We start from the raw sequence: 56,988 nt of genomic DNA on the forward strand, positions 1-56,988 counted from the left end.
TGAAGCGTAACCGCTATCGAAAACTGCGTAACTCGTTGAATCTCAAGGAGTTTTCCGTTTCGACTGCGCCGGAAGTGAGGCGAATTATAGAGAGATACAATTCGCCGTCAACACCTATTTTCAGTTTTATTCGGATTTAAGCGTAATACGTGCAAATGCCTTCTTGCCGGCTTGGCACACATGGGTTGAACCTACTGCATATATATAGGTGCGATCGACAACCTCACCATCCACCCGCACACCACCCGAACCTAGAAGATCCCGAGCCACTGCGGCGTTCTTCACCAGCCCTGCCTTATTAAGGACAGCCGCAATCGGCATATCCTCGGCAGCAACCAGCTCGATTTCCGGCAGATCATCAGGCAGCTCGCCATCTTTCATGCGGTTACCTGCGGCACGGTGAGCATTTGCAGCAGCCTCTTCACCATGGAAGCGCGCAACAATCTCTTCGGCCAGCTTGATCTTGATGTCACGCGGGTTAGCGCCAGCATCTACATCCGCCTTGAATGCATTGATCTCATCCATGGAGAGGAAGCTGAGCAACTCGAAGTAACGCCACATCAACGCATCAGGAATGGACACCAGCTTGCCGTACATCACGCCAGGCGCCTCCTGGATACCGACATAGTTACCCAGAGACTTGGACATCTTCTTGACGCCATCCAACCCTTCGAGCAATGGCATGGTCAGAATGCACTGAGCCTCCTGACCGTAACCGCGCTGCAGCTCACGCCCCATCAGCAGGTTGAACTTCTGGTCGGTACCGCCCAACTCGACATCGGCGCGCAATGCCACTGAGTCATAGCCTTGCACCAGCGGATACAGGAACTCATGAATGGCAATCGGCTGATTGGTCGAATAGCGCTTGTCGAAGTCGTCGCGCTCGAGCATCCGCGCAACGGTGTACTGGGAAGTTAGACGAATGAAGTCCGCCGGCCCCATCTTGTCCATCCAGGTGGAGTTGAAAGCCACCTCAGTCTTGGCAGGATCAAGAATCTTGAAGACCTGGCTTTTATAGGTCTCTGCGTTTTCCAGGACCTGCTCGCGAGTCAAGGGTGGGCGCGTGGCACTTTTGCCACTGGGGTCACCGATCATGCCGGTGAAGTCGCCAATCAGGAAGATTACCTGGTGACCCAAGTCCTGGAACTGACGCAGCTTATTAATAAGTACGGTATGCCCGAGATGCAGATCCGGCGCCGTCGGATCAAAGCCAGCCTTAATGCGCAGCGGTTCGCCGCGCTTGAGCTTCTCGATCAACTCGGACTCGACCAACAACTCTTCCGCACCACGTTTGATCAGCGCTAGCTGCTCTTCAACCGACTTCATAACAGACCCGCAAGGCTCAGATTCAAAAGGGAACCAACCATACAAGATCATGGACTAATTACAAGTTTTGCCCGGCGTACGGGAGCATTCCGAAAGCAGAGTGCCCGCGCCCTTGCGTCACAGATGATTTGGTTATATTTTATACAGTTATTTCATCTTCATCATGTCATTCATCTTTTCCATTTCATCTTTTCAAAGTCAAATTACCTATGACCACCGAACCGTCTAAAGCGCCACCGCTTTATCCGAAGAGCCACCTGCTCGCCGCAAGTGGCATCGCGGCCCTTCTCAGCTTGGCCCTTCTGGTATTTCCATCCAGTGATGTAGAAGCAAAAAAAACGACATTGAGCCTTGATCTGGAAAGCCCGATCGAGCAACTGACACAAGATCAAGACGCCGCATCCACCGAACAAGCCACAAGCGAGGCCGTTGCCTCACCTTTCGCACAGATCGAAAACACCGCCGAAGACACCACGCAAACCGCAGAAACCGCACCTGTGCCTGCTGCCGTGGAGGAGCCAAAAGCCCCCGGCCACAGGGAAGTTCTGGTCACCAAGGGCGACACCCTCTCCACACTCTTTGAAAAGGTTGGCCTGCCAGCCACTTCTGTCCATGAAGTACTGGCCAGCGACAAGCAGGCCAAGCAATTCTCCCAGCTCAAGCATGGCCAGAAGCTGGAGTTTGAGCTGACGCCTGATGGCCAACTGAACAACCTGCACAGCAAGGTCAGCGACCTGGAAACCATCACCCTGACCAAAGGCCCCAAGGGCTTTACGTTCAGCCGCGTGATCACCAAGCCAGTGGTTCGTTCTGCCTATGTCCACGGCGTCATCAACAGCTCGCTTTCGCAGTCTGCCGCACGCGCCGGGCTGTCCCACAGCCTGACCATGGATATGGCCAACGTTTTCGGCTACGACATCGACTTCGCCCAGGATATTCGCCAGGGTGACGAATTCGACGTGATCTATGAGCAAAAAGTCGCCAACGGCAAGGTAGTCGGTACAGGCAATATCCTCTCCGCGCGCTTCACTAACCGTGGCAAGACCTACACCGCAGTGCGCTACACCAACAAACAGGGTTCCAGCAGCTACTACACCGCTGATGGCAACAGCATGCGCAAAGCCTTCATCCGTACACCGGTGGATTTCGCTCGCATCAGCTCGCGCTTTTCCATGGGCCGCAAGCACCCGATCCTGAACAAGATCCGTGCCCACAAGGGCGTGGACTATGCCGCGCCACGGGGCACGCCAATTAAGGCTGCCGGTGATGGCAAGGTGCTGCTAGCTGGCCGTCGTGGCGGTTATGGCAATACCGTGATCATCCAGCACGGCAACACCTACCGCACCCTGTACGGCCATATGCAGGGCTTTGCCAAGGGTGTGAAGACTGGCGGCTCGGTGAAACAGGGCCAGGTCATCGGCTATATCGGTACCACCGGGCTGTCCACCGGACCGCACCTGCACTATGAGTTCCAGGTCAACGGTGTCCACGTGGATCCGCTGGGCCAGAAGCTGCCCATGGCCGACCCGATCGCCAAGGCCGAACGAGCACGCTTCCTGCAGCAGAGCCAGCCTCTGATGGCCCGGATGGATCAGGAAAAGGCCACGATGCTGGCCTCGAGCAAGCGCTAAGCCATGGCGCTCTATATAGGTGTGATGTCCGGTACCAGCCTTGATGGCCTGGACATCGCCCTGATCGAGCAAAGCCCGGCGCTCAGATTGGTCGCCACTCGCTACATCCCCATGCCCGATACCCTGCGCGCCGAACTCCTGGGTTTGTGCGCCAGTGGCCCCGACGAGATCGCCCGTTCCGCCATCGCCCAACAGCACTGGGTCGAGCTGGCCGCCCAGGGCATCAACCAGCTTCTGCAACAACAGCAACTGCATCCTCAAGACATTCGCGCTATCGGCAGCCACGGACAAACCGTGCGCCATGAGCCAAGCCGCGGGTTCACGGTGCAGATCGGCAACCCGGCCCTGCTCACTGAGCTGACCGGGATCACTGTTGTCAGCGACTTCCGCAGCCGCGACGTGGCGGCGGGCGGGCAAGGCGCGCCGCTGGTTCCGGCCTTTCACGAAGCCCTGTTCGACCAGCGCCCGGGAAACCGCGCCGTGCTGAACGTCGGCGGGTTCAGCAACCTGAGCCTGATCGAAACCGCCAAGCCGGTGGCCGGATTCGACTGTGGCCCGGGCAACGTCCTGCTCGATGCCTGGATCCAGGCCAAACGCGCAGAGAACTTCGACCGCAATGGCCAGTGGGCTGCCAGCGGCCAGGTTGATCCGCCCCTCTTGCAAGCCTTGCTCAGCGACCCGTTCTTCGCCACCCAAGGCCCGAAGAGCACCGGGCGCGAGGTATTCAATCTTGATTGGCTACAGCGGCATCTGAGGGCACGGGGCGCTATTGCCGCCGAAAACGTGCAGGCTACCCTTCTGGAGCTGACAGCTCTAACCATCGTCGATTCGCTGCAGAGCGCTCAAAGTGACACCCAGGAGCTGCTGGTGTGCGGCGGCGGCGCGCATAACGCAGCGCTCATGGGCCGCCTGGCAGCCCTCCTCCCGCAAACACGGGTCAGCAGCACTGCGGCGTATGGCGTAGATCCCGACTGGGTAGAGGCTATGGCGTTTGCCTGGCTGGCCCACTGCTGCCTGGAAGGCATCGCTGCCAACCGGCCCAGCGTCACCGGCGCCCGTGGCCTGCGTGTACTAGGCGCCATCTACCCGGCTTGAACAGCAGACAGCAAAACGCCGCAGGATCCCAGGCCCCTGCGGCGTTCGGCGAATGGCTACTGCCGGCTGGTCAGATCGAGAACGACGACCCGCAACCACAGGTAGTGGTGGCATTGGGGTTCTTGATCACGAACCGCGAACCTTCCAGGCCTTCCTGGTAGTCCACTTCAGCACCGGCCAGGTACTGGAAGCTCATCGGATCGACCACCAGGCTCACGCCCTCGCGCTCGACGATGGTGTCATCCTCGGCCACTTCCTCATCGAAAGTGAAACCGTACTGAAACCCCGAACAACCGCCGCCCGTAACGAATACGCGCAGCTTCAAGCGATCATTACCCTCTTCATCGACCAGGGTCTTCACCTTGTGCGCTGCACCTTGAGTGAATTGCAAAGCCGTGGGGGTGAAGGATTCAACGCTCATGCTGACTATCTCCCGGCGTTAAGCCGCCATACTGCGTAATGACGCGCATTATCCGCTTCTCCCAGAAAAGCGGTCAACTATTGTTACGGTATATCAATAGTCGTACAGCCACCCGTATAAAGCAGAAAGGCCCGTCAGACGGGCCTTTTTGTTCACGCAAAAACGACGTTAAGGCAGCATGCCCGCGTGGGACAGCCCCAAACGCTCATCCAGGCCGAACAGGATATTGAGGTTCTGCACCGCCTGGCCCGAAGCGCCCTTGACCAGGTTGTCGATGACCGACAGTACCACTACCAGATCACCATCCTGCGGCCGGTGCACGGCAATCCGGCACACGTTGGCACCCCGCACACTGCGGGTCTCCGGATGGCTGCCGGCCGGCATTACATCGACAAACGGCTCATTGGCATAACGCTTCTCGAACAACGCCTGCAGATCCACCGACTTATCCACCACCGTGGAGTAGAGCGTGGAGTGGATACCGCGAATCATCGGCGTCAGGTGCGGTACGAACGTCAGGCCAACTTCCTTGCCTGCTGCCCGGCGCAGGCCTTGACGGATTTCCGGCAAATGACGGTGCCCCTTGACCGCATAGGCCTTCATGCTCTCGGAAGTTTCCGAGTACAGCGACCCGACGCTGGCGCCACGGCCAGCACCGCTGACACCGGATTTGCAGTCGGCGATCAGCCGGGAAGTGTCGGCAAGGCCGGCTTCCAGCAGCGGCAGGAAACCGAGCTGGGTTGCGGTTGGATAGCAGCCAGGAACCGCAATCAAACGGGCTTTCTTGATCTGTTCGCGATTGACTTCCGGTAGGCCGTAGACCGCTTCGTCCAGCAATTGAGGGGCACCGTGAGGCTGACCGTACCACTTGGCCCACTCATCGGCATCCTGCAGGCGGAAGTCTGCCGATAGGTCGATGACCTTGGTCCCCGCAGCCAGCAGCTCGCCAGCCAGTGCATGCGCCACGCCATGGGGGGTGGCAAAGAACACCACGTCACAGGCACCAAGGGTCTTGATATCCGGCACGCTGAACGCCAGGCCGTCGTAATGGCCACGCAGGTTCGGGTACATGTCGGCAACGGCCAGGCCAGCCTCGGATCGCGAAGTGATGACTTCCACTCGCGCTTGCGGATGCTGTGCCAACAGACGCAGCAGTTCGACACCGGTGTAACCCGTGCCGCCGACGATACCGACCTTGACCATAAACCTGCCCTCAACGAACCCACTGGAAAGCTGCCGATAATAGGGGCGGCGCGCCCCTGCGACAACCGTCAAGGTGACGTGCGGACGCTCTACCCTCTACTATCTTCGCCACCGTGAACCTGGGAATAACTAAAAATGCTCTATCTATGGCTCAAAGCCTTTCATATCGTCAGCGTGGTCTGCTGGTTTGCCGGCCTTTTCTACCTGCCACGCCTGTTCGTTTACCACGCCCAAAGCGAGGACAGCATCAGCCGCGAGCGCTTCTGCCTGATGGAACGCAAGCTGTACCGCTTCATCATGGGGCCTGCGATGATCGCGGCACTGATCTTTGGCATCTGGCTGATCAGCCTCAACCCCAGCGCGTATTTCGGCCAGGGCGGCTGGATGCACGCCAAACTGACCCTGGTGGTCATCCTCATCGGCTATCACCACATGTGCGGCGCGCAAGTGAAGCGCTTCGCCCGTGGCGAAAACACCCGCAGCCATGTCTTTTATCGCTGGTTCAATGAAGTACCGGTTCTGATATTGCTGGCTATTGTAATTTTGGTCGTTGTACGGCCGTTCTAACTCTAACTAGTCGCTTCCCTGGGGGTACTCCAATGTCACTGCCCGCTTTGCTCGAACAACGTCTGCGCCTGCCCCTGGTGGCCGCGCCGATGTTTCTGATCTCCAACCCGGAACTGGTCCTGGCCTGCTGTCGCAATGGTGTGGTGGGTAGCTTTCCCGCCCTCAATCAGCGCGAAAGCAGCGGTTTCAAGGCCTGGCTGGAGGAGATCGAAGCGGGCCTGGCCAAGCTGGAGAACCCTGCTCCCTACGCCGTGAACCTGATCGTGCACAACAGCAATCCACGGCTGCAGGCCGACTTGCAGATCTGCATCGAGCACAAGGTACCGATCGTCATCACCAGCCTCGGCGCGGTCAAGGAAGTAGTGGACGCCGTGCACAGCTACGGCGGCCTGGTATTTCATGACGTGACCACCCGCCGGCACGCAGAGAAAGCCGCCGAGGCGGGTGTCGATGGGCTGATCGCCGTCGCTGCCGGAGCGGGTGGCCATGCAGGCACCTGGAGCCCCTTCTCTCTGGTCGCCGAGATCCGCCAGTTCTTCGACAAGACCCTGCTACTGGCCGGCTGCCTGAACCGGGGCCACGAGATTCTTGCCGCACAGCTGCTTGGCGCCGACCTCGCCTACTTGGGCACCCGCTTTATCGGTACCACCGAAAGCCACGCACCGGATGCCTATAAAGAGATGCTACTCAGCTCTCGAGCCGCCGACATCGTGCATACCGCCGCGGTTTCTGGAGTACCTGCCAGCTTCATGCGCCAAAGCCTGGAGAACGCAGGTTTCGACCTGGCCGCCCTGCAAGGCAAAGGTGAGATCAACTTCGGCTCCAAGCTCAACCCCATCAGTGATGAGGCAAAAGCCTGGAAAACCGTCTGGTCCGCAGGCCAGGGGGTCTGTGAAATCGACGACCTGCCCAGCGTCGACCAATTGATCGCGCGCCTGGACAGCGAATATCAGGAGGCCCAGCAACGCGCCAGCCAACTGAGCAAACGCTGGCCACGTTAACCCGTTCTCATTAGTTTTTTGGCCAGCCGAGGGGCGCTGGCCTTAAACTGTCGGTCTTTTATGTAAACCTTCTTTTCAAGTGACAGGGATGCCCCCATGAGCGAAACCCGCTACAAGATCGTTTTCGACGGCACGTTGCTGCCCGGCGTGGAAAAAGCCACTGCCCAACTGAACCTCGCCGAACTGTTCAAAAGCGATGCCGCCGCCGTAGAACGCCTGTTCAGCGGCCAGCAGGTGGAGCTCAAGCGCGACCTGACGCAGGCCGACGCCCAGCGCTATCTGGAAGCATTGAAGAACGCCGGGATCGATGCCCGCATCGAATCCGAGCAGGCCCTGAAGCTGGATCTAGACACAGTAACCCCCACACCCAGGGCCAGCAGCCTCAGCGAGTCGCCCTATGCGCCCCCGCAAGCCGTAGTAGGCGATGCAATCCCACAATACGCCGCACTCAACGTATTCAGCTTCGAAGGCCGTATCGGTCGCCTGCGCTACCTGGCCTGGACTCTGGTCCTGACGGTGGCCATGCTGGCCGTGGTCGGGGTAGGCGCCTTCTTCGGTATCCTGTCCGCGGCGGTGTTCAATTCCACCCTGCTCACCGGCCTGGGGATTGTCGGCGGTATCGTGGTCTTCATCGGCTTCCTCGTGGTCAGCATTCAGATCAGCGTGCAGCGCCTGCACGATCTCGGCTGGTCGGGCTGGCTGTGGCTGCTGAACTTCGTGCCCATCGTTGGCAGCATCTTCCCTCTGGTGCTGATGGTCAGCCCGGGCAGCAACGTGGCCAACCGCTACGGCGCACCACCACCGCCCAACACCACCGCCGTCAAGGTGCTGTCCTGGATGTGGGTCGTCCTGATCGTCGCACTGATCGTGGGCATGGTAGCCGGCGGCCTGAGCTCCCTGGAAGATCGCTACAGCGAAACCAGCTACAGCGAAAGCATCGACTCCAGCAGCGCCGATGAAGATGCCGAACCCGCCGATATCGCCGCCCCTGTAGAATCCGAGTCCGAGCAAGAATAAACGCGCCCGGGCCTGCGACCCTCCCCCGTCGCAGGCCGCCGGCCGTTGCGATGGAGAAATGCATGACCCGTTACGCTCTGATCACTGGTGCTTCCAGCGGCATAGGCCTGGCCCTGGCCGAAGCACTGGCCCGGCGCGGCCGTAACTTGATTCTCGTGGCCCGTCAGCGTGATCAGCTGGAATGCATCGCCCTGGAATTGACCCAGCGCTTCGGCGTCGAAGTGCTGTTCCGCGCCTGCGACCTGGGCGAACCACTGCGCCTGTCCGGTTTCCTGCTGGAGCTGGAGGAGGGTGACCGGCAGATCGACCTGCTGGTCAATTGCGCCGGCATCGGCACCAGCGGCCCGTTCCTGGCCCAGGACTGGATGACCGAGCAGGACCTGATCGAGGTCAACATCCTCGCCCTCACCCGCCTGTGTCATGCCCTGGGCAACAGCATGGCGCTGCTGGGCGGCGGGCAGATCCTCAATGTCGCCTCGGTGGCAGCCTTCTATCCCGGCCCCTGGATGAGCAGCTACTACGCCAGCAAGGCCTATGTCCTGCATTTCTCCGAAGGGTTGCGCGAAGAATTGAAGAAGTGCGCGGTGAAGGTCTCGGTACTCTGCCCGGGGCCGACCCGCACCGCATTTTTCCGCACCGCACAAATGGACACCACCAAACTCAAGGACAGCAAGCTGCTCATGAGCCCCGAGGAGGTCGCGCTGTATGCGGTCCGCGCCCTGGAAAAGAACCGCGCCATCATCATTCCCGGCCGCCTGAACCGCTGGATGGCCTTCAGCGCCCGCCTGAGTTCACGCTGGCTGACCCGCAAGATCGTCGGTTACGTCAATCGGGCCTACTGCCCACGTTAAGAGTCGGGGCTGGGCGCACCTTGTGCACCTGAGTACACTCGGCCCGGACCAACCCAATGGAGAAACAGCTGTGGATACTCTGTTCACCAAGATCATCAACAGAGAAATACCCGCGAAGATCATCTACGAGGACGACCAGGTTCTGGCCTTCCACGATATTGCCCCGCAAGCGCCGGTGCATTTCCTGGTGATCCCGAAGAAACCCATCCGTACCCTCAACGACCTCACCGAGGACGACAAGACCCTGGCCGGACACATTCTGTTCACCGCCCAGCGCCTGGCCAAGGAGCAAGGCTGCGAAGACGGCTTCCGGGTCGTCATGAACTGCAACGAGCTGGGTGGGCAGACCGTGTATCACATTCACATGCACGTGCTGGGTCAGCGCCAGATGAACTGGCCGCCGGGCTGATTGCCCCCACCCCCCCCTTGCGCAGCGCCCTCTCGGACCATCGAGGACGAGGGTGCGCTGATCCAGCGCAGTTTTCGCTCCTTTGATTGGAGTAAACTGGTCGCCGAGATTTCTCCCGGAGATAAGCATGACTACCCAACGTCACTACTCGCCGATCGACCGCCTGCTGTTGCAAGCCGATATGGCGATGCGCACGCTGCTGCCTTTCAGCGGCCAACCTTATCGCCCGTCGCCGGCCATCGTGCAGCCGGAAGCGCAGATGAGTGACGAGGACACCCGGCACGTGGCCGGCCTGATGCGCATCAACCACACCGGGGAAGTCTGCGCCCAGGCGCTGTACCAGGGCCAGGCCCTGACCGCCAAGCTGCCTCAGGTACGCCAGGCCATGGAACATGCCGCCGAAGAAGAAATCGACCACCTGGCCTGGTGCGAACAGCGCATCCGCCAGTTGGGCAGCCACCCGAGCGTGCTCAACCCGCTGTTCTACGGTTTGTCCTTCGGCATCGGCGCCGCGGCAGGCCTGATCAGCGACAAGGTCAGCCTGGGGTTCGTTGCCGCCACCGAAGACCAGGTGTGCAAGCACCTGAACGAGCATCTGGAGCAACTGCCGGCCGAAGACGAAAAGTCCCGAGCGATTCTCGAACAGATGCGCATCGACGAAGAACATCACGCTGAAACCGCGCTCGAAGCCGGCGGGTTCCGCTTCCCGGCGCCGGTGAAATTCGGCATGAGCCTGCTGGCCAAGGTCATGACCAAGAGCACCTACCGGATCTGATTCCAAACCACGGGCATCAAAAAGGGCGCTATCGAAGCGCCCTTTTCTTTTACCGCCAGAATCCGCGCGAGTTCAGCCCAGCTCGACGATTTCGTAATCGTGAGTGATGGCCACACCGGCCGCGCCGAGCATGATCGACGCCGAGCAGTATTTCTCGGCAGACAGCTCGATGGCCCGCTTGACCTGGGCTTCTTTGAGGCCCCGGCCCTTGACCACGAAATGCATGTGGATCTTGGTGAAGACCTTGGGGTCTTCGGTGGCACGCTCGGCATCCAGGAACGCCTCGCAGCTTTCAACCGCCTGGCGCGACTTCTTGAGAATGCTGACCACATCGAAGTTGCTGCAACCGCCCACGCCGAGCAGGAGCATTTCCATAGGGCGAACACCCAGGTTGCGGCCACCGGCTTCCGGCGGGCCATCCATCACCACTACGTGGCCACTGCCCGATTCGCCGAGGAACATGGCTTCGCCAGCCCATTGGATGCGTGCCTTCATCGCCAAGACTCCACTGTTAAAAAAGGGTCGCCAGCTTAGCACAGGGTTTTCCAGCCACAGCGCTTTGACCGTTTGTCCCTCATTACCGGTTTTCGATAAGAAAAATCTTAATTGAGCCAAGGACGTGTCTGTTAAGCTGACGCCAAATGACTGGCGCATCGCCAGCGTTCAACACCTTCGTTTTACGCCCCATAAAAAAAACACCTCATACCGTGCAGTCTTTTCGGGATACAACCATGGTTGCTATTGCCCCCACCCCCAAGATCAAAAATCTCGACAAGTTGCTCATGCACTGTCAACGCCGCCGGTATCAGGCCAAGAGCAACATCATCTGCGCCGGTGATGTGTCCGACAGCCTGTACTTCATCATCAAGGGCTCGGTGACCATCCTCATCGAAGACGATGACGGTCGGGAGATGATCATCGCCTACCTCAATGCCGGAGACTTCTTCGGCGAACTGGGGCTCTTCGAAGAGGCCGGCCATGAGCAGCAGCGCAGCGCCTGGGTGCGCGCCAAGGTAGAGTGCGAGGTTGCCGAGATCAGCTACGCCAAGTTCCGCGAACTGTCGCAGAACGACCCGGACATCCTCTATGTGCTCAGCGGGCAGATCGCCCAGCGCCTGCGCAACACCACGCGCAAGGTCGGCGACCTGGCGTTCTTCGACGTGACCGGGCGGGTGGCCCGCTGCCTGCTGGAGCTCTGCAAGCAACCGGACGCCATGACCCACCCGGATGGCATGCAGATCAAGATCACCCGCCAGGAAATCGGCCGGATCGTCGGTTGTTCACGGGAAATGGTCGGTCGCGTCCTCAAGGATCTGGAAGAACGCAACCTGGTTCACGTCAAGGGCAAGACCATGGTGGTGTTCGGCACCCGCTAATCCCCCAGGAAGCCCTTGAGCATCTGCCGGTACAGGCTCTCCAACCGCACTAGCGCATCGGGCGCCGCAAAGGCCTCGTGCAGGGCGATATGACTTTCGGCCCGGCAGCGCTGTTCCAGGCCACAGGCCTGATTGAAAGTATTGACCGCGCTCACCATCGAATCGCGTTCGTTATCCAGCAGCAAGGCACCATGCACCAGGCCCACTGGTCGCTGGCCACCCTTGCTCTGACGCCAGCGCTGGGCGGTGCCGACCATCTTGCGCCCGTCCAGGTTGACGTTGAAGCGACCATCGCAGAACGCCCCTTCCACTTCGCCCAATGACGGGTTGCCCCCCAGTTCGCTGAGCAGGTCGCAGATCGGCTGACACAGGCGCCGGTACGCGGTTTCGATCCGGCCCTGATCCCCTTCGCTGCGTGGCGGGGCGTAGACCAGGGCGATGTTCACCGTGGCCGCCGACTGCGGCACCGGCTCGCCGCCGGTTTCGCGCAGCAGCACCGGCCAGCCGTTGGCGGCCGACTCCTCGCAGGCCCGTTCAAATCCAGGCAGGCGACTCAAGCGCCGAGGCATCACCAGCGCCCGGTCACTGGGCTGCCAGAACAGCAGGCCGAACTCTTGTACACCGGTACACACCAGGGCCAGCAGATCTTGCTCGGCCTGCAGGCCGGCTTCGACAGTCAAGGCAAGGGGTTGAGTCATGGCAGTAGAAATCCTTGGCGATAGGCATGAAAAAGCCGGCATCGCCGGCTTGTTCATTGTCACGGGTTCAGTCCAGGGTCGAGCCGCTGACCGGCACACCGCGCTCAGGGAAGAACAGACGCTGCAATTCGCTGCCCGGGCTTTCGGCACGCATGAACGCCTCACCCACCAGGAACGAATAGACATCGCTGATTTCCATCAGCTCGACATCGGCACGGTTGAGGATGCCGCTCTCGGTAATCACCAGGCGCTCGCGGGGAATGCGTGGCAGCAGGTCGAGGGTGGTCTCCAGATTGACTTCGAAGGTGTGCAGGTTGCGGTTGTTGACCCCAACCAGAGGTGTGTCGAGGGTCTTCAGCGCCCGCTCCAGCTCATCACCGTCATGCACTTCCACCAGCACATCCAGGCCAACGCCCTTGGCCACCGCCGCCAGCTCCGCCATCCGCACGTCATCCAGCGCAGCGACAATCAGCAATACGCAGTCGGCGCCCAGGGCGCGGGCTTCGACGATCTGGTACGGATCGATCATGAAGTCCTTGCGGATCACCGGCAGCTTGCAGGCGGCGCGGGCCTGCTGCAGGTACGCATCGGCACCCTGGAAGTAATCGACATCGGTCAGCACGGACAGGCAAGTGGCACCGCCTTTCTCGTAGCTCTTGGCAATGTCCGCCGGAACGAAGTTCTCACGGATCACGCCTTTGCTCGGCGAAGCCTTCTTGATCTCGGCTATCACTGCCGGCTGCTTGAGCTTGACCTGATCCTGCAAGGCCCGGGCGAAACCCCGTGGTGCATCGGCAGCACGCGCCAGGGTTTCCAGCTCGGCCAGGCTGACGCGGGCGCTGCGCTCGGCAACCTCCTCGGCTTTACGGGCGAGGATTTTTTCCAGAACTGTCGGCACACTCATCCTTCATTCTCCTGCTTGAACACCGCGGTAAAGGCACCCAGCTCTTCGAGCTTCTCCCGGGCCAGGCCGGTGTGCAAGGCGTCGTGAGCCAGGGCCACGCCCTCTTTCAGGCTACTGGCATGATCGGCGGCATACAGCGCCGCACCCGCATTGAGCACAATCATTTCGGCGGCCTTCTGGCCATGCTCTGTCTTGCGGCGCCCCAGGGCATCGCGGATCAGCTCCAGGGACGCCGCCGGGCTTTCCACCACCAGGCCGAACAGACTCTGGCTCTTCATGCCCAGATCCTCGGGCTGTACCCAGTACTCGATGATCTGGTCATTCTTCAGTTCGGCCACATAGGTGGGCGCAGCCAGGCTGAACTCGTCCAGACCATCCTGGGAATGCACCACCAGAACGTGCTTGCTGCCCAGGCGTTGCAAGACTTCGGCCAAGGGCCGGCACAACGCCTGAGTGAACACGCCTACCACCTGATGCTTGACTCCGGCCGGATTCGTAAGCGGGCCGAGCATGTTGAACAGGGTGCGCAGGCCAAGGTCGCGACGCGGGCCGGCGGCATATTTCATCGCCCCGTGATGGGACTGGGCAAACATGAAGCCGATGCCGACGTTATCGATGCAGCGCGCCACCTGGACCGGGGTCAGGTTCAAATAGATCCCGGCCGCTTCCAGCAGGTCGGCGCTGCCGCTCTTGCCGGACACCGCGCGGTTGCCGTGCTTGGCCACAGTGCAACCGGCCGCTGCGACCACAAAGGAGGAAGCCGTGGACACGTTGAAGATGTTCGCCCCGTCGCCGCCGGTGCCCACTACATCCACCACGCCATCCAGGGTTTTCAGCTCGACCCGGTCCGCCAGCTCGCGCATTGCCGACACCGCACCGACGATCTCGTCGATGCTTTCGCTTTTCATGCGCATGGCCATCATGAAGGCGCCAATCTGCGCATCGGTGCATTGGCCGGTCATGATTTCACGCATTACCGAACGCATTTCTTCGGTGCTCAGGTCCAGGTGGCCGACGATACGGCTCAAGGCAGTCTTGATATCCATGAAAAGTCCTTAGCGCGTGCCGCCGCTCTGTTTGAGAAAGTTGGCGAACAGCTCGTGGCCCTGCTCGGTGAGAATAGACTCGGGGTGAAATTGCACCCCCTCGATATTCAGCGTCTTGTGGCGCAACCCCATGATCTCGTCGACGGAGCCGTCTTCCAGCTGGGTCCAGGCCGTGACTTCGAGGCACTCGGGCAAGCTCTCGTGCTTGACCACCAACGAGTGGTAACGGGTTACGGTCAGCGGCATGTTCAGGCCGTTGAACACCCCCAGGTCGCGGTGGAACACCGGGCTGGTCTTGCCGTGCATCACTTGCCGGGCACGCACCACCTGGCCGCCAAAGGCCTGGCCGATGGACTGATGCCCCAGGCATACGCCGAGAATCGGCAGCTTGCCGGCGAAGTGCTTGATCGCCTCGATGGAAATACCGGCTTCGGTCGGCGTGCAAGGCCCGGGCGAGACCACGATGCGCTCGGGCTTGAGCGCCTCGATCTGAGCCACGGTCAGTTCGTCATTGCGCACTACTTTCACCTCAGCTCCCAACTCGCCCAGGTACTGGACGACGTTGTAGGTGAAGGAGTCGTAGTTATCAATCATCAGCAGCATACATGCTCCAACTTATTGATTTTAAAGTAGGTGTGCATGCAACTCAGGGTGTCGATATGCACATTGATATACACAAGCGCAGTGGAGCGTGCCGGGCGAGCTTGCGCACCCGAATGCTGCAAGCTGTCGGCAGGGCAGACAAGGTGATGGAATTGAACCGCCTTATCTATGCAATGTCGCTCAGCTCGCCACGCCATCGTCGGCCATCGCCAGCGCAAGCCGGCAGAACGTTGGGCATGACGATGCACCCGATGGCATTGCCGCCGGGCGAAGGTGTACTGCGTGGGGAGACTGATTGGCATGCAGCGTTCTCCTGGGGTTTGGAGCCGCCGTGCCGGAGAGCTATTAGATCCTTGATCCCTGCTTGCCGATTACGGCGGCAGGGTTCGGTTAAAAAACCGCAACGACGTGCCGCTTCCTATTGGAAGCGCCACCACTGACTAAAACGAATCGTTGCAATGCAAAGCATAGGACCTAACCGTAATTGAGCACTCGACGGCGTTCCGCAGCCGAGCTTCGAGGCGCGATTGTACCGTTCATCAAGGGGCTGCGTCGATTGCAATTTGCCGCTGGGTCTTGCGGCACTCACTCCGCTGGTTGATACCTGCCCCACTCCGTTGGAGCGCAATGCATGGCCGGTCCCGTGCACGCCGCGCACTGCAAAGGCGGGGGCACGACATGCGCACCGCGTTACGCAGCCCGCCTCGGCAGATGGCTTGGAGGCCCTTTAAACGCCACAAGTCCATCACCGAAACGGCGCTCTTTAAGGTGGTGGCAGCCTGTTTGCGCCTTCTTAGCCGTGCGGCTCAAGGGGCGTTCCGCCTCTTCTGGCCCCAGAAGCACGGCCACTTGATCAAAGGGGCGCTTTTCTTGCCATGGCCAAGTCAGGAAACCAGCGCCCTTTTCTCCAGCAAATGGTCGAGCCAGTCCGGATCCATTTCTGGCTCACTGGAGAACAACAAGCCGGTGTAGTCGCGGTACGGCGGGGTAAAGATCTCCTCCCGGCAGCCGTGATCGACCACCTTCCCACGCTGCATCACCAGTACCTCGTCGGCAATGGCGCGCACGGTGGCGACGTCGTGTGTGATGAACAAGTAGGCCACGCCCAGTTGCTGCTGGATGCGGTTGAGCAGCTTCAGAACGCCTTCGGCCACCAGTTGGTCGAGGGCCGAGGTGACTTCGTCGCAGATGATCAGTTGCGGCTCGGCCGCCAGAGCCCGGGCGATACAGATCCGCTGCTTCTGCCCGCCAGACAGTTCGCGGGGCTGGCGATCCATGTACAACGCCGGGTCCAGCTCGATCATCTCCAATAGCTCGGCGACCCGCTGGCGCAGCGCCTGGCCCTTGAGGCCGAGGTAGAAACTCAGCGGCCGGCCGATGATGTCGACGATGCGCTGGCGCGGGTTGAGCGCGGTGTCGGGGATCTGGTAAATCATCTGCAATCGGCGCAATTGCTCCTTGCTGCGCTGGCGATAATCAGCTGGCAGCGCTTTTCCGTCATACAACACCTGGCCGCTGGTCGGCGGCAACAACCCGGTGATCAAGCGTGCCGTAGAGCTCTTGCCGCTGCCCGACTCGCCGATCACCGCCAGGGTCTGGCCACGATAGAGCTTGAGCGAGACATCATGCAGCACCGGCTGATGGCCGTAGCTGGCGCTGGCCTTGCGTACCTCCAGCAGCGGTGTTGCCTGCGGTGGGCACGGCTTGGGTTCGGTGCGCAAGCTACGCACTGCCCAAAGCGATCTGGTGTAATCCTGCTGTGGGGCGTCGAGCATGGTCCGGGTGTCGGCCTCCTCCACCAGCTTGCCGTGACGCAGAACCATGATGCGGTCGGCCATTTGCGCCACCACTGCCAGGTCGTGGCTGATGTACAAGGCGGCGCTCCCGTAGGTTTTCACCGCATCGCGAATCGCCACCAGCACTTCGATCTGGGTGGTGACATCCAGCGCCGTGGTCGGTTCGTCGAAGATGATCAGGTCCGGGTGGCAGGCCATGGCCATGGCGGTCATCACCCGTTGCAACTGACCGCCGGAGACCTGGTGCGGGTAGCGCTGGCCGATCTGCTCGGGGTTGGGCAGACGCAGTATGCGGTAGAGCTCCACTGCTTCGGCTTGTGCCTTGGCACGGTCGATACCAGCGTTCCTTACCGCGGTTTCGACATGCTGGTCGATCAGCCGGTGCGCGGGGTTGAACGAGGCCGCCGCGCTTTGCGCGACATAGGCGATACGCAGGCCGCGCAGCTTGCGCAGGGCTTCGGGCTTGGCGCCCACCAGTTCCTGGCCATCGAAGCGCACCGAGCCACCCGTGATACGGCAACCGTCGCGCACATAACCCATGGAGGCCAGACCCAGAGTCGACTTGCCCGCCCCCGATTCACCAATCAGGCCCAGTACTTCGCCCCGCTGCAGGCTCAAGTCGATGCCTTTGATCAGCGGGTGCCAAGCGCCCTGATAATGGCCTTCAATACGCAGGTCGTGGATCTCCAGTAGCGGCTTGTCACTTGAATGAACGGTCATGCTCAGCACTCCTTCAGGCCGCTGGATAGATGCAGCACCCAGTCCACGACAAAGTTGACGCTGACGGTGATCAGCGCCACTGCCAGGGCCGGCAGCAGCGGGCTGATATCGCCGAAGGTGATCAGCACGGCATTGTCGCGGACCATGCTGCCCCAGTCGGCGGTCGGCGGCTGGATGCCCAGGCCCAGGAACGACAACGCACTGATGAACAGAAACACAAAGCAAAAACGCAGGCCGAACTCGGCAATCAGCGGCGCGGCGGCATTGGGCAGCACCTCGCGGCTGACCAGCCACCACAGCCCTTCGCCACGCAGCCGGGCGGCCTCGACGAAGTCCTGGACCACCACGGTCATCGCCACCGCCCGTGACAGGCGAAACACCCGGGTGGCATCGAGCAGCGCGATCACCAGCACCAGCGAGGTGGCGTTGGTGCCGACCACGCTGAGGATCAGCAAGGCAAAGATCAGCTGCGGGATGGCCATGAGGATATCCACCAGCCGCGACAGGCCCTGGTCGATCCAGCCGCCCCTGATCGCCGCTACCAGCCCGCAGAAACCGCCGACGGCAAAGGCCAGTAGCGTCGTCAGGAAGGCAATCCCCAGGGTGTTGCGCGCTCCATACACCAGGCGGCTGAACATGTCGCGGCCCAGGTTATCGGTACCCAGCAGGAACTGCCCGCCCCAAGGCGCAAAACCTTCGCCGACCACTTCAGTCTCGCCATACGGCGCCAGCACCGGCGCGAACAGCGCCACCAGTATGTAGGCAACAATCACCAGCAGGCCGAACTGGGCGCTCATGGGCGCCCGCAACAACGCTTTGATCAGGCTCATGGCTTACCCCTTCGGATGCATCAGGCGTGGGTTGCTGGCAATCGACAGCACGTCGGCCGTGGTATTGAGCAGGATGTAGGTGGCGGCGAAGATCAGGCTGCAGGCCTGCACCACCGGGATATCGCGCTTGGACACCGAGTCGACCAGTAACTGGCCGAGCCCCGGATAGACGAACACCACCTCGACCACCACCACGCCGACCACCAGGTAGGCCAGGTTCAGTGCCACCACGTTGATGATCGGTGCCAGGGCATTGGGCAAGGCGTGGCGGAAGATGATCCGCGCCTGGCTGATGCCCTTGAGCCGGGCCATCTCGATATAGGGGCTGGCCAGCACGTTGATCAAGGCCGCGCGGGTCATGCGCATCATTTGCGCGACCACCACCAGGCTCAGGGTCAGCACCGGCAGTAGCGAGCGCTCCAGCACCTCGGCGAACGATGCCCCCGGGGCCAGGTTGGAGATACTCGGCAACCAGTTGAGCTTGACCGCGAACACCAGGATCAGGATATAGGCGACGAAAAACTCCGGGAACGACACCGCGCTCAGGGCGCTGGTGTTGAGCAGGCGGTCGAACCAACTGTTGCGGTACAGCGCCGCGAGCATGCCCAGCAGCAAGGCTACCGGCACCGACACCAGCGCTGCCAGCAAGGCCAGGCTAAAGGTGTTGCCCAGGCGCGTGCCGATCAGCTCGGCAATCGGCCGCTGGTTAGCCAGCGACAGGCCCAGGTCACCGTGCAGCAGTTGCCAGGCCCAGTGGCCGAAGCGGGTCAGCGGCGGCAGGTCCAGGCCCAGTTGGGCACGGAAGGCAGCGACGGTCTCGGGAGTTGCCGCCTGGCCGAGCATGGCCTGGGCGACATCGCCCGGGAGCATGCCAACGGCCAGGAAGATGATCACCGACACCGCCAACAGCGACAACAGGCCCAGGGCCAGGCGCTGGAGCAACAGTTTGCAAAGGCTATTCACCGTACAGCTCCTCGAACAGGATCAACGAAGAAAGGTGCAAAAAGTGTCGGGCTTACGCCTGCCACCAGCGCTCGATCAAGCGCAGGCCATCGAGCTCGCCGTAGGGCGCGGTCAGCCCGCCGTGGGCCACGCGCTTGGAGCGTGCGGCCACGGAGCTTGCGAACAGCGGCACGATCGCCCCGCCCTCGTCACGGCACAGGGCCTGCATTTCGTTGTACATCTCCTGGCGCAGCGGCGCGTTCATCTCGCCGCGAGCGGCGTTGAGCAGCTGGTTGAAACGGGCGTTGTCCCAGTGCGTCTCGTTCCATGCCGCGCCCTTGGCGTAGCCGATGCTGAACATGCGGTCGGCGGTCAGGCTGCTGTACCAGAACGAGGTGGTGAACGGCTGCTTCATCCACACATTGGAAAAAAAGCCGTCGGCTGGTTCGCGCACCACGTCGATGTCGATACCGGCCTGGCGTGCCTGCTCCTTGAACAGTACCGAGGCATCCACCGCGCCGGTGTAAGCGGCATCGGAAGCCTGCAGGCGCACCTTGAGCGAATCGACCCCGGCCTGGCGCAGGTAGAAACGCGCCTTGTCCGGGTCATAGCCACGCTGCTCCAGGGCGCTGTTGAGGAAGCGACTACCGGGCTGGATCGGGTGGTCGTTGCCAATCTGGCCATAGCCATAAAGCACCGAGGCCAGCAGGGTTTCGCGGTTGATCGCATGTTTGAGCGCCAGACGGATGTTGTTGTCCTGGAACTGCTGGCTGTCGGTCAGCATCGGGAAGGTGTAGTGCTGGGCGCCCTTGGTCTCTTCGATGACCAGATTGGGGTTGCGCTTGAGCAAGGCGACAGTCTTGAGATCGACCTTGTTGATCACATCGACCTGGCCGGTGACCAGGGCGTTGACCCGCGCGGCGCCATCGGCGATGGCCAGCAACTCGGCGCTGGCGAAATGCGCGCGGCCGGCTTTCCAGTAATCCGGGCTGCGCTCAAGGTCCATGCGCACGCCGGGTTCGAAGCCCTTGAGGCGATAACCGCCGGTGCCGATCCCTGCCTGCCAGTCGGTGGCGCCGTCCTTGGCGGGCATGATCACCAGGTGATAATCGGCCACCACGTAGGCGAAGTCGGCATTGCCCGAATGCAGTTCGAACACCACGGTGTCATTGCCCTGGGCGCTGACCTTGGCAACATCGCCGAGCACGGTCTTGGCCGCCGAGGTGGACTTGTCGCCCAGGTGATGCCCGATTGAGGCGACCACATCGCCGGCATCCAGAGTCTTGCCGTTATGGAAGGTCACCCCCTGGCGCAAGGTGAAGGTCCAGATGCGTGCATCGGGGCTGGATTCCCAGCGCTCGGCAAGCTCGGGGATCGCCGTGCCATCGACGCCGATTTCGCTCAGGGTGTTGTACACCGCCGAGAAACCGACAAAGGTAAAGGTGTCGCTCCATGAACCTGGATCACGAGAATCGGTAGTACTGCCACCGGCCAGGCCCATGCGCAGCACGCCGCCCGCTTTCGGGGTGGCCTCCCCGGCCCAGCCGCGTTGCGGCAAGCCCATTGAAAACGCCCCGGCCACGGCAACCGCCGCTGCGCTGTACTTGAGAAAATCCCGACGCGGCAGGCCGCTGTCGTGCATCGCTTGAGTTATTTTGTTGTTGTTATCGCTCATGGCATTGCCTCTGTTGAACCGCAGAGAAAAGGATTCAGCCGACCTTGCACGCACTGATGCAAAATATTTGTAATTGTCATCGTGACAAATACATTAAGCTCAAAAACAGGTCGCTGCCAATCCCCTTTTCTTTACGAGCGAGGCTCTTGCTAGGCGGGGTTTTGTCAGTACTATCGGTTCGAAGGGGCAGATCGGAATGTCGCTACTGCCCTACCACTGAAGAGAGAATTCAAACTAGATGAGTCAGTCGACCCGCCTGATCACCGCCTCATACATCCTCTCGTTCGTAGCGGCCAACGCGCCGCAGAGGTTGCGTACCGAGACCATTGCCAAGTGGGTCAAGACTCATCCCACCCGGGTACGCAGTCTCGTGTCGTTGATGGTCAAAGCCAATATTCTGAAGTCATGGCGCGGCGCCCACGGCGGCCTGACCCTCGCACGCCCAGCCAGCGATATCACCTTGCGTGAGGTCTATGACGCCGTACAGGAAAGCTCGCTGATCGCCGAGAAGATCGACAACCCGTTCTCAGGCATGGAAGAACACTGCAAGGTATTCGATGTATTCACCCGCCTGTTCGCCATGCTTGAAGCCAACATGCGCCTGGACCTTGGCACTATCACCGCAGACCAACTGTTCGTTGCCTTCGAAAAACCGCAGGAAAATATCAGGCAGGCCTAAGACCTTAGGGCGCAATGCTCGGGGCCTTCATCAGCGCAGCAGCTGGGCGCTTATCGCTCCCGCGCTCGATTGATATACACCACAGCACTGGATTTCATGAGGACCTGATAGACATCAGGATCCTCACAAAACCAATCAACGACAGCAACTCCTCAAGCCTTGGATGCAGGGGTCTGTTCCGCCAGTGCCACGGCACGGAACATTGCGCGACGCTTGTTCAGCGTCTCTTCCCACTCCAGGGTCGGCACCGAGTCGGCAACAATCCCGCCGCCGGCCTGTACATGCAGCTCGCCGTTCTTGATCACCGCCGTGCGAATGGCAATGGCGGTGTCCATGTTGCCGTTCCAGGCGAAGTAACCCACGGCGCCGCCATAGATCCCACGCTTGACCGGTTCCAGCTCGTCGATGATTTCCATCGCACGGATTTTCGGTGCGCCGGACAGGGTGCCCGCCGGCAGGATCGCCCGCAGCGCATCCATGGCCGTCAGCCCGGCCTTGAGCTGGCCGGTGACGTTGGAAACGATGTGCATCACGTTGGAATAGCGCTCGATGACCATCTTTTCGGTGAGTTTCACCGAACCGATTTCCGAGACCCGACCGGTGTCGTTGCGTCCCAGGTCGATCAGCATCAGGTGCTCGGCGATCTCCTTGGCGTCCGACAGCAGGTCCTGCTCCAGGGCCAGGTCGGCTTCCTCGGAGGCGCCCCGCGGGCGGGTGCCGGCGATCGGCCGCACAGTGATCAGGTTGTCTTCGACCCGCACCAGCACTTCCGGCGAGCTGCCCACTACGTGGAAATCACCGAAGTTGAAGAAGTACATGTAAGGGGTCGGGTTGAAGCAGCGCAGCGCCCGGTACAGGTCGATGGGCGCCGCCGAAAAATCGATGGACATGCGCTGGGACGGCACCACCTGCATGCAGTCACCGGCCAGGATGTATTCCTTGATGGTGTCCACGGCCCGCTCATAGTCAGCCTGGGTAAAGCTGGAGCGGAACAGCGGATCGGCGGCCAGCTGCTTGCTGAAATCCAGGCCCGGACGCGGAGTGATCGGCTGGCGCAGTTGCGCCAGCAATTCCTGTAAACGTGCCTGGCCGGCTTCGAAGGCGTTGTCCTGGCCAGGGTCGGCCAGCACGATGGCGTGCACCTTGCCCGCCAGGTTGTCGAACACCACTACCGCGTCGGAGACCATCAACAGGATATCCGGCACACCGATCGGATCCGGGTTCGGGCACGGGCCCAGGCGCGGCTCGACATAACGCACGCAGTCATAGCCGAAATAGCCCACCAGGCCACCGTTGAAACGCGGCAGGCCGGCAATGGTCGGGACGTTGTAGCGGGCTTTGAATTCCTCGACGAAGGCCAGCGGGTCGGCCACTTCGTGACTTTCGATCTCCACGCCATCATGGGTCACGCTGACCTGGAAGCCGTGCACCCGCAGCACAGTGCGGCACGGCAGGCCGATGATCGAGTAACGCCCCCACTTCTCACCGCCCTGCACCGACTCCAGCAGATAGGAGTTGGGCTGGTCGGCCAGTTTCAGGTAGATCGACAGCGGGGTGTCGAAGTCGGCAAGGGTTTCGCAGGCCAGCGGGATACGGTTGTAACCGGCTGCGGCCAAACGCAGGAATTCTTCGCGAATCATGGGGTGCCTCGTGGCTTGAGGGTCTAACAGTCAGGTATGCAAACGTGCCGGCGGGGCCGGCCAGACAAAAATCAGGCGCGCCAACGCCAGCGGGCCAGGGCCTTGATGACTTTCATCCAGAGTTTGCGAGTGACCACCACGATGGAGTTTCCAGAATGGGATGGAACAGCGTCGGGCAACGTTATCTCAGCGGCAGGTTCTAAGCAACCGGGGATCAGCGCCCGCAGGTTGTCGATCACCAGCGCCGGCGACTCCTCGGCAATCGGCCGGCCGTGGTTGTAGCCGTAGCTCAGGGCGACGCACTTGACCCCCGCCGCCTTGGCTGCCAGCACGTCACTGCGCGAATCGCCGACGAACAGTGATTGCGAGGCCGGCACGCTGGCCATCTTCATCACAAAGAACAGCGCCGCCGGGTCGGGTTTCTTCTGCGGCAGGGTATCGCCGCCGATGATCCAGCGGAAATACCGACCGATTTTCATCTGGTCCAGCAAGGGGGCCACGAAACGCTCGGGCTTGTTGGTAATCAGGGCCATTTCCACGCCCTGCTTGTGCAGCCACTTGAGAGTCTCGCGCGCACCGGGATAGACCACGGTCAACTCGTGGCTGTCCTCGTAGGCGGTATTGAACAGCTCCAGCGCATACTCGGCCTCGACATCGTCGACACCCTGGGCCTCCAGGCTGTTGGCCAGGGCCCGGCGCACCAGCATGGGCGCACCGTTGCCAACCCACTCACGCACCGCCTCGACACCGGCAGGCTTGCGCCCCAGCTTGAGCAGCATCTGATCCACGGCGGCCGCAAGGTCCGGTACCGAATCGACCAGGGTGCCATCCAGGTCGAACATCACCAGCCGTGGCAGGCGCCCCTGGAACAGCTGCTCAAAGGCGCTCATGGTCGCGCCAACGCCAGTTCGGCACGCATCTTCTCGATGACTTCCTGATAGTTCGGCGCATTGAAGATCGCCGAGCCTGCCACAAAGGTATCGGCGCCTGCGGCAGCGATTTCGCGGATGTTGCCCACGTTCACCCCACCGTCGATTTCCAGGCGGATATCCCGCCCGGAGGCATCGATCAAGGCACGAGCCTCACGCAGCTTGTCGAGGGTACCCGGAATGAACTTCTGCCCGCCAAAGCCCGGGTTGACACTCATCAGCAGCACCATGTCGACCTTGTCCATCACGTACTTGAGCACGTCCAGCGGAGTTGCCGGGTTGAACACCAGGCCGGCCTTGCAACCGCCTTCGCGGATCATCTGCAGGGAACGGTCCACATGCAGCGTGGCTTCGGGGTGGAAGGTGATGTAGGTGGCGCCCGCTTCGATGAAGTCACCGATGATGCGGTCCACCGGAGTGACCATCAGGTGTGCATCGATCGGCGCGGTGATCCCGTACTTGCGCAGCGCAGCGCAGACCATCGGGCCGATGGTCAGGTTTGGCACATAGTGGTTGTCCATGACATCGAAATGCACGATGTCGGCGCCGGCGGCCAGGACATTGTCCACTTCCTCGCCCAGACGGGCGAAGTCGGCGGAGAGAATCGACGGAGCAATAGCGAAGGGCTGCATGACGCACCTTTTTTGAGCAGAATCACGATGGCGCGCATTGTATACCTCATGCTTTGGAGCGCACACCGTAACCGCGATGATCAGTAGGCCGCGCGATAGATCTTCTCGATATCGGCGGGGCTCAGCCGGCGCGGGTTGTTGCGCATCAAGCGCTCGATACCCGCGGCCTCGACGGCCATGGCCGGGATCGCATCCTCGGGCACGCCGAAGCTGCGCAAGCCGCTGGGAATTTCCACCGCCGCACACAACGCTGCCATGGCCTCCACTGCCCGGTCGGCCGCCTCGCTGGCGCTCAGGTGCGCGGTCTGTACCCCCATGGCCTCGGCGATATCCTGCATACGCTCGACGCAGGCCATCTTGTTCCAGGTCATGACATAGGGCAGCAGCAAGGCATTGCTGACCCCGTGGGACATATGAAAGCGTCCGCCCAGGGGATAGGCCATCGCATGCACCGCACCGACCCCGGCATTGCCGAAGGCCATGCCGGCCATCAGGCTGGCGGTGGCCATGTCCTCCCGGGCCTGCAGGTGGGCCGGGTTGGCAAAGGCCTTGGGCAAAGCCTTGACGATCAGCTTGATGGCGCCGATGGCCAGGGAGTCGGTGATCGCGGAAGCATTGAGGGACAGGTAGGCCTCGATGGCATGCGCCAGGGCATCGACGCCGCTGGCCGCGGTGACACGCGGTGGACAGGTCAGGGTCATCTGCGGGCTGACCAGGGCCACGTCCGGCAGCAGGTAGTCGCTGATGATGCCTTTCTTCAATTGCGCGACCCGGTCCGAGAGGATCGCCACATTGGTCACTTCCGAACCAGTGCCTGCGGTGGTGGGAATGGCGATCAGCGGCGGCCCCTTGCGCGGCACCTGGTCGATGCCGAACAGGTCCTCCAGGGCGCCGTGATAGCCGGCATAGGCCCCCACACTCTTGGCAATATCGATGGCGCTGCCGCCGCCCAGGCCGATCAGCCCGTCATGCCCGCCCTCGCGGTACACCTGCATGCAGTCCTCGACGATGGCGATTTCCGGATCGGGCTGCACCCGGTCGAAGACTTCGTAACTGCGCTCCCCCAGGTGGGCCAGCGCCAGCTCCACCGTGCCGGACCTGAGCAGGGCAGTATCGGTGACGATCAGCGGGTTATCGACATCCAGGCGGGTCAGCTCGGCAGCCAGTTGCTCGATGGCGGTGCTGCCGGTCAGCAATTTATGGGCGATCTTGAAAGAGGAAATACTCATGTGCGCAGCCTCTTATATAAAGGTGGGAGCCGGCACAAGCGTAGCTGGGGATTGCGCAACCGGGCTGTCGCGATGCCCGATCGGCATCACGACAGTGCTCACGTTGCCCGCGAAGGCTCAGGCCACCTCGCTTTCCACCGCCCGGGCGGGCTTGGCCTGGGGCCCTGGCTGGGCACCCGGGACGGCAGTTGCGTCCGCGGCGCCCAGGTCCTTGCTGAAAGTCCGGTCGTTCTCGCCCTTGAAGAAGTTCTTGCCGTAGATCAGCAGGCACAGCACCACGCCAATGGCAAAGCCCCAACTGGCGCCCTTGATCGCCAGCACTGCACCGATCACCCCTGCGATGCCCAGGTCACGCTGGCTACGGGCCTCGAGAATGCCCAGGCGCACGCTGACGTAGCCCTGGATCAGCAAGGTCAGCGCCAGCGCGACCCCGAGAATCGGCTGCACCAGGGTCACTACCGGCAACAGCAGCAAGCCGGTGTTGGTGCCCCAGCGGAACGAACCCATGCCGCCATAGATCGACTTCATGGCCTTGGGCCCGCCCTTGAAGCGCTCGATCACCACCACCAGCATCGCCGCCCATTTCGGCCCGCACATGGCAATGTCCGGACCGAAGATGCTCATGAACGCGTTGCGCCCGCCGAAGATCAGGTGCGAGCGGTCCGGGTCGTAGTCGACCTTTTCGTCGGTGCGGATCTGCTCGGCCTCGTCCAGCAGCACCTTGGCGCTGAGCACATCGCCAAAGACGATGATGTACACCGCGAGCATGGTCGGCAGCGCGCTGATGAACATCGACAGCGGCGGCATGCCCAGGCCGAACACCGTGTAGTTGTTCCACAGGCCGATGAAGTCCGGCTTGCTCAGGCCCCACTGGATGGTCGGCCACGGCGCTTCACCGAACAGCGGCGCCAGCACTACCGCCAGCAGGATGATCGGCAGGATGCCCAGCTTGGCGAAGTTCCACCAGAAGCGGTTACGCAGCTTGAGCTGGGCAAAATGCTGGGAAAAGATCAGGTAGAAGGCAATGCCGATGGCGATGGAAATGGTCCAGGGAAAGCTGTCGAACTTGCCGCCCACCTGGAACACCGCGGTCACCGCACTGAGCCCGGCGCCGACAATGATTCCCGACTTGATCGCCGAGGGCACGAAGCCCACCACCTTGCGCGCCATGCCGGTGGCCCCCAGGGCGATGGAGAACACCCCGAGCATCAGCTGGAAGGCAATCAGCGCGTGGACACGCTCCGGGCCCACGGGAAACTGCGCGCAATAGGCCATCAGCAGCGGCACCGCCGGGGTGATCCAGCCGGGCACCACGGGGTCGCCCAGCAGGTGGTGGGCCAGGTACAACAGGCCGTTAAGCATGACCACAGCCAAGGCCATCTCGAAGGGCATGCCGAGGAACTCGGTCATCAGTGGAATGGCCGCGAGGTCGACGGCGCACATCAGCAAGCCTTGCAGGTAGTCCGGCAGCTCGAATTTGTAGTGGATAAAGGGCAAACGCACCTTGAACGGGCCAAGGGCGATGTACGGCGTTTCGTGCCGAGTGTCGGAAGGCGTTGGCATCAACTGCACCTGTCTTATTGGTATTGGTGGCGGTGTAAAGCGGCCCGCGCCAGTTGGCACGGGCAAGGATCGATCAATAGGCAGCCCGGTAGATCTGCTCGATATCGCCGGGGCTCAGTTGGCGCGGGTTGTTGCGCATCAGCCGCTGGATACCCGCCGCTTCCACGGCCATGGCCGGGATCGCGTCCTCGGGCACACCGAAGCTGCGCATGCCCGTGGGGATGTCCACCGCAGCGCACAGCGCAGCCATGGCCTGGACCGCCTGCTCTGCGGCCTGACCATCACTGAGCCCGGCGATCGGCAGGTCCATGGCCTGGGCGATATCGCGAAAGCGCTCGACACAGGCCATCTTGTTCCAGGCCATGACGTAGGGCAGTAGCAGCGCGTTGCTCACCCCGTGGGCGATATTGAAACGCCCGCCCAGGGGATAGGCCAGGGCATGCACCGCACCGACTCCGGCATTGCCGAAGGCCATGCCGGCCATCAGGCTGGCGGTGGCCATGTCTTCCCGGGCCTGCAGGTTGGCCGGGTTGGCGTAGGCCTTGGGCAGCGCCCTGACGATCAGGCGGATCGCGCCCAGGGCCAGGGAGTCGGTGATCGGCGAACCGTTGAGCGACAGGTAGGACTCCACCGCATGCACCAGCGCGTCGACGCCACTGGCGGCGGTGACGCTGCGCGGGCAGGTCAGGGTCATCACCGGGCTCACCAGCGCTACGTCCGGCAGCAGGTAATCGCTGACGATGCCCTTTTTCAACTGGGCCACCTTGTCCGAGAGGATCGCCACGTTGGTCACCTCCGAACCGGTGCCCGCAGTAGTAGGAATGGCAATCAGCGGCGGCCCCTTGCGCTGCACCTGATCCACCCCGAACAGCTCTTCCAGCGCGCCTTCATGGCCGGCGAACGCCGCCACCGCCTTGGCGATATCAATGGCGCTGCCGCCGCCCAGGCCGATCAGGCCATCGTGGCCACCGGCCCGGTAAGCCTGGGTGCAGGCCTGGACTATGGCGATTTCCGGCTCCGGCTGGACCTCGTCGAAGATCCGGTAGGCGCGCCCGCCCAGGTGGGCCAGGGCCAGATCGACGGTGCCGGACTTGACCAGGATCGCATCGGTGACGATCAGCGGGTTGCTGATCTGCAGGCGCGCCAGTTCGGCGTCCAGCTGTTCGATGGCGCCCTGGCCGGTAATCAGTTTGTTGGCAATCTTGAACGCAGAGATACTCATCAGCTCGGCCTTGTTTAATTGTTGTGGCAAGAGCGCCGTCAGGCGGCCACTCTCGAATGGGCTCGCAGGCTGTAGAGCGAAAGCTGTGCCAAGATACGCAAAGCCTTGATCTACAAGGCTCTGGAAGGAAATCCAGGGGAATGACCGGGCCGTCGCGATTGAATTGCTGATCGCTGCAGGCAGCTCTGATCAGAATCCTAATCAGAGTGTTCCCAGCGCTTCATCTTCTGCACCACCGTGGCCTGGCTCACCCCCAGCGCCTTGGCGGCCAGGCGGGTGGTCTTGTGCAGTTGCAGGGCCGCGCGAATCGCCTGGCGCTCGGCGTTCTCCAGCACCTTGCGCAGCGGCAGGCGGCTGTCGTCGGTGTTGCGGGCCTGTTGCTCGATCAGGTCCTCCGGCAGGTCCAGGGCCTCTATCACCTGGCCGGAGCAGGTCACCACCAGGCGCTCCACCACGTTGATCAGCTCGCGGATGTTCCCCGGCCAGGCGTACTCGCCCAGCAGTTCCAGGGCTTCCAGGCTCCACTGCACCTCACGCTGATAGCGCTGGTTGAAGTGCTCCAGGTAGTACTCCAGCAAGGGGCCGATTTCCTCGCTGCGCTCGCGCAGGGCCGGGATCGCGATGGGCACCACATTCAGGCGGTAATACAGGTCGGCGCGGAACTTGCTCTCGGCCACCCGCTGCTTGAGGTCGTGATGGGTGGCGCTGATGATGCGCACATCCACCTCCTTGAGCTCCAGGCCGCCCACCGGAATGAAGCGGTTCTCTTCGATGACCTTGAGCAGCTTGACCTGCACCGCCAGGGGCAGATCGCCGATCTCGTCGAGAAACAACGTACCGTTGTGTGCCAGTTCCAGCAGCCCGCGCTTGCCCTTGCTGCCGGCACCGGTGAAGGCACCCGGGGCATAGCCGAACAGCTCGGCCTCGATCAGGTTCTCCGGCAGCGCCCCGCAGTTGAGGGCCAGGAACGGTTCGCGGGCACGAGCACTGGCGTTGTGGATAAATTGCGCCACCAGGGTTTTACCCACACCCGTCTCCCCCTGCAGCAGCACCTTCACGTCGCAGTCGGCCACTTGCCGGGCCTGGGCAAAGACCCGCCCGGAAACCTCCTGGTCGGCCATCAGCGGTGATTGCAACAGGTCGTCACGCTGGCCCGCATGCAGCCGCGCAGTGCTGGTGCGCAGCTGCTTGAGCTGCTGCAACTCGTCGCGCTCGCGCTTGATGCGCAGCAGCTCGGTCATGTCGCGCACGGTGCTGACCACATAGCGAATGCTCTGGTCGGCGGCGAGGATCGGCGTGGCACTGACCAGCAACTTCTTGCCGTGGCTGAGGCTCTGCATCACCGACACCGGCCGACCGTCCTGCAGTACCCGTAGTGAAGCGGACTGGGAAATCACCCCGCTCTTCACCAGCTCCTGCATCGGCCGCCCCAGCAGCTCGGCGCCGTTCAGGCCGGTGAGGCGCTCGTAGGCCTGGTTGACCTTGAGGGTCTGGCCCTGGCCATCGGTGATGTAGACGCCGTCATGCAGCGCATTGAGCAGCTCTTCGAAACTGGCATCGTTGAAGTTCACCCGCGACTCCACAGTAAGCATGGGAAGCGCGCAGTTTACGGGTGAACGACAAGCAGAGGGGACGGGGCGGCCCAGACCTTAGTACAAGGCCGCCCGAGGGGCTCAGGCCTGAGCCGTGCGCAGTTTCTCGCTGCGCCCACGCAGCCATTCCAGGGTCAGCAGCAGGATCACCGAGAAGGCGATCAGCAACGTGGCCGCAGCGGCGATGGTCGGGCTGAGGTTCTCGCGGATGCCGCTGAACATCTGCCGCGGCAGGGTGGCCTGCTCCGGGCCGGCGAGGAACAGGGTCACCACCACTTCATCGAACGAGGTGGCGAAGGCGAACAGCGCGCCACTGATGACCCCGGGGGCGATCAACGGCAAGGTCACCCGGCGGAATGTGGTCAGCGGCGAGGCGCCCAGGCTGGCCGCGGCCCGCACCAGGTTGTGGTTGAAGCCCTGCAGGGTTGCCGACACGGTGATGATCACGAAGGGCACCCCAAGCACCGCGTGCACGATGATCAGCGAGAAAAAACTGTTGCCCATGCCCAGCGGGGCGAAGAACAGGTAGCTGGCCACACCGATGATCACTACCGGTACCACCATCGGCGAAATCACCAGGGCCATCACCAGCGCCTTGCCGGGGAAATCACCGCGGGTCAGGCCGATGGCCGCCAGGGTGCCGAAGACCATGGCCAGCAAGGTTGCGGCCGGCGCCACGATGACGCTGTTCTTCAGCGCGCGCATCCACTCGGCAGAGGCGAAGAAGTCCTGGTACCAGTGCAGCGAAAAGCCCTGCAGCGGGTACACCAGGAAACTGCCGGAGTTGAACGACAGCGGGATGATCACCAGCACCGGCAACACCAGGAACAAGAGGATCAAGCCGCAGAGAATCCGCAAGCTGTAGAACCAGACCCGTTCGACGGGCGACATGTAGGGGCTCAGCATTTCGATTCTCTCCTTAGCTCAGGCGCAGGCGGCTTGCGCCCACAAGCCAGCTGTAAACCAGATAGAGCACGATGGTCGCCAGCAACAGCAGGCCGCCCAGGGCCGTGGCCATGCCCCAGTTGATGCTGGTGTTGGTATAGAAGGCGACGAAGTAGCTGACCATCTGGTCGTTCGGGCTGCCCAGCAATGCCGGGGTGATGTAGTAACCAATCGCCAGGATGAACACCAGCAGGCAACCAGCGCCGACCCCGGCGTAGGTCTGCGGGAAATACACCCGCCAGAAGCTGGCGAACGGATGGCAGCCCAGGGAGATCGCCGCACGCATGTAGGTCGGCGAGATGCCTTTCATCACGCTGTAGATCGGCAGGATCATGAACGGCAACAGGATGTGCACCATGGAGATGTAGACCCCGGTGCGGTTGAACACCAGTTCCAGGGGCTTGTCGATCACCCCCATGGCCAGCAGCGCGCTGTTGATCAGGCCACCCGATTGCAGCAGCACGATCCACGCCGCCACTCGCACCAGGATCGAGGTCCAGAACGGCAGCAGCACCAGGATCATCAGGAGGTTGCTCTTGCGCGCCGGCAGGTTGGCCAGCAGGTACGCCAGGGGATAGGCCAGGGCCAGGCAGATGGCGGTGATCACCAGGCCCATCCAGAAGGTGCGGGCGAAGATGTCCAGGTAGATGGACTGGTCCGGGGTAGCCGGGGCCAGTTCGCCCAGGTCGTCGATGCGATGGTCCACCGCCGCCAGCAGGTAGTAAGGGGTCAGGCTGCTGGTGTTGCGGCGGATCGCCTGCCAGTAGGCCGGGTCGCCCCAGCGCTCATCCAGGCTTTCCATGGCTTCTTTATAGGATTCGGGCTCGGCCTTGAACGGCAAGGCGCGGGCGGTTTTGGTCAGTAGGCTGCGGTAGCCGGCCAACTCCATGTTCAGGCGCTTGGACAGGTCGCCCAGGGTCTGATTCTTGCGGGCGTCCGCCAGGTCTTCGCTCAACGCCTTGTAGGCCCCTTCGGCAGGCAGGCCACGACCGTCCCAGGCACTCACGGCCGCCACAGTGCGCGGCATGCCACCGACCACTTCCGGGTTGCCGACGCTCTTGTACAGCAGCGCCACGATCGGTACCAGGAACACCAGCAGCAGAAACAGCACCAGGGGCGCGATCAGCGCCTGGGCCTTCCAGCGGTTGACCCGCTCGGCACGGGCCAGCCGCTGCTTGAGGGTCGGGCCGGTGACCGCGTTCAGGGGAACGGTGATGGTCATGACAAACTCCGCAAATCGATCTTTCGAATACAAACCACCCGGCGGCAGGAGCGGGCTTGGCCGCGCATCGAAGGCTGTGCTTCACCATCAAGGTTGATGCTGATGACGCCTTCGCGAGCAAGCTCGCTCCTACAACGGCAGGGGGTGGTTACTTGGCAGCCCAGGCGTTGAAGCGCTGTTCCAGTTGCTCACCGTTGTCAGCCCAGAAGCTGACGTCTATCTGCACCTGGTTGGCGATGTTTTCCGGAGTGGTCGGCATGTCCTTGAGGATGTCCTTGGCCAGCAGCGGCACGGCCTGGGTGTTGGCCGGCCCGTAGGCGATATTCTCCGAATAGGTCTTCTGCTGCTGCGGCTGCACCGAGTAGGCGATGAACTTCTTCGCCGCTTCGGCGCGAGCCTTGTCCAGGCCTTTTGGAATGGCCCAGGCGTCGAAGTCGTAGATGCCGCCGTTCCACACCACTTTCAGGTTGCTTTCCTTCTGCACCGCGGCGATCCGGCCGTTGTAGGCCGAGCTCATGACCACGTCGCCGGAAGCCAGGTACTGCGGCGGCTGGGCGCCGGCTTCCCACCACTGAATGTAGGGCTTGAGCTCATCGAGTTTCTTGAAGGCACGGTCCTGGCCATCCTTGCCGGCCAGGACCTTGTACACGTCCTTGGGCGCGACGCCGTCGGCCATCAGGGCGAACTCCAGGGTGTACTTGGCGCCCTTGCGCAGGCCGCGCTTGCCCGGGAACTGCTTGACGTCCCAGAAATCAGCCCAACTGCTCGGAGCGGTTTTCAGCTTGTCGGCGTTGTAGGCCAGTACCGTGGACCAGACGAAAAAGCCCACGCCGCACGGCTGGATCGCGCCCTTGACGTAGTCTTCGCTGTTACCGAACAGCGCCGGGTCCAGTTGCTCGAACATGTCCTCGTCGCAACCGCGGGACAGTTCCGGGGACTCCACTTCTACCAGGTCCCAGGACACGCTCTTGGTGTCGACCATGGCCTTGATCTTGGCCATCTCGCCGTTGTATTCGCCGGCGATGATCTTGCCCTTGCCCGCCGCTTCCCAAGGGGCATAGAAGGCCTTGACCTGGGCCGCCTTGTTCGCCCCGCCAAAGGACACCACGGTCAGGTCCGGGCCCGCCGCCATGGCGTGCGCCGCACCCATCATGCCCAGTGCCAGGGCGGTGAATTTCAGGGATCTCAACATTTATTGTGTTCTCCACGTGCAGGTTGGTGTTGCAGGGGGGCGATCAATTCGCCTCTAGAAGCGGGTCGAGCGCGCGAACGTGCTCGACTTGCCAGCCAAGCGGCACCACGTCACCTACTGCCAGCGCAGGATCGAGCTCGGCAATCGGCTGTTTCACGAAGAAGTCGCTCTTGCCGCAGACTTCCAGGCGCACCCGGACGTGGTCGCCCAGATAGATGAATTCCGCCACCCGGCCGGAGAAGCGGTTGACGCAGCTTTCGCTGGAACCGTTGAGGCTCACCCGCTCCGGGCGGATGGACAAGGTCACCGGGCCGCCGACCTGGCCGACATTCACCGCCAGCGCCTCGACCTTCTCGCCACGCCCCAGCTCCACCACGCAACGCTCGCCGTTGTGGCTGTGCAGGCGGCCGTTGAGGCGGTTGTTCTCGCCGATGAAGTTGGCGACGAAGGTGTTCTTCGGCTCTTCGTAGAGAGTGCGCGGCGGCGCGATCTGCTGGATCTCGCCCTGGTGGAACACCGCCACCCGGTCGGACATGGTCAGGGCTTCGCCCTGGTCGTGGGTCACATAGACCACGGTCACGCCCAGGCGCTGGTGCAGGTGCTTGATCTCCATCTGCATGTGTTCGCGCAGTTGCTTGTCGAGGGCACCAAGGGGTTCGTCCATCAGCACCAGCTGTGGCTCGAACACCAGGGCCCGGGCCAGGGCCACCCGCTGCTGCTGGCCGCCGGACAGCTGGGCCGGGTAGCGCTGGGCGAAAGCGTCGAGCTGGACCATGCTCAGCACGCGCTTGACCCGCTCGCTGATGTCGGTCTTGCTCAAGCCGCGTACCGACAACGGAAAGGCCAGGTTCTCGACCACGGTCATGTGGGGGAACAGCGCGTAGTTCTGGAACACCATGCCGATGTCGCGCTTGTGCGGCGGCACATTGTTGATCGAGCGCCCGGCCAGCTGGATCTCGCCGGCGGTCGGGGTTTCGAAACCGGCCAGCATCATCAGGCTGGTGGTCTTGCCGGAACCGGACGGCCCCAGCAGGGTGAGGAACTCGCCTTTGCGAATTTCCAGGTTGAGGTCTTTGACGATCAGGTTCTCGCCGTCGTAGCTCTTCTGCACACCACGAAAGCTGACCAGAACATCGTTGGCCCCAGCACTTGAAACGACCTCGCTCATACCCGCACCTTTTGTTTTAGACGGCTGTGGAACAAGCCTAGAGGAGCCTGCAGAGCGCGCAAATCGGGGGCCAGGAGAGATTCGCCTCAGCCCTCTGGAAGGTTGCGTGTAGGGATTGCCCTACAAGAATGGCGCGATTGGATAAGGGCGGAGGCAAACGGCAGGCTGCAAGCGGCAAGAAACGGCGAAAGCCTGAAAGCGCGGAATGTCGCAAATGGATAAGTGCCCTCCCCCAAGGGGCGGGAGAGCACCGCAGAGGGTGTCAGAGCAGCTTGTGTTCCATGGCGTATTTCACCAGTTCGGCCAGGGAGGTGATGTTGAGTTTCTGCATCAGCCGCGCCTTGTGGGTACTGATGGTCTTGCTGCTCAGGGCCAGTTGCTGGGCAATGTCGTTGACATTGGCGCCCTGGGCCAGGCGCTCGAAAACCGAGAATTCACGCTCGGAAAGCAGCGAATGCAAGGGCCGGGTATCGGTCAGGCCGACCTCGAAGACCATGCGGTCAGCCAGGTCCGGGTCGATATAGCGGCCGCCGGATGCCACCTTGCGAATGGCCGTCAGCAGCAGCGACGGATCACTGTCCTTGGTGGCGTAGCCGGCAGCGCCGATCTTCAGCGCCCGGGCGGCCATCTGCGCTTCGTCGTGCATCGACAGCACCAGGATCGCCGGCGGGTTGCTCAGGGCACGGATCCGCGGAATGGCCTCCAGGCCGTTCACCCCGGGCATGGAGATATCCAGCAGCACCACTTCGCAGGGCACCTGACGCAGGGTCTCCAGCAACTGCTCGCCGTTGCTCGCCTCGCCCACCACGACCAGGTCCTTGGCCAGGCCAATCAGTTGCTTGATGCCTTCGCGAACGATGGTGTGGTCTTCGGCTACCAGTACACGGATCACGCGTGTCTCCTCATTATTGTTCTTGGTCCAGGGGCACCCGGACACTCAGGGTGGTGCCCTCGCCCCGCTCACTGTGCAGCGACAGGCTCCCGCCCATGATCAGCACCCGCTCGCGCATGCCTACCAGGCCAAAGGACGTCGGACGTGCAGAAGCGGTGTCGAAGCCCAGGCCGTCATCGCTGATGCTCATGCACAGCTCGTGTGCTTCCAGGGTCAGGGTGAGTTCCACAGTATGCGCCTGGGCATGGCGCATGACATTGGTCAGGGCCTCCTGGAGGATACGGAACAGGCCGACGGCCTTGGCGTCGCTCAAGCGCGGCAGGTTGTCCGGCACCTGGACCAGGCAGGGGATCTGGGTGCGGGCCTCGAACCGGCGGGCCTGCCATTCGATGGCCGAGGCGATGCCCGCATCGAGGATTGGCGGCCGCAGTGCGGTAGCCACATCCCGCACCAGCTGGAACAGCTGGGCGATCAGGCGCTTCATGCTGTTGAGGCGTTCATGCAGGCCCGGGTCGAGCTGGGCATAGGCCAGCTCACACATGGACGTTTCCAGCTTGAGCACAGTCAGCATCTGCCCCAGTTCGTCATGGACTTCCCGGGCAATGCGGGCCTTTTCCTCTTCGCGCACGCTTTCCAGGTGCGCCGACAGCTCCCGCAACTGTTCACGGGAGCTGGCCAGTTCCAGCTCGATGCGCTTGCTTTCGCTGATGTCCCAGACAATGCCGTCCCAGACAAACGCGCCGTCATCCAGGCGCCGGGTGATGGCCTTGATCTCGGCCCAGCGCTGCTGGCCCTGGCGAGTGAGGATGCGACCCTGCCAGGACCAGTCGCTGTCGGTGTCCAGGGCCTGGTCCTGGGTCTGGTGATAGCTGGCCTTGTCGTCCGGGTGCACCAGGCTGCGCAGGCCCTTGTCCCGGTGGGCCAGCACTGCTGGCGAGTAGCCCACCAGGGTCTCGCTGCCTTCGCTGATATAGGCGAAGTCGATCTGCCCGGTGACCGGCGCCCGCTCCAGGCGGAACACCAGGCCCGGCACGTTGGCTGCAATCCCCTGCAGACGCGCCTCGCTTTCGCGCAGGGCCGCCAGCGCGCGACGGCGCTCGGTCACGTCATTGAGGTAAACCACCAGGTATTCGCTGTCGCGAAAGCGCAGGAAGCTCAGGGACACGTCCGCCGGCAGGATGCTGCCATCGGCACGCACACACTGGGTCTCGAAACTTTGCACGCCCTCCTCGCTGGCCCGGGCCCGCTTCCACAGGTTGAGCCAGCGATCCATATGCAGGTTGGGCTCGAAATCGATCAGCGGCCGGTCGATCACCCCGCCCGCCGGGTAACCGAGCATCTCTTCGGCTGCCCGGTTGGCGTAGCGCACATGGCTGTCCCAATTGACCCAGAGAATGCCCACGGTGCTCTGATCGATGGAGAACTGGGTCAGGCGCAGGGCTTCCTCGCTGGCGGCACGCAAGGCGATGTCCTCCCGCGCCGCCAGCAGGCGCTGCTCCAGGCTGCGCTGCTGGCGGCGCTGCCAGAAGACGATCGCCAGACTCGCCAGCAGCAGGATCACCAACAGCAGGCTGAGGTTCTGCCAGACTCCGGGGGACTCGCCAAGCCGCGGGTACTTGGGCTGCAGCCAGCGGCCATGGAGCTGCTCCAGCTCCTTGGCCGGGATCGCATGCAAGGCCGCTTCGACAATGCTCGCCAGTTCCGGCCAATCGCGGCGGGTGGCTACCCGCAGCAATTGCGGCAGGCCGATATCCCCCACCACGGCCAGCCCGGCGAACTCCGCCTCCCCCGAAAGGCGACTGAGCTGAGCCTCGTCCACCACCGCGTAGCGGGCCTGCTGGCTCAGCAGCAACTGCAGGGCCTGGCGCTCCAGCGGTACCCCTTGCAGGTTGAGGTTGGGGTAAGTCAGGCGCAGGTAATCGGCCACCGCACTGGGCATGCGCACGGCGACCCGGGCCTGGCTGTCGAGTTTTTCCAGCTCCACCGCACCTGCACCCTTGCGCTCCCCGACCACCAGCTGCGGCACGCGCATATAGGGGTCGCTGAACAACCACAGGCGCAGACCGGCCGGGGTCTGGGTCAGGCCCGGGGCCATGTCCACCTCGCCGTCGCGCAGGGCCCGCTCCAGCTGTGCCTGGTCAGGGAAGTTGCGCCAGCTGAGCTCGATGTTCAGCGCCTTGGCCAGGGCTTGCATCAACTCGACATTGGCCCCAGACAGCCGTTGCAGGCGCCGGTCGTACTGGGCGAACGGCGCCTGCAGCACCAGCCCAACCCGCAACTCGGGGTGCTGCGCCAGCCACTGGCGCTGTTCCGGGCTCAAGGGCGCAGTCGGCACCTGGGGCGCCGGGGCCGCACGGCCTATCAAGGGAAGGCACAGACAGCCGATAAGCAGAAGGCAGCGAAAACGCATCATCTGAAGTCTCACACCCTGACAAATACTGACCAACCCATTAGGCTGCCGGAATTACTTCTGGCCTGGAATATCCGATGCCCCTTGTCCACCGCTCGGCACTGCCCGCATTGTGCCTGTCGCTGATCCTGCCCTGGACCTTTTCTGTGCAAGCTGCCGACCCGGCTCCAGAAACCAAGACTCCCGAGGAACAACCGGCGCAACGCCAACCCCTGCCTGAGCGTAGCCAGGAAGACGCCGCCGCCCTGGAGCGCCAGTTGCCCGCCCTGGAACAGCAACAGTTGCAAGCCGGCGGCGATACCTTCCTGGCCCTGTGGAAGCCGGCCAACACCAGCGACCCCAAGGGCGTGGTGATTATCCTCCCGGGAGCGGGTGAAACCGCTGACTGGCCGCAAGCCATTGCACCTTTGCGCAACAAATTGCCGGACACCGAGTGGGCCAGCCTGAGCCTGACCCTGCCCGACATGCTCAGCGAGGCCGCGCAACCACGGGTGGTCGAAGCCGCACCGGCCCCTACGGACAAGGCCAACACCGCCAAGGATGCCAGTACCGAGGCCAAGCCGATCGAGCAGGTCGCTGGCGGCGAAGCCGACGTGGCCGACCGGGTAGTAGCAGAAAGCACGGAAGAGCAGGTCAAGGCGGATGCCGAGCGCATCTTCACCCGTGTCGATGCTGCCCTGGCCTTTGCCGAACAGCAGAATGCCCGCAGTATCGTGCTCCTGGGTCATGGTACGGGTGCCTACTGGGCCGCACGCTACCTCAGCGAGAAACAGCCGGCCCAGGTACAGAAGCTGGTGATGGTAGCAGCCCAGTCCCCGGCCAATGGCAAACCGCAACTGGTGGAGATCACGCCTACGTTGAAGCTGGCCACTGCCGACTTCTTCTATGTCGACAAGCCTCTGGCGCAAAAAGCCGCCCTGGAGCGACTGCAAGCGAGCAAGCGCCTGAAGCACTCGAACTTCAGCCAGATTCCCCTCAAGGCCCTGCCCGGCAACAACACCGCCCAGCAAGAGCAGCTGTTTCGCCGGGTACGCGGTTGGTTGAACCCTCAGAACACCGATAGCTGAGCTCACAGGCCGCGACTGCCGCAGCGGCAATCGCGGCCTGCACCCTCAGCGGAATTCCCGGCGCTGGCGTATCAGGGTATAGGCGCTGTGCAGCTCCCGGGTCTTTTCCGTAGCCTCACGCACCTGTGCCTCGCTGGCGCCGTTGCCGGCGATCTTGTCCGGGTGATGGCGGCTGAGCAGGCGCCGATAGGCCCGCTTGATCTGCGCCGGCTCGCTGGTAGCTGCAACCCCCAACAGGCGCAGCGCCTCTTGATAAGTCAGGGCGCCTTCGGCCAGTGACTTCCTCGCCGGACCGTAGTCCTGCGCCAGCGCCTGCACCTGCTCACGGGTCCAGCCCAGCCATTTGCCCCAGAGCTGGATCAGTTCGCGCTCCGCTGGCCCGACCCGGCCGTCGGCCCAGACCATGCGCCAACAGGCCCGCAGCACGCCTTCGGCGGCATGGGGCTGGGCCGCGAGGCGACGCAGATAGCCGCGCAGACGGTCATTGCCCGACTTGCCGCGATTGAACGCGGCAATCGCCCGGCGCTGGGCCGCATCGTTCATCTCCAGCGAGCGCATTTCCTGGCGCGCCTGCTGGATATGCCCGTCCATCACCCGGCCATCACTCTTGGCCAGCCGCCCCAGCAGCACGAACAGCAATTCATCATTGCGCAACGCCGGGCGGCCGCCCAGGCGTTCACGCACCTGCGCCCAGCTGTGCAGTTGCAGACGCCGGTCCAGCGCCTGCCCCAGCAACGCACCGAGCATGGCCCCCGGAATACTGGCGATTGCAAATCCAGCTCCGGCTCCGATCAGAGTCCCTGGCCACCACATATCAGCGACTCGCTTGCAGCAAGTGTTCAACTTGGGCCAGACGCTCGACGGTGCCGACATCGACCCAGTGCCCCTGCATATGTTCGCCACTGACCTGGCCTTGGGCCATGGCTTCGCGCAATAGCGGCGCCAGCTTGAACGGACCGGCAACACAACCCTGGAATAACCGCGGATGCAGCACCGATATGCCGCTGAACGTGAGCGCCGCTGCGCCTGGCTGGCGGTCGTGCAACTGGCCGTTTACCAGGCAGAAGTCGCCACCACTGGGGTGGTGCGGCGGGTTGTCCACCATCACCAGATGAGCCAGCCCGGCCAGGGGCCGGCGCAGGGCGGCAAAATCGTAGTCGGTCCAGATATCGCCATTGACCACCAGGAACGGCGCGTCCCCCAACAAGGGCAATGCCTGGAAAATCCCGCCGCCGGTTTCCAGCGGCTGGCCTTCGGCCGAATACTGAATGTTCAGGCCCCAGCGCTGACCATCGCCGAGGGCATCCTCGATCTGCTGGCCGAGCCAGGCATGGTTGATGACGATGTCGCGAAAACCTGCCGCCGCCAGGGCCCGCAGGTGGTACTCGATCAGCGGCATGCCCGCTACAGGCAGCAAGGGTTTGGGAGTGGTCAGGGTCAGGGGGCGCATGCGCTCGCCCTTGCCGGCTGCCAGGATCATCGCCTTCATGCATGGGCTCCCGCCGGCTGGCGCAGGCTGAGCAGCAGTTGCGACAGCTCTGCAAGCTCGGGGCGTCGGGACGTGACCGCCTCTATATAAGCAAAGAAGCGCGGCACGTCGGCCAGGTAGCGTGGTTTGCCATCGCGGTGGCAAATCCGCGAGAAGATACCGATCACCTTGAGGTGACGCTGCACGCCCATCAGGTCGCTGGCCCGCAGAAACTCGTCAAAGTCGTCCTGCACTGGGATACCCCGCGCCCGCGCCTGGTGCCAGTACTGGCTCAGCCAGCCTTGCACCCGGGACTCCGGCCAGCTGAGGAAGGCATCCTTGAACAGACAGGTCACGTCATAGGTCACCGGGCCGTAGACCGCATCCTGGAAGTCCAGCACGCCGGGGTTCGGTTCGCTGTGCATCAGGTTGCGTGGCATATAGTCGCGGTGCACCAGCACCTTGGGTTGCGCCAGGGCGCTGTCGATCAGCAGGTCGCTGGCACGCTGCCATTGCTCGCGCTGCTGTGGACTCAGGCTGATGCCCAGCTCACGGACGATGTACCACTCGGGGAACAGCTCCAGCTCACGGCGCAGCAGGGCTACGTCGTAACTGGGCAGGGGCGCGTCCATCGGCAACTGCTGGAAGGCCAGCAAAGCCTGGAATGCATCCTCGAACAGTGCGTCGGCATTATGTTCGTTGATCACGTCCAGGTAGGTCTGATTGCCCAGGTCATTGAGCAACAGGAAGCCGCGAGGCAAATCTTCTGCATAAATTTTCGGCACGTTGATGCCGCAAGTCGCCAGTAAACGGGCGATATCCACGAAGGGTTTGCAGTTTTCCTGGGGGGGCGGAGCGTCCATCACCACGAAGCTGCGACCCGCGCCCTGCCAACGGAAATAACGACGGAAACTCGCGTCGCTGCTGGCTGCGGTCAATGTTGCCGGGGGCACTTCACCCCAGCCCTGTGCTGCATAAACAATCGCCAACTGCTCATCGAGCCAAACTTTCAGGTGTTGCAAGCGTACATCTTGGTCAGGCATTACAAGGGTCTCCGACGGCGCTAGCCGTCAAGCGGGTCATGCTTTATTATCCAGCATCTTTTTCAGACCATCGAGAGGCGTGCGGCCCACACCGCGGGCAGATGGCACGCAGGAAGCCCGGACTAATAAGATGGCATTGAAATCCCCCGCGTTTCGTAAAAAATTTCCGTTGCTGGTTACCGGCAGTTTGCTGGCCCTGCAACCTCTAGCCACTTCCTTCGTGGTCGCCGCGGAACAGTATGACTGCTCAGTCTCTGCTTCGGGTGGCTGGGCCTGTGCGCCGAAAACCAGCGCCGCCCAACTGCCGCCGCGCCCGGTCCACGACGCCAACTCGGTCAGCTCCAGCGTTGCCACGGCAGCCGATGCTACGGGCGAAGAAGCCAGCGGCGACAAGTCGAAGCTGGTGACCGAGGCCAAGGGCCGTGGCCTGAAGTCCCGCAGTGCGGACTACAGCCACCTCGACTGGGTACCGCGTGAGAAGCTCACCGCCGCTCAATTGGCCGAGACCGGTCCTTACTGCTCTGGTTCCTATATCGAACCGATTCGTCCTGGCATGAATGACAAGACGAATAAAAGTGACGCTCCGACCTTTATCGGCGCCAAGGCTTCCCGCTATCAGCAGGAAGAACAGGTGGCGACCCTGGCCGGTGACGTGGTCATGCGCCAGGGCAGCATGCAGGTCGAGGCCGACGAGGCCAGCCTGTACCAGGCCGAGAACCGCGGCGAACTGAGCGGCAACGTGCGCGTACGCGACAATGGCGCGCTGCTGGTGGGCGACCACGCCGACATCCAGCTGGATACCGGTGAAGCCAAGGTCGACAACGCCGAGTACGTACTGCACAAATCCCGCGTCCGCGGTAATGCGCTGTACGCCAAGCGTGCGGAAAACGCCATCATCCGCCTCAAGGATGGTACGTACACCACGTGCGAGCCGAACAGCAACGCCTGGCAGCTCAAGGGCAACAACATCACCTTGAACCCGGCCACCGGCTTCGGTACCGCGACCAACGTGACCCTTCGGGTCAAAGATATTCCGGTGCTCTACACCCCGTATATCTACTTCCCGATCGACGATCGTCGCCAGTCCGGCTTCCTGCCACCTAGCTTCAGTACCGGCAGCGATACCGGCTTCATGCTGGTGACCCCGTACTACTTCAACCTGGCGCCCAACTACGACGCCACGTTGTACCCACGCTACATGGCCAAGCGCGGCCTGTTGATGGAAGGCGAGTTCCGCTACCTGACCAAAAGCAGCGAAGGTCAGTTCGGCGCGGCCTACCTCAACGACGACGACACCGATCGCAAGAAGCAAACCGACTACGAAAAAACCCGCTACATGCTCAACTGGCAGCACAAGGGCGGGCTTGATTCGCGCCTGATGACCGAAGTCGACTACACCAAGATCAGCGATCCGTACTACTTCCAGGACCTGCAGACCGACCAGATCGGCGTGAAGTCCACCGATTACGTCAACCAGCAAGGTGCCGTGACCTACCGTGGCGACAGCTACACCGCACGCCTGAACGTACAGGCGTACGAGCTGGCCAGCGTGGCCAACATCACTCCGTACAACCGCCTGCCGCAGATCACCTTCAACGGTGCGCTGCCATACCATCCGCAAGGTCTGGACTTCACCTATGAGACCGAGCTGGTGCGCTTTGAGCGGGATCTGCTAAAAGGCCGCTATTTTGATAAGGATGGTGGCCCATTCGACAGCAGCGGCTTCCCGATCGGTAATACACGCTTGGACGAGAACGTTGCAGGCCTGGCCCGTTCGAATGGTGATCGCCTGAATCTCAAGCCTGGTGTCAGCCTGCCGCTGAACTGGAGCTACGGTTACCTGACGCCATCCTTGAAGTACATGTACACCCAGTACAATCTTGATCTGGACCAAAAGGGTAAGGACAGCCTGCTTGTAGGGGAAACCTACAACCGTTCACAAAATCGCAGCGTTCCGATTGCCAGCCTCGACGGTGGCCTGTACTTCGACCGCAACACCCAATGGTTTGGCAAGAACTATCGTCAAACCCTGGAACCACGCGCGTTCTACCTCTACGTTCCTGAAGAGGATCAGAAAGACATCCCGGTATTCGATACTGGCGAGCCCACGTTCAACTACGCCTCCTTGTTCCGCGACAACCGCTTTTCCGGCTCTGACCGTGTCGGCGACGAGAACAAGCTGTCCTTGGGTGTGACCAGCCGCTGGATCGAAGACAACGGTTTCCAACGCCAGCGCATCAGCGTCGGCCAGGCTCTGTACTTCAAGGACCGTACCGTCCAGCTCCCGGGCATCGATTACCGCACCCGCGCGGACGCCACCTCGAACGTCTCGCCTTACGCACTTGAGTACGAATACCGCTACAACCGCGACTGGCGTGCGACTGCCGACTACAACTGGGATCCGGACAGCCACAGCCCGCGTTCCGGCAGTGCGATGTTCCACTATCAGCCTGAAGACAACCCGAACAAGGTGGTCAACGCCGGCTATCGCTATCGTAACGACCAGATTCGCTACGACCAGAACAGCGGTACCTGGAAAATGGGTGGCGACTACGGCACTCCAGGCCAGCCTGGCTACGTGAAGGACTACTACAAGATCCAACAGCATGACTTCTCGGTGATCTGGCCGATCGTGCCGCAATGGAACGCCATCAGCCGTTGGCAGTACGACTACAACCGTAACCGCACGCTCGAGGCCTTCGGTGGTTTCGAATACGACAACTGCTGCTGGAAACTGCGCCTGATCAGCCGTTACTGGGTCAAGTATGACGAGTTCAGTCAGAACGCTCCGGAGAACGAAAAAGGCGACCGCGGCATCTTCCTCCAAATTGTTCTGAAGGGTCTCGGTGGCGTCATGGGCACCAAAGTAGAGAGCTTCCTCGACAAAGGCATCCAAGGTTATCGTGAACGTGAAGACCAAGCTTTCTGATTGTCTGCGCCCGCTGATGCTGGGCGCGCTGTTCCTGAGTACTGCGGCCAGCGCCGCAGTACAGTCCATCGACAAGGTCGTGGCCATCGTCGACAACGACGTGGTCATGCAGAGCCAGTTGGACCAACGGGTTCACGAAGTCCAGCAAACCATCGCCAAGCGTGGCGGTGGTGTACCGCCTACCAGCGTCCTGGAGCAACAGGTTCTGGAACGCCTGATCGTTGAAAACCTGCAACTGCAGATTGGCGAACGCTCCGGCATCCGCATCACCGATGAAGAACTGAACCAGGCGATCGGCACCATTGCCCAGCGCAACAGCATGAGCATCGAGCAATTCCGTGCCGCCCTGGCCCACGATGGTCTCTCTTATGAGGACGCCCGTGACCAGGTTCGCCGCGAGATGATCATCAGCCGCGTGCGCCAGCGCCGTGTGGCCGAACGCATCCAGGTATCGGAACAGGAAGTGAAGAACTTCCTGGCCTCGGACCTGGGCAAGATGCAGCTCTCCGAAGAACTGCACCTGGCCAACATCCTGATCCCGACCCCGGAAAGCGCCAACTCCGAAGCCATTCAGAGTGCTGCCCGCCAGGCCATGGAGGTGTACCAACAGCTCAAGCAGGGTGCAGACTTCGCCCAGCTGGCAATCGCCCGCTCCGGCAGCGACAACGCTCTGGAAGGCGGCGACATGGGCTGGCGCAAAGCGGCTCAACTGCCCCCTCCATTCGATCGCGAACTGAGCGCCATGGCCGTGGGCGACATTACCCAACCGGCCCGTACCCCTGGCGGCTTCATCATCCTCAAGCTGCTGGACAAGCGTGGCGGCGGCAATCAGGTGCGTGACGAAGTGCACGTGCGTCACATCCTGATCAAGCCAAGCGAAATTCGCAGCGAAGAAGAGACCAAGCGCCTGGCGCAGAAACTCTACGATCGCATCGAGGCCGGCGAAGACTTCGCCGAACTGGCGAAAAGCTACTCGGAAGACCCAGGCTCCGCCCTCAACGGCGGCGACCTCAACTGGATCGACCCGAACGCCCTGGTGCCGGAATTCCGCGAAGTGATGGCCAAGACCCCACAAGGTCAACTGTCCAAGCCCTTCAAGAGCCCTTACGGCTGGCACGTACTGGAAGTCCTTGGCCGTCGCGCCACCGACAGCACCAGCCAGGCCCGCGAACAGCAAGCCATGACCGTCCTGCGTAACCGCAAGTACGACGAAGAGCTGCAGACCTGGTTGCGGCAGATCCGTGACGAGGCCTACGTCGAAATCAAGCTGCCCGGCGCTGAACAGGCCGCACAGTGAAACCCAGACGTTTCGCTCTGACACCCGGCGAACCGGCGGGTATAGGTCCTGACCTGTGCCTGCTGCTCGCTTCGCAACCCCAGCCTCACCCCCTGATTGCCATTACCAGCCGCGACCTGCTCCTCGAGCGGGCCGCGCAGCTGGGCGTGGCCGTCGATCTGCTGCCGGTAACCCTGGAGCAACTGCCGACTGAACCCGCCCCGGCGAACAGCCTGTATGTCTGGGACACGCCCCTGGCCAAACCAGTGATCAGCGGCCAGCTAGACCAGGCCAATGCGGCTTTTGTCCTGCAAACCCTGACCCGCGCCGGCCAGGGCTGCCTGGACGGGCACTTTGCCGGCATGATCACCGCCCCCGTGCACAAAGGCGTGATCAACGACTCCGGGATCGCCTTTTCCGGCCATACCGAATTCCTCGCCGACCTGACCCACACCGAGCAAGTGGTGATGATGCTGGCCACCCACGGCCTGCGCGTGGCGCTGGTAACCACCCACCTGCCCTTGCGGGAAATCGCCGACGCCATCACTGTCGAGCGCCTGGAGCGGGTCACGCGGATCCTGCATGCCGACCTGCAGCACAAGTTCGGCATCGCCCGGCCACGCATCCTGGTCTGCGGGCTCAACCCCCACGCCGGTGAAGGCGGTCACCTGGGCCGCGAAGAAATCGACATCATCGAACCTACCCTAGAGCGCCTGCGCACCGAAGGCATGGACCTGCGCGGTCCGTTGCCTGCCGACACTCTGTTTACCCCCAAATATCTGGAGCACTGCGACGCAGTGCTGGCGATGTACCACGACCAAGGCTTGCCTGTGCTGAAGTACAAAGGCTTCGGTGCGGCCGTCAACGTGACGCTCGGCTTGCCGATCATCCGCACCTCCGTCGACCACGGCACCGCCCTGGACCTGGCCGGCAGCGGCAAGATCGACACCGGCAGCCTGCAGGTCGCCCTGGAAACCGCCTACCAGATGGCCGAGAACCGTATATGACCGAGCAATACCAACACCGGGCGCGCAAGCGCTTCGGCCAGAACTTCCTGCATGACGCTGGCGTCATCGACCGCATCCTACGGTCCATCCACGCCAAGCCCGAGGACCGCATGCTGGAAATCGGCCCGGGCCAGGGCGCCCTGACCGAAGGCCTGCTGGGCAGCGGCGCCCAGCTGGACGTGGTGGAACTGGACAAGGACCTGATCCCGATCCTCAACCAGCAGTTCGCCGGCAGGAGCAACTTCAACCTGCACCAGGGCGACGCCCTGAAGTTCGACTTCAACACCCTGGGCGCAGCGCCAGGCAGCCTGCGGGTGGTCGGCAACCTGCCCTACAACATCTCTACTCCGCTGATCTTCCACCTGCTGCAGAACGCCGGACTGATCCGCGACATGCACTTCATGCTGCAAAAGGAAGTGGTCGAACGCCTGGCTGCCGGCCCTGGCGGTGGTGACTGGGGCCGTCTTTCGATCATGGTCCAGTATCACTGCCGTGTGGAGCACCTGTTCAACGTCGGCCCGGGCGCCTTCAATCCGCCGCCAAAAGTCGACTCGGCCATCGTGCGCCTGGTGCCCCACGCGGTACTGCCACACCCGGCCAAGGATCATCGCCTGCTAGAGCGCATCGTGCGCGAAGCCTTCAACCAGCGCCGCAAGACCCTGCGCAACACCCTCAAGGCACTGCTCAGCAGCGCCGAGATCGAGGCCGCCGGCGTCGACGGCAGCCTGCGTCCCGAGCAACTGGACCTGGCCGCCTTCGTGCGCCTGGCCGATCAGCTGGCAGACCAGCCCAAGCCCGCCACCGACTGAAACGCCCTCGGCTGATATCGGGTAGGACGCCAGACAGGATGTCTGGTCTACTACCCGATACTTGACCTAGACTGACCTCCATCAGTCCTGTCCCGCGTCCCGCTTTGCTTTAAAGGCCTCTTGCATGTCCGATCCTCGTTACCAGGTCGACGTCAGCGTCGTCACTCGCTTTCTGGCAGACCAATCGCAACCCGAGCAGAACCGCTTCGCTTTCGCCTACACCATCACCGTGCAGAACAATGGCTCCCTTCCAGCCAAGCTGCTGTCCCGGCACTGGGTGATCACCGATGGCGACGGGCATGTCGAAGAGGTCCGTGGTGCCGGCGTGGTGGGCCAGCAACCGCTGATCGCCGCAGGCAAAAGCCACACCTACAGCAGCGGCACGGTAATGACCACCCGGGTTGGCAACATGCAGGGCAGCTATCAGATGCTCGCCGAGGATGGCAAACAGTTCGACGCCGTCATTGCGCCCTTCCGCCTGGCCGTGCCCGGAGCCTTGCACTGATGGCGACCTACGCCGTCGGCGACCTGCAAGGCTGCCTGGAACCTCTGCAATGCCTGCTTGAACAAGTAGCCTTCGATCCCGCACGGGATCGCCTGTGGCTGGTGGGCGACCTGGTCAACCGTGGCCCGCAGTCGCTGGAAACCCTGCGCTACCTGTATTCGATCCGCGACTCGCTGGTCTGCGTGCTGGGCAATCACGACCTGCACCTGCTGGCCGTCTGGCGCAACGTCGAGCGCCTGAAGAAATCCGACACTCTGCGCGAGATCCTGGAGGCTCCCGATTGCGAGGAGCTCTTGCAGTGGCTGCGCCAGCAGAAGCTGATGCATTACGACGAAGCCCGCAACATCGCCATGGTGCACGCCGGCATAGCCCCCCAGTGGTCGCTGAAGAAAGCCCAGAAATGTGCCGCCGAGGTCGAAGAAGCGTTGCGCGACGACAACCTCTTCGACCCCTTCCTGGACGGCATGTATGGCAATGATCCAGCGAAATGGGACAGTGATCTCAAAGGCGTGACCCGCCTGCGGGTCATCACCAACTACTTCACCCGCATGCGCTTCTGTACCAGCGACGGCAAGCTGGACCTCAAGAGCAAGGAGGGCCTGGACACCGCGCCTCCGGGCTACGCCCCCTGGTTCAGCCACAAGGAGCGCAAGACCCGGGACCTGAAGATCATCTTCGGCCACTGGGCAGCCCTGGAAGGCCATTGCAACGAGCCCGGCATCTTCGCCCTGGACAGCGGCTGCGTCTGGGGCGGGGCCATGACCCTGCTGAATGTCGATAGCGGCGTACGCCTGACCTGCGACTGCGATGCCCAGGGCCGCACCGCCGCTCTTTCCCCCGAACCCCTGCCGGCACCGGCAAAGCGCTAGCCGGCGCTGATTATCAAGCTCCAGGAGCCCGCCATGAGCGAATTCAAACGCATCCCCCCAGAACAGGCCCAGGCACTGCGCGAGCAAGGTGCCGTGGTGGTGGATATCCGCGATCCGCAAACCTACGCGCTGAACCACATCAGTGGCTCGCAACACCTGGACAATCACTCCATTTCCGACTTCATCCGTGCTGCTGACCTCGACGCTCCGCTAGTGGTGGTTTGCTACCACGGAAACTCGAGCCAGAGCGCGGCGGCCTACCTGGTCAGCCAGGGTTTTTCCGATGTCTACAGCCTGGATGGCGGCTTCGAACTGTGGCGCAGCACTTATCCAGCGGAAACCGCTCAGGGCAACCCTGAATAATTTTTTTCCGACGCTCTAGCCCGCGTACGACGCGGGCTGACGCAGTACCAGACGAACGGTAGCGGGCAACTAATTCCCCATCTCGCCTTGACCTCCCGGATTCCGAACTATCCTTAGCCTCAGGCCATCCAAATCAGGGGAGAGCCGGTACACCGGCGAGCGGGTCATCGGTACTAGCTTTCAAGGTCGATAGCTTTGAAAGTGTTCTGGGGGGTAAACAGCAGCTGGAAACTCAGCTGCATGCCAGCACTTGACTGACTGATCCGACGCCGGCTCCACGTATCGAGCGAGGTGACGTCATGAGTATTTTTAGCCACTTCCAACAACGCTTCGAATCCACACGCCAGGAAGAGTTTTCGCTGCAGGAATACCTGGAGCTGTGCAAGAAGGATCGAAGCGCCTACGCCTCGGCCGCCGAGCGCCTGCTGCTGGCCATCGGCGAGCCCGAATTGCTGGATACCTCGACCAATTCGAGGCTGTCGCGAATCTTCTCCAACAAAGTGATTCGCCGCTATCCGGCGTTCGAAGACTTCCATGGCATGGAAGAATGCATCGATCAGATCGTCTCCTACTTCCGTCATGCCGCTCAAGGCCTGGAAGAAAAGAAACAGATCCTCTATCTGCTGGGGCCGGTGGGCGGTGGTAAATCCTCCCTCGCCGAGAAACTCAAGCAACTGATCGAGAAAGTGCCCTTCTACGCCATCAAGGGTTCTCCGGTCTTCGAATCACCGCTGGGCCTGTTCAACGCCACGGAAGATGGCGCGATTCTCGAAGAAGACTTCGGCATTCCACGGCGTTACCTCAACACCATCATGTCGCCCTGGGCCACCAAGCGCCTGTCGGAGTTCGGCGGCGACATCAGCCAGTTCCGGGTGGTGAAACTCTATCCGTCGATCCTCAACCAGATTGCCGTGGCCAAGACCGAGCCTGGGGATGAGAACAACCAGGACATCTCGGCCCTCGTGGGCAAGGTGGATATCCGCAAGCTGGAAGAATTCCCCCAGAACGACGCCGACGCCTACAGCTACTCCGGGGCGTTGTGCCGGGCCAACCAGGGCCTGATGGAGTTCGTCGAAATGTTCAAGGCACCGATCAAGGTGCTGCACCCATTGCTGACCGCGACCCAGGAAGGCAACTACAACAGCACCGAGGGCCTGGGGGCGATTCCGTTTACCGGCATTCTGCTGGCCCACTCCAACGAGTCGGAATGGCACACCTTCCGCAACAACAAGAACAACGAAGCCTTCATCGACCGGATCTATATCGTCAAGGTGCCGTACTGCCTGCGGGTCACCGATGAGGTGAAGATCTACGACAAGCTGCTGTTCAACAGCTCCCTGGCCAAGGCCCACTGCGCCCCCGACACCCTGAAGATGCTGGCGCAGTTCACCGTGCTTTCGCGCCTCAAGGAGCCGGAGAACTCCAACATCTACTCGAAGATGCGGGTGTATGACGGCGAAAACCTCAAGGACACCGATCCCAAGGCCAAGTCGATCCAGGAATACCGTGACAGCGCTGGCGTCGATGAGGGGATGAACGGGTTGTCGACTCGCTTTGCCTTCAAGATCCTGTCGAAGGTCTTCAACTTCGACCCTCACGAAGTGGCGGCGAACCCGGTGCACCTGCTGTACGTGCTGGAACAGCAGATCGAGCAAGAGCAGTTCCAGGCAGAAACCCGCGAGCGCTACCTGCGCTTCCTCAAGGAATACCTGGCACCGCGCTACATCGAATTCATCGGCAAGGAGATCCAGACCGCCTACCTCGAGTCCTACAGCGAGTACGGCCAGAACATCTTCGACCGCTACGTGCTCTATGCGGACTTCTGGATCCAGGATCAGGAATACCGCGATCCGGAGACCGGCGAAATCCTCAATCGCGTGGCCCTCAACGAGGAACTGGAAAAGATCGAAAAACCGGCCGGGATCAGCAACCCGAAAGATTTCCGCAACGAAATCGTCAATTTCGTCCTGCGCGCCCGGGCCAACAACAACGGCAAGAACCCCACCTGGCTCAGCTACGAGAAGCTGCGGGTGGTCATCGAGAAGAAAATGTTCTCCAACACCGAGGACCTGTTGCCGGTCATCAGCTTCAACGCCAAGGCGAGCAAGGAGGATCAGCAGAAGCACAACGACTTCGTCACACGAATGGTCGAGCGCGGCTACACCGACAAACAGGTACGGCTGCTATCCGAATGGTATCTGCGGGTCAGAAAGTCGCAGTAAAGCAGCTGCAAGCTTCTAGCCCCAAGCTGCGGGCACCTTGCCGTAGAGCCCTTGCGGGCTCTGCTGCAACGCTGCCTACCGCTTGAAGCTTATGTCTTGAAGCTCCCCGGAGGGGCCCATGAGCTATGTGATCGACCGACGTCTCAATGGCAAGAACAAGAGCACGGTAAACCGCCAGCGGTTTCTGCGGCGCTACCGTGACCACATTAAAAAGGCCGTCGAAGAGGCGGTTAGCCGGCGCTCCATCACCGATATGGAGCATGGCGAGCAAATCAGCATTCCCGGGCGGGATATCGACGAGCCGGTGCTGCACCATGGCCGTGGCGGCAAGCAGACCGTGGTTCACCCAGGCAACAAGGAGTTCACTGCCGGCGAGCACATTGCCAGGCCTCAAGGCGGCGGTGGGGGCGGTGGCGGCCGGGGCAAGGCCGGCAATTCCGGCGAAGGCATGGACGAGTTCGTGTTCCAGATCACCCAGGAGGAATTCCTCGAATTCATGTTCGAGGACCTGGAACTGCCCAACCTGGTGAAACGCAACCTGACCGGAACCGACACCTTCAAGACCGTACGAGCCGGGATCAGCAACGAAGGCAACCCGGCTCGGATCAATATCATCCGTACCTTGCGGTCGGCCCACGCGCGGCGCATTGCCTTGTCCGGCAGCAGCCGGGCCAAGCTGCGCGAAGCCAAGGAAGAACTGGCGCGCCTGAAGCGGGAAGAACCGGACAATTTCGGCGATATCCAGGAGCTTGAGGCGGAAATCGAGCGCCTGAGTGCCCGGATTCACCGCGTGCCCTTCCTCGACACCTTCGACCTCAAGTACAACCTGCTGGTGAAACAGCCCAACCCCAGCTCCAAGGCGGTGATGTTCTGCCTGATGGACGTTTCCGGCTCCATGACCCAGGCCACCAAGGACATCGCCAAGCGTTTCTTCATCCTTCTGTACCTGTTCCTCAAGCGCAATTACGACAAGATCGACGTCGTGTTCATCCGCCACCACACCAGTGCCCGGGAAGTGGACGAAGAGGAGTTCTTCTATTCACGGGAAACCGGCGGCACCATCGTCTCCAGCGCCCTGAAGCTGATGCAGGAGATCATGGCCGAACGCTACCCGAGCAACGAGTGGAACATCTACGCCGCCCAGGCCTCCGATGGCGACAACTGGAACGACGACTCGCCGATCTGCCGCGACATCCTGATCAACCAGATCATGCCGTTCGTGCAGTACTACACATACGTGGAAATCACCCCGCGCGAGCACCAGGCCCTGTGGTTCGAGTACGAACGCATCGCCGAGGCCTTTTCCGATACATTCGCCCAGCAGCAACTGGTTTCGGCCGGAGACATCTATCCGGTCTTCCGTGAACTCTTCCAGCGCAGGTTAGTGACATGACCGCCAGAGAGCAGAAGCGCCAACCCATCTCCACCGGCTCGGAATGGACCTTCGAGCTGATCCAGGCCTACGACCGTGAAATCAGCCGTATCGCGGCCCGCTATGCCCTGGACACCTATCCCAACCAGATCGAAGTGATCACCGCCGAGCAGATGATGGACGCCTATGCCTCGGTGGGCATGCCCCTGGGCTATCACCACTGGTCCTACGGCAAGCACTTCCTCAGCACCGAAAAATCCTACAGCCGGGGCCAGATGGGCCTGGCCTACGAAATCGTCATCAACTCCGACCCTTGCATTGCCTATCTGATGGAAGAGAACACCATCTGCATGCAGGCGCTGGTGGTGGCTCACGCCTGCTATGGCCACAACAGCTTCTTCAAGGGCAACTACCTGTTCCGCACCTGGACCGATGCCAGCTCGATCATCGACTACCTGGTGTTCGCCAAGCAGTACATCATGCAATGCGAGGAGCGCCATGGCATCGATGCCGTGGAAGATCTGCTGGACTCCTGCCATGCCTTGATGAACTACGGTGTCGACCGCTACAAGCGGCCCTACCCGATTTCCGCCGAAGAAGAACGGCGCCGGCAGAAAGACCGGGAGGAACACCTGCAGAAACAGATCAACGACCTGTGGCGCACCATTCCCAAGGGCGCGGACAAGTACAGCGACAAGGACAATGCGCGCTTCCCCGCCGAACCTCAGGAAAACATCCTCTATTTCATCGAAAAACACGCGCCACTGCTGGAGCCCTGGCAACGCGAGATCGTGCGCATCGTGCGCAAGATCGCCCAGTACTTCTACCCGCAACGCCAGACCCAGGTGATGAACGAAGGCTGGGCTACCTTCTGGCACTACACCTTGATGAATGATCTGTACGACGAAGGCCTGGTCACCGATGGCTTCATGATGGAATTCCTCACCTCCCATACCAGCGTGGTATTCCAGCCAGGCTTCGACAGCCCCTACTACAACGGCATCAACCCCTATGCCCTGGGCTTTGCCATGTACCGCGATATCCGACGCATCTGCGAGGAGCCCACGGAAGAGGACCGACGCTGGTTCCCGGAACTGGCCGGCACCGACTGGCTGTCGAGCATCAAGTTCGCCATGAGCAGCTTCAAGGACGAGAGCTTCATCCTGCAGTACCTGTCGCCCAAGGTCATCCGCGATCTCAAGCTGTTCAGCATCATGGACGACGACCAGAAGGACGACCTGCTGGTACCGGCAATCCATGATGAAAGCGGCTATCGGATCATCCGTGAAACCCTGGCCGCGCAATACAACCTGGGTAACCGCGAACCCAACGTGCAGATCTGGAGCATCGACCGCCGGGGCGACCGCTCCTTGACCCTGCGTCATCAGCAACACGACCGTAAACCCCTGGGGGATTCCACCGACGAAGTGCTCAAGCACCTGCACCGCCTCTGGGGCTTCGACATTCACCTGGAAACCCTGCAGGGCGACCAGGTGATGAAAACCCACCACGTACCGCCAAAGAGTGATCACAACGAAAACGACTACGGTCGCCTGGACCTGGCGGTTATCCACCTTTAAGCCCGATAACAAGCCTCCGGATGCGCGATACAAGGGTTATCCTGTCGCGCTAACGGAGGTTTTTTTATGCGGATTTACAAAGTCGGCGGCGCCGTGCGCGACCGCCTGCTCGGCAGGCCGGTTACCGATATCGACTGGGTGGTAGTGGGTGCCAGCGCAGAGGAGATGCTCGCCAAGGGCTTTCGCCCCGTGGGCGCGGACTTCCCGGTGTTCCTGCACCCCAAGAGCGGCGAGGAATATGCCCTGGCCCGCACCGAGCGCAAGAGTGGGCGGGGTTATGGCGGTTTCACCTTCCATGCCAGCCCGGAAGTCACTCTGGAAGAGGACCTGATCCGTCGCGACCTGACCATCAACGCCATGGCCGAAGATGAACAGGGCCGCCTCACCGATCCCTACAACGGTCAGAAGGACCTTGAAGAGCGGCTATTGCGCCACGTTTCCCCGGCATTCGCCGAAGATCCCCTGCGAGTACTGCGGGTCGCCCGCTTCGCCGCCCGCTACGCCGGGCTGGGTTTTCGCGTGGCGCCAGAGACACTCGAGCTGATGCGCGAACTCAGTGAATCCGGTGAGCTTCAGGCCCTGACGGCCGAACGCAGCTGGAAAGAGATATCTCGCGCCCTGATGGAGGATCAGCCCCAGGTCTTTATCCAGGTATTGCGCGACTGCGGCGCGCTGGCGGTGCTGATGCCCGAAATCGACGCACTGTTCGGCGTACCTCAGCCCCCGGTCCACCACCCGGAGATAGACACCGGCGCGCACACCCTCAGCGTTCTGCTGCAAGCCGCGTTGCATCAGCAACCCCTCAGCGTGCGCTGGGCCTGCCTGCTCCACGACCTGGGCAAGGGCCTGACACCCGAGGAGGAGTGGCCACGGCACATTGGCCATGAGCGCACAGGCCTGGAACTGATCAAGGCGGTCAATGAACGCTTCAAGGCGCCCCGGGAATGCCAGGAGCTGGCACTGCTGGTGGGCCAGTACCATACCCACGGCCACAAGGCGCTGGAACTCAAGGCTTCGACACTCCTGGAACTATTGCAAAGTTTCGACGTGTTCCGACGCCCACAGCGTTTCGAAGAGTTCATAGCGGCATGCGAAATGGATGCTCGCGGCCGTCTTGGGCTGGAGTCGCGACCTTATCCGCAGGCCGATTACCTGCGAGGAGCCGCCGAGGTGGCGCGCAAGGTGGCGGTTCAACCCTTGCTGGAACAGGGGTTCAAGGGGCCGCAACTGGGCGAGGCACTAAGGCTGGAACGACTGAAGGCCATCAAGGCCTACAAGGAACAGCACGCGCCTTGAGTGAGTCGCGGACCGCCCCGACTGGTCCGCGATTAGCCGAGGGTAGCTACAGGTCTGGAGGGGTCAGTTGCATGCCCCGCCATTCGAAGGCGACCGGGGCCAGCACCTGATCGATCTGCGCCTCGGCCCAAAGCGCCCCGAGGCTCTTGCCCGCCAGCGGATGCACCCGCTCGGGCGCCATCAGCGACAGCGGCCAGAGCACGAAGGCGTTCTTCAGAATCTCTGCCCGGGGCAGGATCAGGCCATCGAAATTGCCGGTCAGTTCACCGTAGAGCAATACATCGATATCCAGCGGCAGGCCTCTACGATCAGGGGCATAACGGTCGTTATCGGCCTCGATGAACTTCAGGCGCCGGTCCAGCTCGATCAGAGGCAAGTCGGTAAAAGCCGTCACCACCAGGTTGAAAAATGGGCCGCTCTTGATTCCCACCGGCTGGCTTTCGAACACCGGCGAGCAACGCATATCCACCAGAAAACCGGCCAGGGCATCGAGCCCGGCCCGCAGATGAACTTCACGCTCGATATTGCTACCGAGCCCCAGATACACCTGAGTCAGCGACATCCGCGCTCGATCTCCACACCCACACCCGAGGCAGCCGGGACGGCGCCAGGCTTGGTCAGTTTCAAGCGCAACCAAGGGATGTGAAATTCATTCATCAGAACCTCGGCAAGGCGCTCGGCAAAGGTTTCCACCAACTGGTACTGGGCATGCTCGGCAAACGCCTGGATCCGGGTGGAGACACTGGCATAGTCCAATGCCAGCGTCAGATCATCTCCAGCAGCTGCCGGGCGATTGTCCCAGGCAAAGCTCAGATCAAGACGCAGGCACTGTCGGATGCCGCGCTCCCAGTCGTAGGCACCAATCACGGTGTCCACTTCCAGCCCTTCGATAAACACTCTGTCCAAGCACTCTTCTCCGCAGCACGACAAGGGCGCAATGCGCCGTTAGAATCAGGGCTTCCTCGCCCGGAATAGTTAGCA

General features: G+C 62.0%; 53 protein-coding genes (1 of these 53 only partly in view). 23 read left to right on the forward strand and 30 right to left on the reverse strand.

Annotated elements, in window-relative coordinates; genetic code table 11:
• Positions 1-126 precede the first annotated feature (126 nt).
• The gene (gene tyrS, locus AC1RCO_RS12975; RefSeq protein WP_492617773.1) at positions 127-1,326 is read right to left on the reverse strand and encodes a tyrosine--tRNA ligase; all 1,200 of its coding nucleotides are present in this window, start codon (positions 1,324-1,326) and stop codon (positions 127-129) included.
• Positions 1,327-1,535: 209 nt separating this feature from the next.
• On the opposite strand from tyrS, the gene AC1RCO_RS12980 reads away from it, so the two are divergent.
• Together AC1RCO_RS12980 and AC1RCO_RS12985 are read left to right on the forward strand one after the other, a co-directional pair.
• Entirely contained in the window at positions 1,536-2,957 is a 1,422-nt protein-coding gene (locus AC1RCO_RS12980) for a peptidoglycan DD-metalloendopeptidase family protein (protein ID WP_011063787.1), read from the forward strand.
• A 3-nt stretch (positions 2,958-2,960) separates the two neighbouring features.
• Positions 2,961-4,052, forward strand: coding sequence for an anhydro-N-acetylmuramic acid kinase (locus tag AC1RCO_RS12985; RefSeq protein ID WP_236203603.1), 1,092 nt, complete (start codon positions 2,961-2,963; stop codon positions 4,050-4,052).
• A gap of 70 nt (positions 4,053-4,122) precedes the next feature.
• On the opposite strand, the gene erpA is transcribed toward AC1RCO_RS12985, so the two are convergent.
• Complete coding sequence (gene erpA, locus AC1RCO_RS12990) at positions 4,123-4,473, reverse strand: iron-sulfur cluster insertion protein ErpA (RefSeq protein ID WP_011063789.1); 351 nt, start codon at positions 4,471-4,473, stop codon at positions 4,123-4,125.
• 168 nt (positions 4,474-4,641) lie between these two features.
• Positions 4,642-5,676 (reverse strand): N-acetyl-gamma-glutamyl-phosphate reductase, encoded by a 1,035-nt coding sequence (gene argC / locus AC1RCO_RS12995; RefSeq protein WP_015637236.1) that lies wholly within the window; start codon positions 5,674-5,676, stop codon positions 4,642-4,644.
• A gap of 135 nt (positions 5,677-5,811) precedes the next feature.
• Here argC and hemJ point away from each other — a divergent pair, with 135 nt between their 5' ends.
• The 6 genes from hemJ (at position 5,812) to coq7 (ending at position 10,296) form a co-directional block, all read left to right on the forward strand.
• Positions 5,812-6,243 carry a protoporphyrinogen oxidase HemJ gene (hemJ, locus tag AC1RCO_RS13000; protein ID WP_011063791.1) on the forward strand — a complete coding sequence of 144 codons (432 nt, stop codon included), beginning with the start codon at positions 5,812-5,814 and terminating at the stop codon, positions 6,241-6,243.
• 32 nt (positions 6,244-6,275) lie between these two features.
• A complete protein-coding gene (locus AC1RCO_RS13005) occupies positions 6,276-7,244 on the forward strand; it encodes an NAD(P)H-dependent flavin oxidoreductase (RefSeq protein ID WP_492617774.1) in 969 nt (322 codons plus the stop codon).
• A 96-nt stretch (positions 7,245-7,340) separates the two neighbouring features.
• Positions 7,341-8,261 (forward strand): DUF805 domain-containing protein, encoded by a 921-nt coding sequence (locus AC1RCO_RS13010; protein WP_492617775.1) that lies wholly within the window; start codon positions 7,341-7,343, stop codon positions 8,259-8,261.
• 62 nt (positions 8,262-8,323) lie between these two features.
• A complete protein-coding gene (locus AC1RCO_RS13015; RefSeq protein ID WP_019092760.1) occupies positions 8,324-9,112 on the forward strand; it encodes an SDR family NAD(P)-dependent oxidoreductase in 789 nt (262 codons plus the stop codon).
• 70 nt (positions 9,113-9,182) lie between these two features.
• Positions 9,183-9,521: a histidine triad nucleotide-binding protein gene (locus AC1RCO_RS13020; RefSeq protein ID WP_011063795.1), complete on the forward strand. Its 339-nt coding sequence runs from the start codon at positions 9,183-9,185 to the stop codon at positions 9,519-9,521.
• A 127-nt stretch (positions 9,522-9,648) separates the two neighbouring features.
• Positions 9,649-10,296, forward strand: coding sequence for a 2-polyprenyl-3-methyl-6-methoxy-1,4-benzoquinone monooxygenase (coq7, locus tag AC1RCO_RS13025; protein WP_011063796.1), 648 nt, complete (start codon positions 9,649-9,651; stop codon positions 10,294-10,296).
• A gap of 72 nt (positions 10,297-10,368) precedes the next feature.
• Here the strand turns inward: coq7 and AC1RCO_RS13030 are convergent, their stop codons facing one another.
• The gene (locus AC1RCO_RS13030) at positions 10,369-10,791 is read right to left on the reverse strand and encodes an OsmC family protein (protein ID WP_009045862.1); all 423 of its coding nucleotides are present in this window, start codon (positions 10,789-10,791) and stop codon (positions 10,369-10,371) included.
• A 236-nt stretch (positions 10,792-11,027) separates the two neighbouring features.
• Between AC1RCO_RS13030 and crp the strand changes: the two genes are divergently transcribed.
• On the forward strand, positions 11,028-11,672 hold the full coding sequence (gene crp, locus AC1RCO_RS13035) for a cAMP-activated global transcriptional regulator CRP (protein WP_011063797.1): 645 nt from the start codon (positions 11,028-11,030) through the stop codon (positions 11,670-11,672).
• Here the strand turns inward: crp and AC1RCO_RS13040 are convergent.
• The 8 genes from AC1RCO_RS13040 to AC1RCO_RS13075 form a co-directional block, all read right to left on the reverse strand.
• The gene (locus tag AC1RCO_RS13040) at positions 11,669-12,370 is read right to left on the reverse strand and encodes a lipoate--protein ligase family protein (RefSeq protein WP_492617776.1); all 702 of its coding nucleotides are present in this window, start codon (positions 12,368-12,370) and stop codon (positions 11,669-11,671) included. The genes crp and AC1RCO_RS13040 overlap by 4 nt on opposite strands.
• A 67-nt stretch (positions 12,371-12,437) precedes the next feature.
• Positions 12,438-13,274, reverse strand: a complete 837-nt coding sequence (gene trpC, locus AC1RCO_RS13045) for an indole-3-glycerol phosphate synthase TrpC (RefSeq protein ID WP_103290291.1) — start codon at positions 13,272-13,274, stop codon at positions 12,438-12,440.
• A complete protein-coding gene (gene trpD, locus AC1RCO_RS13050; RefSeq protein WP_492617777.1) occupies positions 13,271-14,320 on the reverse strand; it encodes an anthranilate phosphoribosyltransferase in 1,050 nt (349 codons plus the stop codon). Before trpD ends, trpC begins: the two co-directional genes overlap by 4 nt.
• Positions 14,321-14,329: 9 nt before the next feature.
• Positions 14,330-14,923, reverse strand: coding sequence for an aminodeoxychorismate/anthranilate synthase component II (locus AC1RCO_RS13055; protein WP_011063801.1), 594 nt, complete (start codon positions 14,921-14,923; stop codon positions 14,330-14,332).
• Between the two features lie 884 nt (positions 14,924-15,807).
• Positions 15,808-17,439, reverse strand: coding sequence for an ABC transporter ATP-binding protein (locus tag AC1RCO_RS13060; protein ID WP_065365145.1), 1,632 nt, complete (start codon positions 17,437-17,439; stop codon positions 15,808-15,810).
• Positions 17,440-17,441: 2 nt separating this feature from the next.
• Entirely contained in the window at positions 17,442-18,269 is an 828-nt protein-coding gene (locus AC1RCO_RS13065; RefSeq protein ID WP_011063803.1) for an ABC transporter permease, read from the reverse strand.
• A gap of 3 nt (positions 18,270-18,272) precedes the next feature.
• On the reverse strand, positions 18,273-19,232 hold the full coding sequence (locus AC1RCO_RS13070) for an ABC transporter permease (RefSeq protein ID WP_492617778.1): 960 nt from the start codon (positions 19,230-19,232) through the stop codon (positions 18,273-18,275).
• Positions 19,233-19,284: 52 nt separating this feature from the next.
• The gene (locus AC1RCO_RS13075) at positions 19,285-20,886 is read right to left on the reverse strand and encodes an ABC transporter substrate-binding protein (RefSeq protein ID WP_492617779.1); all 1,602 of its coding nucleotides are present in this window, start codon (positions 20,884-20,886) and stop codon (positions 19,285-19,287) included.
• A gap of 238 nt (positions 20,887-21,124) precedes the next feature.
• Between AC1RCO_RS13075 and AC1RCO_RS13080 the strand changes: the two genes are divergently transcribed.
• Positions 21,125-21,565 carry an Rrf2 family transcriptional regulator gene (locus AC1RCO_RS13080; protein ID WP_015637243.1) on the forward strand — a complete coding sequence of 147 codons (441 nt, stop codon included), beginning with the start codon at positions 21,125-21,127 and terminating at the stop codon, positions 21,563-21,565.
• Between the two features lie 152 nt (positions 21,566-21,717).
• Here AC1RCO_RS13080 and trpE read toward each other — a convergent pair whose 3' ends face one another.
• From trpE to AC1RCO_RS13145, 13 genes are all read right to left on the reverse strand, one after another.
• Positions 21,718-23,205, reverse strand: a complete 1,488-nt coding sequence (gene trpE, locus AC1RCO_RS13085) for an anthranilate synthase component I (RefSeq protein ID WP_011063807.1) — start codon at positions 23,203-23,205, stop codon at positions 21,718-21,720.
• Between the two features lie 71 nt (positions 23,206-23,276).
• Positions 23,277-24,095, reverse strand: a complete 819-nt coding sequence (locus AC1RCO_RS13090) for a phosphoglycolate phosphatase (RefSeq protein ID WP_011063808.1) — start codon at positions 24,093-24,095, stop codon at positions 23,277-23,279.
• The gene (gene rpe / locus AC1RCO_RS13095; protein ID WP_011063809.1) at positions 24,092-24,766 is read right to left on the reverse strand and encodes a ribulose-phosphate 3-epimerase; all 675 of its coding nucleotides are present in this window, start codon (positions 24,764-24,766) and stop codon (positions 24,092-24,094) included. The genes AC1RCO_RS13090 and rpe overlap by 4 nt, the downstream gene beginning before the upstream one ends.
• Positions 24,767-24,846: 80 nt before the next feature.
• Positions 24,847-25,995, reverse strand: coding sequence for an iron-containing alcohol dehydrogenase (locus AC1RCO_RS13100; protein WP_011063810.1), 1,149 nt, complete (start codon positions 25,993-25,995; stop codon positions 24,847-24,849).
• Positions 25,996-26,112: 117 nt separating this feature from the next.
• Positions 26,113-27,558, reverse strand: a complete 1,446-nt coding sequence (locus AC1RCO_RS13105) for a hypothetical protein (protein ID WP_125063642.1) — start codon at positions 27,556-27,558, stop codon at positions 26,113-26,115.
• A 73-nt stretch (positions 27,559-27,631) separates the two neighbouring features.
• Positions 27,632-28,780: an iron-containing alcohol dehydrogenase gene (locus AC1RCO_RS13110; protein WP_011063812.1), complete on the reverse strand. Its 1,149-nt coding sequence runs from the start codon at positions 28,778-28,780 to the stop codon at positions 27,632-27,634.
• A gap of 197 nt (positions 28,781-28,977) precedes the next feature.
• On the reverse strand, positions 28,978-30,351 hold the full coding sequence (locus AC1RCO_RS13115) for a sigma-54 interaction domain-containing protein (protein ID WP_492617780.1): 1,374 nt from the start codon (positions 30,349-30,351) through the stop codon (positions 28,978-28,980).
• Between the two features lie 102 nt (positions 30,352-30,453).
• Positions 30,454-31,278, reverse strand: coding sequence for an ABC transporter permease (locus AC1RCO_RS13120; RefSeq protein ID WP_011063814.1), 825 nt, complete (start codon positions 31,276-31,278; stop codon positions 30,454-30,456).
• Between the two features lie 13 nt (positions 31,279-31,291).
• On the reverse strand, positions 31,292-32,539 hold the full coding sequence (locus AC1RCO_RS13125) for an ABC transporter permease (RefSeq protein ID WP_492617781.1): 1,248 nt from the start codon (positions 32,537-32,539) through the stop codon (positions 31,292-31,294).
• A gap of 148 nt (positions 32,540-32,687) precedes the next feature.
• Positions 32,688-33,731: an ABC transporter substrate-binding protein gene (locus AC1RCO_RS13130; protein WP_011063816.1), complete on the reverse strand. Its 1,044-nt coding sequence runs from the start codon at positions 33,729-33,731 to the stop codon at positions 32,688-32,690.
• Positions 33,732-33,774: 43 nt separating this feature from the next.
• Complete coding sequence (locus AC1RCO_RS13135) at positions 33,775-34,899, reverse strand: ABC transporter ATP-binding protein (protein WP_492617782.1); 1,125 nt, start codon at positions 34,897-34,899, stop codon at positions 33,775-33,777.
• A gap of 262 nt (positions 34,900-35,161) precedes the next feature.
• Positions 35,162-35,791, reverse strand: a complete 630-nt coding sequence (locus AC1RCO_RS13140; RefSeq protein WP_011063818.1) for a response regulator — start codon at positions 35,789-35,791, stop codon at positions 35,162-35,164.
• Positions 35,792-35,804: 13 nt separating this feature from the next.
• The gene (locus tag AC1RCO_RS13145) at positions 35,805-38,204 is read right to left on the reverse strand and encodes a PAS domain-containing sensor histidine kinase (protein WP_492617783.1); all 2,400 of its coding nucleotides are present in this window, start codon (positions 38,202-38,204) and stop codon (positions 35,805-35,807) included.
• Between the two features lie 74 nt (positions 38,205-38,278).
• Here AC1RCO_RS13145 and AC1RCO_RS13150 point away from each other — a divergent pair, with 74 nt between their 5' ends.
• Positions 38,279-39,268: an alpha/beta hydrolase family protein gene (locus tag AC1RCO_RS13150; protein WP_065365139.1), complete on the forward strand. Its 990-nt coding sequence runs from the start codon at positions 38,279-38,281 to the stop codon at positions 39,266-39,268.
• A gap of 45 nt (positions 39,269-39,313) precedes the next feature.
• On the opposite strand, the gene AC1RCO_RS13155 is transcribed toward AC1RCO_RS13150, so the two are convergent.
• The 3 genes from AC1RCO_RS13155 to AC1RCO_RS13165 are packed head-to-tail and all read right to left on the reverse strand — an operon-like array spanning position 39,314 to position 41,779.
• Entirely contained in the window at positions 39,314-40,081 is a 768-nt protein-coding gene (locus tag AC1RCO_RS13155; protein WP_342402903.1) for a TerB family tellurite resistance protein, read from the reverse strand.
• Between the two features lies 1 nt (position 40,082).
• A complete protein-coding gene (murU, locus tag AC1RCO_RS13160) occupies positions 40,083-40,757 on the reverse strand; it encodes an N-acetylmuramate alpha-1-phosphate uridylyltransferase MurU (RefSeq protein WP_065365138.1) in 675 nt (224 codons plus the stop codon).
• Positions 40,754-41,779 carry an aminoglycoside phosphotransferase family protein gene (locus AC1RCO_RS13165; protein WP_492617784.1) on the reverse strand — a complete coding sequence of 342 codons (1,026 nt, stop codon included), beginning with the start codon at positions 41,777-41,779 and terminating at the stop codon, positions 40,754-40,756. Before AC1RCO_RS13165 ends, murU begins: the two co-directional genes overlap by 4 nt.
• Positions 41,780-41,909: 130 nt before the next feature.
• On the opposite strand from AC1RCO_RS13165, the gene AC1RCO_RS13170 reads away from it, so the two are divergent.
• From AC1RCO_RS13170 to AC1RCO_RS13220, 11 genes are all read left to right on the forward strand, one after another.
• On the forward strand, positions 41,910-44,708 hold the full coding sequence (locus AC1RCO_RS13170; protein WP_065365137.1) for an LPS-assembly protein LptD: 2,799 nt from the start codon (positions 41,910-41,912) through the stop codon (positions 44,706-44,708).
• Positions 44,689-46,005: a peptidylprolyl isomerase SurA gene (surA, locus tag AC1RCO_RS13175; RefSeq protein ID WP_036997049.1), complete on the forward strand. Its 1,317-nt coding sequence runs from the start codon at positions 44,689-44,691 to the stop codon at positions 46,003-46,005. Before AC1RCO_RS13170 ends, surA begins: the two co-directional genes overlap by 20 nt.
• Positions 46,002-46,991: a 4-hydroxythreonine-4-phosphate dehydrogenase PdxA gene (gene pdxA / locus AC1RCO_RS13180; RefSeq protein WP_015637252.1), complete on the forward strand. Its 990-nt coding sequence runs from the start codon at positions 46,002-46,004 to the stop codon at positions 46,989-46,991. Before surA ends, pdxA begins: the two co-directional genes overlap by 4 nt.
• The gene (rsmA, locus tag AC1RCO_RS13185) at positions 46,988-47,800 is read left to right on the forward strand and encodes a 16S rRNA (adenine(1518)-N(6)/adenine(1519)-N(6))-dimethyltransferase RsmA (protein ID WP_492617785.1); all 813 of its coding nucleotides are present in this window, start codon (positions 46,988-46,990) and stop codon (positions 47,798-47,800) included. The genes pdxA and rsmA overlap by 4 nt, the downstream gene beginning before the upstream one ends.
• Positions 47,801-47,924: 124 nt before the next feature.
• Positions 47,925-48,305, forward strand: a complete 381-nt coding sequence (gene apaG / locus AC1RCO_RS13190) for a Co2+/Mg2+ efflux protein ApaG (protein WP_011063828.1) — start codon at positions 47,925-47,927, stop codon at positions 48,303-48,305.
• A complete protein-coding gene (locus AC1RCO_RS13195; RefSeq protein WP_015637253.1) occupies positions 48,305-49,174 on the forward strand; it encodes a symmetrical bis(5'-nucleosyl)-tetraphosphatase in 870 nt (289 codons plus the stop codon). Before apaG ends, AC1RCO_RS13195 begins: the two co-directional genes overlap by 1 nt.
• A gap of 33 nt (positions 49,175-49,207) precedes the next feature.
• A complete protein-coding gene (gene glpE / locus AC1RCO_RS13200) occupies positions 49,208-49,537 on the forward strand; it encodes a thiosulfate sulfurtransferase GlpE (protein WP_011063830.1) in 330 nt (109 codons plus the stop codon).
• Positions 49,538-49,836: 299 nt separating this feature from the next.
• Positions 49,837-51,759 (forward strand): PrkA family serine protein kinase, encoded by a 1,923-nt coding sequence (locus AC1RCO_RS13205; RefSeq protein WP_011063831.1) that lies wholly within the window; start codon positions 49,837-49,839, stop codon positions 51,757-51,759.
• Between the two features lie 118 nt (positions 51,760-51,877).
• Positions 51,878-53,152, forward strand: coding sequence for a YeaH/YhbH family protein (locus AC1RCO_RS13210; RefSeq protein ID WP_011063832.1), 1,275 nt, complete (start codon positions 51,878-51,880; stop codon positions 53,150-53,152).
• Positions 53,149-54,711 (forward strand): SpoVR family protein, encoded by a 1,563-nt coding sequence (locus AC1RCO_RS13215; protein ID WP_011063833.1) that lies wholly within the window; start codon positions 53,149-53,151, stop codon positions 54,709-54,711. Before AC1RCO_RS13210 ends, AC1RCO_RS13215 begins: the two co-directional genes overlap by 4 nt.
• Positions 54,712-54,777: 66 nt before the next feature.
• A complete protein-coding gene (locus tag AC1RCO_RS13220) occupies positions 54,778-56,007 on the forward strand; it encodes a multifunctional CCA addition/repair protein (protein WP_220223363.1) in 1,230 nt (409 codons plus the stop codon).
• Positions 56,008-56,053: 46 nt separating this feature from the next.
• Here AC1RCO_RS13220 and folK read toward each other — a convergent pair whose 3' ends face one another.
• Positions 56,054-56,569: a 2-amino-4-hydroxy-6-hydroxymethyldihydropteridine diphosphokinase gene (gene folK / locus AC1RCO_RS13225; protein WP_220223364.1), complete on the reverse strand. Its 516-nt coding sequence runs from the start codon at positions 56,567-56,569 to the stop codon at positions 56,054-56,056.
• Positions 56,560-56,913, reverse strand: coding sequence for a dihydroneopterin aldolase (gene folB, locus AC1RCO_RS13230; protein WP_011063836.1), 354 nt, complete (start codon positions 56,911-56,913; stop codon positions 56,560-56,562). The genes folK and folB overlap by 10 nt, the downstream gene beginning before the upstream one ends.
• A 74-nt stretch (positions 56,914-56,987) precedes the next feature.
• Between folB and plsY the strand changes: the two genes are divergently transcribed.
• Position 56,988 carries a 1-nt sliver of a glycerol-3-phosphate 1-O-acyltransferase PlsY gene (gene plsY / locus AC1RCO_RS13235; protein WP_019094979.1) on the forward strand. The gene runs 569 nt beyond the window's last position, so only 1 of the gene's 570 nt is visible here; only part of the start codon is in view: it crosses the right edge, with 1 base visible at position 56,988; the stop codon falls past the right edge of the window.

The organism is Pseudomonas sp. GW823-FHT03E05 (genome assembly GCF_058796855.1).

What these genes read in the sequence shown, in the direction of transcription:
- tyrS (WP_492617773.1), bottom strand. Translation starts at nt 1,326, where the DNA reads ATGAAGTCGGTTGAAGAGCAGCTAGCGCTGATCAAACGTGGTGCGGAA.
- AC1RCO_RS13125 (WP_492617781.1), bottom strand. Translation starts at nt 32,539, where the DNA reads ATGACCATCACCGTTCCCCTGAACGCGGTCACCGGCCCGACCCTCAAG.
- erpA (WP_011063789.1), bottom strand. Translation starts at nt 4,473, where the DNA reads ATGAGCGTTGAATCCTTCACCCCCACGGCTTTGCAATTCACTCAAGGT.
- AC1RCO_RS13145 (WP_492617783.1), bottom strand. Translation starts at nt 38,204, where the DNA reads ATGATGCGTTTTCGCTGCCTTCTGCTTATCGGCTGTCTGTGCCTTCCC.
- AC1RCO_RS13165 (WP_492617784.1), bottom strand. Translation starts at nt 41,779, where the DNA reads ATGCCTGACCAAGATGTACGCTTGCAACACCTGAAAGTTTGGCTCGAT.
- rpe (WP_011063809.1), bottom strand. Translation starts at nt 24,766, where the DNA reads ATGCAGCCCTTCGCTATTGCTCCGTCGATTCTCTCCGCCGACTTCGCC.
- AC1RCO_RS13150 (WP_065365139.1), top strand. Translation starts at nt 38,279, where the DNA reads ATGCCCCTTGTCCACCGCTCGGCACTGCCCGCATTGTGCCTGTCGCTG.
- AC1RCO_RS13055 (WP_011063801.1), bottom strand. Translation starts at nt 14,923, where the DNA reads ATGCTGCTGATGATTGATAACTACGACTCCTTCACCTACAACGTCGTC.
- trpD (WP_492617777.1), bottom strand. Translation starts at nt 14,320, where the DNA reads ATGGATATCAAGACTGCCTTGAGCCGTATCGTCGGCCACCTGGACCTG.
- AC1RCO_RS13120 (WP_011063814.1), bottom strand. Translation starts at nt 31,278, where the DNA reads ATGCTGAGCCCCTACATGTCGCCCGTCGAACGGGTCTGGTTCTACAGC.
- crp (WP_011063797.1), top strand. Translation starts at nt 11,028, where the DNA reads ATGGTTGCTATTGCCCCCACCCCCAAGATCAAAAATCTCGACAAGTTG.
- AC1RCO_RS13215 (WP_011063833.1), top strand. Translation starts at nt 53,149, where the DNA reads ATGACCGCCAGAGAGCAGAAGCGCCAACCCATCTCCACCGGCTCGGAA.
- AC1RCO_RS13130 (WP_011063816.1), bottom strand. Translation starts at nt 33,731, where the DNA reads ATGTTGAGATCCCTGAAATTCACCGCCCTGGCACTGGGCATGATGGGT.
- AC1RCO_RS13030 (WP_009045862.1), bottom strand. Translation starts at nt 10,791, where the DNA reads ATGAAGGCACGCATCCAATGGGCTGGCGAAGCCATGTTCCTCGGCGAA.
- AC1RCO_RS13195 (WP_015637253.1), top strand. Translation starts at nt 48,305, where the DNA reads ATGGCGACCTACGCCGTCGGCGACCTGCAAGGCTGCCTGGAACCTCTG.
- AC1RCO_RS13100 (WP_011063810.1), bottom strand. Translation starts at nt 25,995, where the DNA reads ATGAGTATTTCCTCTTTCAAGATCGCCCATAAATTGCTGACCGGCAGC.
- AC1RCO_RS13105 (WP_125063642.1), bottom strand. Translation starts at nt 27,558, where the DNA reads ATGCCAACGCCTTCCGACACTCGGCACGAAACGCCGTACATCGCCCTT.
- trpE (WP_011063807.1), bottom strand. Translation starts at nt 23,205, where the DNA reads ATGATTCGCGAAGAATTCCTGCGTTTGGCCGCAGCCGGTTACAACCGT.
- argC (WP_015637236.1), bottom strand. Translation starts at nt 5,676, where the DNA reads ATGGTCAAGGTCGGTATCGTCGGCGGCACGGGTTACACCGGTGTCGAA.
- AC1RCO_RS13075 (WP_492617779.1), bottom strand. Translation starts at nt 20,886, where the DNA reads ATGAGCGATAACAACAACAAAATAACTCAAGCGATGCACGACAGCGGC.
- AC1RCO_RS13205 (WP_011063831.1), top strand. Translation starts at nt 49,837, where the DNA reads ATGAGTATTTTTAGCCACTTCCAACAACGCTTCGAATCCACACGCCAG.
- AC1RCO_RS13170 (WP_065365137.1), top strand. Translation starts at nt 41,910, where the DNA reads ATGGCATTGAAATCCCCCGCGTTTCGTAAAAAATTTCCGTTGCTGGTT.
- AC1RCO_RS12980 (WP_011063787.1), top strand. Translation starts at nt 1,536, where the DNA reads ATGACCACCGAACCGTCTAAAGCGCCACCGCTTTATCCGAAGAGCCAC.
- hemJ (WP_011063791.1), top strand. Translation starts at nt 5,812, where the DNA reads ATGCTCTATCTATGGCTCAAAGCCTTTCATATCGTCAGCGTGGTCTGC.
- AC1RCO_RS13080 (WP_015637243.1), top strand. Translation starts at nt 21,125, where the DNA reads ATGAGTCAGTCGACCCGCCTGATCACCGCCTCATACATCCTCTCGTTC.
- AC1RCO_RS13010 (WP_492617775.1), top strand. Translation starts at nt 7,341, where the DNA reads ATGAGCGAAACCCGCTACAAGATCGTTTTCGACGGCACGTTGCTGCCC.
- AC1RCO_RS13015 (WP_019092760.1), top strand. Translation starts at nt 8,324, where the DNA reads ATGACCCGTTACGCTCTGATCACTGGTGCTTCCAGCGGCATAGGCCTG.
- AC1RCO_RS13135 (WP_492617782.1), bottom strand. Translation starts at nt 34,899, where the DNA reads ATGAGCGAGGTCGTTTCAAGTGCTGGGGCCAACGATGTTCTGGTCAGC.
- rsmA (WP_492617785.1), top strand. Translation starts at nt 46,988, where the DNA reads ATGACCGAGCAATACCAACACCGGGCGCGCAAGCGCTTCGGCCAGAAC.
- AC1RCO_RS13220 (WP_220223363.1), top strand. Translation starts at nt 54,778, where the DNA reads ATGCGGATTTACAAAGTCGGCGGCGCCGTGCGCGACCGCCTGCTCGGC.
- AC1RCO_RS13090 (WP_011063808.1), bottom strand. Translation starts at nt 24,095, where the DNA reads ATGAGCGCCTTTGAGCAGCTGTTCCAGGGGCGCCTGCCACGGCTGGTG.
- AC1RCO_RS13210 (WP_011063832.1), top strand. Translation starts at nt 51,878, where the DNA reads ATGAGCTATGTGATCGACCGACGTCTCAATGGCAAGAACAAGAGCACG.
- AC1RCO_RS13005 (WP_492617774.1), top strand. Translation starts at nt 6,276, where the DNA reads ATGTCACTGCCCGCTTTGCTCGAACAACGTCTGCGCCTGCCCCTGGTG.
- AC1RCO_RS12985 (WP_236203603.1), top strand. Translation starts at nt 2,961, where the DNA reads ATGGCGCTCTATATAGGTGTGATGTCCGGTACCAGCCTTGATGGCCTG.
- murU (WP_065365138.1), bottom strand. Translation starts at nt 40,757, where the DNA reads ATGAAGGCGATGATCCTGGCAGCCGGCAAGGGCGAGCGCATGCGCCCC.
- coq7 (WP_011063796.1), top strand. Translation starts at nt 9,649, where the DNA reads ATGACTACCCAACGTCACTACTCGCCGATCGACCGCCTGCTGTTGCAA.
- folK (WP_220223364.1), bottom strand. Translation starts at nt 56,569, where the DNA reads ATGTCGCTGACTCAGGTGTATCTGGGGCTCGGTAGCAATATCGAGCGT.
- AC1RCO_RS13155 (WP_342402903.1), bottom strand. Translation starts at nt 40,081, where the DNA reads ATGTGGTGGCCAGGGACTCTGATCGGAGCCGGAGCTGGATTTGCAATC.
- trpC (WP_103290291.1), bottom strand. Translation starts at nt 13,274, where the DNA reads ATGAGTGTGCCGACAGTTCTGGAAAAAATCCTCGCCCGTAAAGCCGAG.
- AC1RCO_RS13040 (WP_492617776.1), bottom strand. Translation starts at nt 12,370, where the DNA reads ATGACTCAACCCCTTGCCTTGACTGTCGAAGCCGGCCTGCAGGCCGAG.
- AC1RCO_RS13065 (WP_011063803.1), bottom strand. Translation starts at nt 18,269, where the DNA reads ATGAGCCTGATCAAAGCGTTGTTGCGGGCGCCCATGAGCGCCCAGTTC.
- AC1RCO_RS13060 (WP_065365145.1), bottom strand. Translation starts at nt 17,439, where the DNA reads ATGACCGTTCATTCAAGTGACAAGCCGCTACTGGAGATCCACGACCTG.
- glpE (WP_011063830.1), top strand. Translation starts at nt 49,208, where the DNA reads ATGAGCGAATTCAAACGCATCCCCCCAGAACAGGCCCAGGCACTGCGC.
- apaG (WP_011063828.1), top strand. Translation starts at nt 47,925, where the DNA reads ATGTCCGATCCTCGTTACCAGGTCGACGTCAGCGTCGTCACTCGCTTT.
- AC1RCO_RS13110 (WP_011063812.1), bottom strand. Translation starts at nt 28,780, where the DNA reads ATGAGTATCTCTGCGTTCAAGATTGCCAACAAACTGATTACCGGCCAG.